The 56,680-nt window shown below is 54.1% G+C and carries 54 protein-coding genes and 2 pseudogenes (2 of these 56 only partly in view); 30 read left to right on the top strand and 26 right to left on the bottom strand.

Annotation, left to right across the window (positions count from 1 at the left end):
* From AC6I8E_RS10720 to AC6I8E_RS10700, 5 genes are all read left to right on the top strand, one after another.
* Positions 1-266 carry the 3' portion of a CII family transcriptional regulator gene (locus tag AC6I8E_RS10720; protein ID WP_497823963.1) on the top strand. It extends 7 nt beyond the left edge of the window, so the window shows 266 of its 273 coding nt (coding positions 8-273); its start codon lies off the left edge, out of view; it ends in the stop codon at positions 264-266.
* A gap of 34 nt (positions 267-300) precedes the next feature.
* The gene (locus tag AC6I8E_RS10715) at positions 301-909 is read left to right on the top strand and encodes a GIY-YIG nuclease family protein (RefSeq protein WP_497823962.1); all 609 of its coding nucleotides are present in this window, start codon (positions 301-303) and stop codon (positions 907-909) included.
* 59 nt (positions 910-968) lie between these two features.
* Entirely contained in the window at positions 969-1,679 is a 711-nt protein-coding gene (locus AC6I8E_RS10710) for a replication protein (RefSeq protein WP_497823961.1), read from the top strand.
* A gap of 201 nt (positions 1,680-1,880) precedes the next feature.
* Positions 1,881-2,555 (top strand): hypothetical protein, encoded by a 675-nt coding sequence (locus tag AC6I8E_RS10705; protein ID WP_497823960.1) that lies wholly within the window; start codon positions 1,881-1,883, stop codon positions 2,553-2,555.
* A 17-nt stretch (positions 2,556-2,572) separates the two neighbouring features.
* Positions 2,573-3,013, top strand: coding sequence for a WapI family immunity protein (locus AC6I8E_RS10700; RefSeq protein WP_346435457.1), 441 nt, complete (start codon positions 2,573-2,575; stop codon positions 3,011-3,013).
* A 70-nt stretch (positions 3,014-3,083) separates the two neighbouring features.
* Here AC6I8E_RS10700 and AC6I8E_RS10695 read toward each other — a convergent pair.
* A pseudogene (locus AC6I8E_RS10695) lies at positions 3,084-3,227 on the bottom strand (tail fiber assembly protein); the annotation flags it as partial.
* A 6-nt stretch (positions 3,228-3,233) separates the two neighbouring features.
* Between AC6I8E_RS10695 and AC6I8E_RS10690 the strand changes: the two are divergent.
* Positions 3,234-4,996 (top strand): annotated as a pseudogene (locus AC6I8E_RS10690) (terminase ATPase subunit family protein).
* Positions 4,996-6,024 carry a phage portal protein gene (locus AC6I8E_RS10685; RefSeq protein WP_497823959.1) on the top strand — a complete coding sequence of 343 codons (1,029 nt, stop codon included), beginning with the start codon at positions 4,996-4,998 and terminating at the stop codon, positions 6,022-6,024. Before AC6I8E_RS10690 ends, AC6I8E_RS10685 begins: the two are co-directional and overlap by 1 nt.
* A gap of 38 nt (positions 6,025-6,062) precedes the next feature.
* On the opposite strand, the gene AC6I8E_RS10680 is transcribed toward AC6I8E_RS10685, so the two are convergent.
* Both AC6I8E_RS10680 and AC6I8E_RS10675 read right to left on the bottom strand, forming a co-directional pair.
* Entirely contained in the window at positions 6,063-7,517 is a 1,455-nt protein-coding gene (locus tag AC6I8E_RS10680; RefSeq protein WP_497823958.1) for a caspase family protein, read from the bottom strand.
* A gap of 486 nt (positions 7,518-8,003) precedes the next feature.
* Positions 8,004-8,468, bottom strand: coding sequence for a hypothetical protein (locus AC6I8E_RS10675; protein ID WP_201251955.1), 465 nt, complete (start codon positions 8,466-8,468; stop codon positions 8,004-8,006).
* A 938-nt stretch (positions 8,469-9,406) separates the two neighbouring features.
* On the opposite strand from AC6I8E_RS10675, the gene AC6I8E_RS10670 reads away from it, so the two are divergent.
* The 3 genes from AC6I8E_RS10670 to AC6I8E_RS10660 all read left to right on the top strand — a co-directional run bounded on the left by AC6I8E_RS10670 (position 9,407) and on the right by AC6I8E_RS10660 (position 11,357).
* A complete protein-coding gene (locus AC6I8E_RS10670) occupies positions 9,407-9,691 on the top strand; it encodes a hypothetical protein (RefSeq protein ID WP_370420968.1) in 285 nt (94 codons plus the stop codon).
* Positions 9,692-9,981: 290 nt separating this feature from the next.
* On the top strand, positions 9,982-11,004 hold the full coding sequence (gene adhP, locus AC6I8E_RS10665) for an alcohol dehydrogenase AdhP (RefSeq protein ID WP_013358129.1): 1,023 nt from the start codon (positions 9,982-9,984) through the stop codon (positions 11,002-11,004).
* 215 nt (positions 11,005-11,219) lie between these two features.
* Positions 11,220-11,357, top strand: coding sequence for a hypothetical protein (locus AC6I8E_RS10660; protein WP_013358128.1), 138 nt, complete (start codon positions 11,220-11,222; stop codon positions 11,355-11,357).
* Between the two features lie 96 nt (positions 11,358-11,453).
* Here the strand turns inward: AC6I8E_RS10660 and AC6I8E_RS10655 are convergent, their stop codons facing one another.
* The 8 genes from AC6I8E_RS10655 to betI form a co-directional block, all read right to left on the bottom strand.
* Positions 11,454-11,639 (bottom strand): hypothetical protein, encoded by a 186-nt coding sequence (locus AC6I8E_RS10655; protein WP_013358127.1) that lies wholly within the window; start codon positions 11,637-11,639, stop codon positions 11,454-11,456.
* Positions 11,640-11,755: 116 nt separating this feature from the next.
* Positions 11,756-12,016, bottom strand: a complete 261-nt coding sequence (locus AC6I8E_RS10650; protein WP_013358126.1) for a hypothetical protein — start codon at positions 12,014-12,016, stop codon at positions 11,756-11,758.
* 158 nt (positions 12,017-12,174) lie between these two features.
* Positions 12,175-13,317 carry an acyltransferase family protein gene (locus AC6I8E_RS10645; RefSeq protein WP_135908472.1) on the bottom strand — a complete coding sequence of 381 codons (1,143 nt, stop codon included), beginning with the start codon at positions 13,315-13,317 and terminating at the stop codon, positions 12,175-12,177.
* Between the two features lie 200 nt (positions 13,318-13,517).
* Entirely contained in the window at positions 13,518-13,847 is a 330-nt protein-coding gene (gene mdtI / locus AC6I8E_RS10640; RefSeq protein WP_095707087.1) for a multidrug/spermidine efflux SMR transporter subunit MdtI, read from the bottom strand.
* The gene (gene mdtJ, locus AC6I8E_RS10635) at positions 13,834-14,184 is read right to left on the bottom strand and encodes a multidrug/spermidine efflux SMR transporter subunit MdtJ (RefSeq protein ID WP_013358123.1); all 351 of its coding nucleotides are present in this window, start codon (positions 14,182-14,184) and stop codon (positions 13,834-13,836) included. Before mdtJ ends, mdtI begins: the two co-directional genes overlap by 14 nt.
* Positions 14,185-14,613: 429 nt before the next feature.
* The gene (betA, locus tag AC6I8E_RS10630) at positions 14,614-16,296 is read right to left on the bottom strand and encodes a choline dehydrogenase (protein WP_147789136.1); all 1,683 of its coding nucleotides are present in this window, start codon (positions 16,294-16,296) and stop codon (positions 14,614-14,616) included.
* A gap of 23 nt (positions 16,297-16,319) precedes the next feature.
* Positions 16,320-17,792: a betaine-aldehyde dehydrogenase gene (gene betB / locus AC6I8E_RS10625; RefSeq protein WP_147789137.1), complete on the bottom strand. Its 1,473-nt coding sequence runs from the start codon at positions 17,790-17,792 to the stop codon at positions 16,320-16,322.
* Positions 17,793-17,806: 14 nt separating this feature from the next.
* On the bottom strand, positions 17,807-18,400 hold the full coding sequence (betI, locus tag AC6I8E_RS10620) for a transcriptional regulator BetI (RefSeq protein ID WP_013358120.1): 594 nt from the start codon (positions 18,398-18,400) through the stop codon (positions 17,807-17,809).
* 256 nt (positions 18,401-18,656) lie between these two features.
* Between betI and AC6I8E_RS10615 the strand changes: the two genes are divergently transcribed.
* The 4 genes from AC6I8E_RS10615 (at position 18,657) to AC6I8E_RS10600 (ending at position 23,459) form a co-directional block, all read left to right on the top strand.
* On the top strand, positions 18,657-20,687 hold the full coding sequence (locus tag AC6I8E_RS10615) for a choline transporter (protein ID WP_013358119.1): 2,031 nt from the start codon (positions 18,657-18,659) through the stop codon (positions 20,685-20,687).
* A 134-nt stretch (positions 20,688-20,821) separates the two neighbouring features.
* The gene (locus AC6I8E_RS10610) at positions 20,822-22,180 is read left to right on the top strand and encodes an MFS transporter (RefSeq protein ID WP_013358118.1); all 1,359 of its coding nucleotides are present in this window, start codon (positions 20,822-20,824) and stop codon (positions 22,178-22,180) included.
* A gap of 150 nt (positions 22,181-22,330) precedes the next feature.
* Entirely contained in the window at positions 22,331-22,579 is a 249-nt protein-coding gene (locus AC6I8E_RS10605; RefSeq protein WP_033783299.1) for a DUF1272 domain-containing protein, read from the top strand.
* 232 nt (positions 22,580-22,811) lie between these two features.
* The gene (locus AC6I8E_RS10600; RefSeq protein ID WP_497823957.1) at positions 22,812-23,459 is read left to right on the top strand and encodes a metallophosphoesterase; all 648 of its coding nucleotides are present in this window, start codon (positions 22,812-22,814) and stop codon (positions 23,457-23,459) included.
* A 1-nt stretch (position 23,460) separates the two neighbouring features.
* Here the strand turns inward: AC6I8E_RS10600 and rsmF are convergent, their stop codons facing one another.
* The 3 genes from rsmF to yebS form a co-directional block, all read right to left on the bottom strand.
* Positions 23,461-24,888 (bottom strand): 16S rRNA (cytosine(1407)-C(5))-methyltransferase RsmF, encoded by a 1,428-nt coding sequence (gene rsmF / locus AC6I8E_RS10595; protein WP_197061494.1) that lies wholly within the window; start codon positions 24,886-24,888, stop codon positions 23,461-23,463.
* Between the two features lie 81 nt (positions 24,889-24,969).
* Entirely contained in the window at positions 24,970-27,603 is a 2,634-nt protein-coding gene (locus AC6I8E_RS10590) for a PqiB family protein (protein WP_013358114.1), read from the bottom strand.
* Positions 27,572-28,816, bottom strand: coding sequence for a membrane integrity lipid transport subunit YebS (yebS, locus tag AC6I8E_RS10585; protein WP_013358113.1), 1,245 nt, complete (start codon positions 28,814-28,816; stop codon positions 27,572-27,574). Before yebS ends, AC6I8E_RS10590 begins: the two co-directional genes overlap by 32 nt.
* 214 nt (positions 28,817-29,030) lie before the next feature.
* On the opposite strand from yebS, the gene AC6I8E_RS10580 reads away from it, so the two are divergent.
* The 4 genes from AC6I8E_RS10580 (at position 29,031) to htpX (ending at position 33,514) form a co-directional block, all read left to right on the top strand.
* Entirely contained in the window at positions 29,031-29,531 is a 501-nt protein-coding gene (locus AC6I8E_RS10580; protein WP_013358112.1) for a GAF domain-containing protein, read from the top strand.
* A 96-nt stretch (positions 29,532-29,627) separates the two neighbouring features.
* On the top strand, positions 29,628-30,329 hold the full coding sequence (gene proQ, locus AC6I8E_RS10575) for an RNA chaperone ProQ (RefSeq protein WP_497823956.1): 702 nt from the start codon (positions 29,628-29,630) through the stop codon (positions 30,327-30,329).
* 19 nt (positions 30,330-30,348) lie between these two features.
* The gene (gene prc, locus AC6I8E_RS10570; protein WP_013358110.1) at positions 30,349-32,388 is read left to right on the top strand and encodes a carboxy terminal-processing peptidase; all 2,040 of its coding nucleotides are present in this window, start codon (positions 30,349-30,351) and stop codon (positions 32,386-32,388) included.
* Positions 32,389-32,632: 244 nt separating this feature from the next.
* Positions 32,633-33,514: a protease HtpX gene (gene htpX / locus AC6I8E_RS10565; RefSeq protein WP_003852678.1), complete on the top strand. Its 882-nt coding sequence runs from the start codon at positions 32,633-32,635 to the stop codon at positions 33,512-33,514.
* 340 nt (positions 33,515-33,854) lie between these two features.
* Here the strand turns inward: htpX and AC6I8E_RS10560 are convergent, their stop codons facing one another.
* The gene (locus tag AC6I8E_RS10560) at positions 33,855-35,225 is read right to left on the bottom strand and encodes an MFS transporter (protein ID WP_497823955.1); all 1,371 of its coding nucleotides are present in this window, start codon (positions 35,223-35,225) and stop codon (positions 33,855-33,857) included.
* A gap of 186 nt (positions 35,226-35,411) precedes the next feature.
* Here AC6I8E_RS10560 and kdgR point away from each other — a divergent pair, with 186 nt between their 5' ends.
* Entirely contained in the window at positions 35,412-36,203 is a 792-nt protein-coding gene (gene kdgR / locus AC6I8E_RS10555) for a DNA-binding transcriptional regulator KdgR (RefSeq protein ID WP_013358108.1), read from the top strand.
* A 30-nt stretch (positions 36,204-36,233) separates the two neighbouring features.
* Here the strand turns inward: kdgR and AC6I8E_RS10550 are convergent, their stop codons facing one another.
* Positions 36,234-36,470 carry a YobH family protein gene (locus tag AC6I8E_RS10550; protein ID WP_033732884.1) on the bottom strand — a complete coding sequence of 79 codons (237 nt, stop codon included), beginning with the start codon at positions 36,468-36,470 and terminating at the stop codon, positions 36,234-36,236.
* A 212-nt stretch (positions 36,471-36,682) separates the two neighbouring features.
* On the opposite strand from AC6I8E_RS10550, the gene AC6I8E_RS10545 reads away from it, so the two are divergent.
* The 4 genes from AC6I8E_RS10545 (at position 36,683) to rlmA (ending at position 39,783) form a co-directional block, all read left to right on the top strand.
* Positions 36,683-36,955 carry a YebO family protein gene (locus tag AC6I8E_RS10545; protein WP_013358106.1) on the top strand — a complete coding sequence of 91 codons (273 nt, stop codon included), beginning with the start codon at positions 36,683-36,685 and terminating at the stop codon, positions 36,953-36,955.
* 18 nt (positions 36,956-36,973) lie between these two features.
* Entirely contained in the window at positions 36,974-37,978 is a 1,005-nt protein-coding gene (locus AC6I8E_RS10540; RefSeq protein ID WP_497823954.1) for an MBL fold metallo-hydrolase, read from the top strand.
* Between the two features lie 648 nt (positions 37,979-38,626).
* Positions 38,627-38,836: a transcription antiterminator/RNA stability regulator CspE gene (gene cspE, locus AC6I8E_RS10535; protein ID WP_003852684.1), complete on the top strand. Its 210-nt coding sequence runs from the start codon at positions 38,627-38,629 to the stop codon at positions 38,834-38,836.
* Positions 38,837-38,973: 137 nt separating this feature from the next.
* Positions 38,974-39,783, top strand: coding sequence for a 23S rRNA (guanine(745)-N(1))-methyltransferase (rlmA, locus tag AC6I8E_RS10530; RefSeq protein ID WP_013358104.1), 810 nt, complete (start codon positions 38,974-38,976; stop codon positions 39,781-39,783).
* Here rlmA and AC6I8E_RS10525 read toward each other — a convergent pair.
* From AC6I8E_RS10525 to manX, 4 genes are all read right to left on the bottom strand, one after another.
* Positions 39,780-40,238 carry a DUF986 family protein gene (locus tag AC6I8E_RS10525; protein ID WP_013358103.1) on the bottom strand — a complete coding sequence of 153 codons (459 nt, stop codon included), beginning with the start codon at positions 40,236-40,238 and terminating at the stop codon, positions 39,780-39,782. The two genes, rlmA and AC6I8E_RS10525, sit on opposite strands and share 4 nt — an antisense overlap.
* Positions 40,239-40,329: 91 nt before the next feature.
* Positions 40,330-41,175: a PTS mannose transporter subunit IID gene (locus AC6I8E_RS10520; RefSeq protein ID WP_013358102.1), complete on the bottom strand. Its 846-nt coding sequence runs from the start codon at positions 41,173-41,175 to the stop codon at positions 40,330-40,332.
* Positions 41,176-41,190: 15 nt separating this feature from the next.
* Positions 41,191-41,991 carry a PTS mannose/fructose/sorbose transporter subunit IIC gene (locus AC6I8E_RS10515; protein WP_033733019.1) on the bottom strand — a complete coding sequence of 267 codons (801 nt, stop codon included), beginning with the start codon at positions 41,989-41,991 and terminating at the stop codon, positions 41,191-41,193.
* Positions 41,992-42,054: 63 nt separating this feature from the next.
* On the bottom strand, positions 42,055-43,017 hold the full coding sequence (manX, locus tag AC6I8E_RS10510; RefSeq protein WP_013358100.1) for a PTS mannose transporter subunit IIAB: 963 nt from the start codon (positions 43,015-43,017) through the stop codon (positions 42,055-42,057).
* Between the two features lie 509 nt (positions 43,018-43,526).
* Here manX and AC6I8E_RS10505 point away from each other — a divergent pair.
* Complete coding sequence (locus tag AC6I8E_RS10505; RefSeq protein ID WP_013358097.1) at positions 43,527-45,119, top strand: TerC family protein; 1,593 nt, start codon at positions 43,527-43,529, stop codon at positions 45,117-45,119.
* A 136-nt stretch (positions 45,120-45,255) separates the two neighbouring features.
* Here AC6I8E_RS10505 and pdeD read toward each other — a convergent pair whose 3' ends face one another.
* The 4 genes from pdeD to pabB form a co-directional block, all read right to left on the bottom strand.
* Entirely contained in the window at positions 45,256-46,818 is a 1,563-nt protein-coding gene (gene pdeD / locus AC6I8E_RS10500; protein WP_013358096.1) for a cyclic di-3',5'-guanosine monophosphate phosphodiesterase PdeD, read from the bottom strand.
* 225 nt (positions 46,819-47,043) lie between these two features.
* Positions 47,044-48,408, bottom strand: coding sequence for an L-serine ammonia-lyase (locus tag AC6I8E_RS10495; protein WP_013358095.1), 1,365 nt, complete (start codon positions 48,406-48,408; stop codon positions 47,044-47,046).
* A gap of 186 nt (positions 48,409-48,594) precedes the next feature.
* Positions 48,595-49,158, bottom strand: a complete 564-nt coding sequence (locus tag AC6I8E_RS10490) for a CoA pyrophosphatase (RefSeq protein WP_013358094.1) — start codon at positions 49,156-49,158, stop codon at positions 48,595-48,597.
* The gene (gene pabB / locus AC6I8E_RS10485; protein ID WP_013358093.1) at positions 49,142-50,521 is read right to left on the bottom strand and encodes an aminodeoxychorismate synthase component 1; all 1,380 of its coding nucleotides are present in this window, start codon (positions 50,519-50,521) and stop codon (positions 49,142-49,144) included. The genes AC6I8E_RS10490 and pabB overlap by 17 nt, the downstream gene beginning before the upstream one ends.
* 110 nt (positions 50,522-50,631) lie before the next feature.
* Between pabB and AC6I8E_RS10480 the strand changes: the two genes are divergently transcribed.
* Positions 50,632-50,826 (top strand): YoaH family protein, encoded by a 195-nt coding sequence (locus AC6I8E_RS10480; RefSeq protein ID WP_013358092.1) that lies wholly within the window; start codon positions 50,632-50,634, stop codon positions 50,824-50,826.
* Between the two features lie 12 nt (positions 50,827-50,838).
* On the opposite strand, the gene AC6I8E_RS10475 is transcribed toward AC6I8E_RS10480, so the two are convergent.
* Positions 50,839-51,183, bottom strand: a complete 345-nt coding sequence (locus AC6I8E_RS10475) for a RidA family protein (RefSeq protein ID WP_013358091.1) — start codon at positions 51,181-51,183, stop codon at positions 50,839-50,841.
* Between the two features lie 76 nt (positions 51,184-51,259).
* Positions 51,260-51,619, bottom strand: coding sequence for a hypothetical protein (locus AC6I8E_RS10470; protein ID WP_013358090.1), 360 nt, complete (start codon positions 51,617-51,619; stop codon positions 51,260-51,262).
* Between the two features lie 341 nt (positions 51,620-51,960).
* Between AC6I8E_RS10470 and AC6I8E_RS10465 the strand changes: the two genes are divergently transcribed.
* The 5 genes from AC6I8E_RS10465 to AC6I8E_RS10445 form a co-directional block, all read left to right on the top strand.
* Positions 51,961-52,128 carry a hypothetical protein gene (locus AC6I8E_RS10465; protein WP_013358089.1) on the top strand — a complete coding sequence of 56 codons (168 nt, stop codon included), beginning with the start codon at positions 51,961-51,963 and terminating at the stop codon, positions 52,126-52,128.
* Positions 52,129-52,772: 644 nt separating this feature from the next.
* Complete coding sequence (locus AC6I8E_RS10460) at positions 52,773-53,510, top strand: carbonic anhydrase (RefSeq protein ID WP_013358087.1); 738 nt, start codon at positions 52,773-52,775, stop codon at positions 53,508-53,510.
* Positions 53,511-53,759: 249 nt separating this feature from the next.
* Positions 53,760-55,676: a DNA repair helicase YoaA gene (yoaA, locus tag AC6I8E_RS10455; protein ID WP_013358086.1), complete on the top strand. Its 1,917-nt coding sequence runs from the start codon at positions 53,760-53,762 to the stop codon at positions 55,674-55,676.
* Between the two features lie 44 nt (positions 55,677-55,720).
* Positions 55,721-56,419 (top strand): tRNA (adenosine(37)-N6)-threonylcarbamoyltransferase complex dimerization subunit type 1 TsaB, encoded by a 699-nt coding sequence (gene tsaB, locus AC6I8E_RS10450; RefSeq protein ID WP_013358085.1) that lies wholly within the window; start codon positions 55,721-55,723, stop codon positions 56,417-56,419.
* Positions 56,420-56,479: 60 nt separating this feature from the next.
* Positions 56,480-56,680: the start of a Slp family lipoprotein gene (locus AC6I8E_RS10445; protein WP_013358084.1), read on the top strand. It continues 396 nt past the right edge of the window; the window shows 201 of its 597 coding nt (coding positions 1-201); the start codon lies at positions 56,480-56,482; its stop codon lies beyond the right edge, outside the window.

The following is a 56,680-nucleotide window of genomic DNA, read 5'->3' as shown; positions in this document are numbered from 1 at the left end:
ACGCAAGAAATAGCAAGTTGATCAACGAAGTAGAAACAGAATTACGCAGCCGCCTTACTCACAAAGGACAGCGCGTTCTGGCTGATGAGGCCGGATGGCATGAATCGAAGGTAAGCCGTTTAAACCTGCGCGATATGGCGACGGTTTTCGTGCTGCTGGAGAAGGTTTGGGAAACGAGCCTGATTGCAGAAGTAGCCCGGCAAGCGGTTGCAGCTGCGATGGGAAAAGAAAAAGCCCCGAGCTGCGCGAACAGCTTCGAGGCCTGATGCGAAATGACTGGATCAATTCACAGTAGTAATTATGGCACTAATTGAAAGACTTTTGAATATGCAACCGGCGGAAAGCATGCCTTTCCCGTCAGATTTTAATCCGAAAGGCTGGGTATACGTTTTATCAAACCCTTCTATGCCTGGTATGTACAAGATTGGGCTTACGCGGCTTCACCCTAACCAAAGAGCAGGTCAGCTATCAAAGTCGTCAGGATCCCCCACGGATTTTGTTGTAAAGGCAAAGTTCATTTCTGCTAACCCTGAGCGAGATGAGAAAATCATTCATGAATCGCTGTCTCGCTTTCGCGTTTCGCAGTCCAGGGAGTTCTTTGCCTGTTCACTGGACAAGATTCTGACTGAGTGTCGTAGGTGCCTGCCATTTGGCGAGGCGAGTTCTGTTGAGGAGCTTGCAGACAAGTTTAACTTCGTCACCTTCGACGATTACTTTTTCGCGCATGACACTGAATTCATGCTCGAAGAAATGGGCATTAGTGCCTTTGGTAGTATAGGCAATACCTATTGGGCTCTGGCCTGCATTGGTGCCTCATTGGTGAGGCAACTGACACAGGATGGAGCAGTCATGGTTTATACCGGTGAGGGCTTCGCTTTAATAAAGCCCGGCAAGGATGGTGACTCATGAGTACGGCCAGAATTCTTGCTTTCCCGGAACAGCAAACCGCTCAGTTTAGGAGCAACAGGATGGAGAACCAGAAGCATGGTTACATCCCGTTGTACCGGAGCGTCAAAAAGCAGCCTTGGGCGAAGGATGTCTATCTGAGGACGCTATGGGAAAACCTTCTCATTGACGCAGCCAGACAGCCATACACGGCAAATTACAAAGGCCACAGATGGCCTCTGGAAATCGGGCAACTGGTAACCACCTCAGCAGATTTAGGGTTATCACTTTGTGATCGCAATGGAGAGCCAGCAAGCCGACACGCAGTCGAGAGGATGCTGGCCTTCTTCGAGAAGGAGGAGATGATTTCAGTAAAAGCTGAACGCAGAAAAGGGACGCTTATTACCGTCCTGAATTATGCCGAATATGCTGAAAAAATGACCCCAACCCCCGCGCATAGAGCCGCGCATATACCCGAGCATAACGAAGCCAGTAGTACCAAGGCTTCAGAAGCTACCCCCGCGCATATGTCCGAGCATAAAGGCGCGCATCATGAACAAGAATATAAAAACAATAATATTAAAAACACTACGTCTGAGAATTCTGGCGAATCCTCCGACACACCCCTGAAGAATCTCCCGATCATTCGACCTGAAGCAGCGACCCATTCACCGAAAGGCGACAAGTGGGGAACAGATGATGACCTGAAGGCCGCCGAGTGGATGTTCAGCAGGGTGAAGGTAGTTACTCCAACTGCAAAAGCCCCTAACTGGGCTGCCTGGGCTAACTCATGACCCTGTAGACACCGAACACCGTGATGATAATCAGACATCTGATGCACTCCGTTTTGAGGGTGTGCTCAGGGTGTCAGGTCAGGCGGGGTCATGCATGCGGTTGCAGTTTGCTGACATCTGAACAGGCAACTAACGCGTAATGATCGTTTTACTTTCCTGTGGCACTATAAAACAGCCAGTGTCATAAACGAGGGATTGAGAATGAGTTCAGGAACAGCCGTAAGACAGGAACCCGGACGTTACTACACATTTGAGTCAAGATTGCCTCAGGGCGTTTTTTTTGAGATTCGCCCCGGTCATTTGCCAAGAAATGCAAAGCCCGTGACAGATGAATCCAGCGGTATGTGTATTGGTTACTCGGTCGCACAGGCTCCGGGTTTGTGGCAGATTTATGATGTCCAGGGACATTTTGTCAGGCTGGAAGAAGCGCCACTTGAAACACCCCTGATTGATCCCACGGATATTGCCCTGTTTGGCTTGGGAATTTTTCGTATCCTTCGTACAGGGCGGGTGCTGTTTGAATCAGGGGCACGTGCCGCTGTTTATGCGAAGCTCAGTCACTCCACTATATCCTTTCTGCGCAGCAGACTTAAACTCGGGCTGCATGCACGTAACCTTAAAATGACCGAGACTGCTGCAAAACATATGTATGAACCAAGTCGCTATGTCCCTCTGCAAATTCAGGAAATAGCGATTCGCTATGGCAGGCGGACGGCAGATCCCCGCAAAGGTGAAGGTATGTTCAGATATGAGACCAGAATGTTTAAACTACGCTTTAATAAGCAAACAATGGAATATGAGTATAAAGAATACACACTTGAAGTCGTCGTGCGTGAGACAGACTGGACGATATCGCATTTTAAATACATGGATTAACAGACTGGAAAACTTGTATGTTTGATTTGCGCAATGAAGATTTCACATTTGTGATTTCTCCTTTTGAAAGAATCTCAGACGATGAGGCCGACCCGGTTGATCATCTATGGGACTGGATCCAGTCCTGGATTGAGTTCTCTGTTAGCGGCCTTAAAATGCAGTTTCAAACTGAATTTACCATCGGCGAGCTAAAGATTTTAAAGGATGAGTTTTTCGCACATTACCAGGCAATTATCACGCAGCGTGAATTAAAACCTTTTAATTTTCGCAGCGAACGTGGCCAGCTCAATATGGTTATCAGAAAAGTTACGGGTAAAGATGGTGTTATAGTGGAGTTTGATATCCGCCCTGAACCACATGCTGACAGCGTTCAGGTTAAAGGTGACTTCAGCCTTAATGAAAGCTATTTTCCTGACATTCTGAAGCGGCTTGATGAAATGATTGAATGGCAGAATTAGGCATGTCTACATTAAAAAATTTCATCTAAACCCCCGTTGTAACGGGGGTTTTTTATTAGGGCTTTTCAGGCTAGGCAAAATCTGGCGCAGCAATATTAACCGCCTGTACCGCCTGCACGTACTTCATCCAGGCGGTTAGCGTAGCTTTATCCGCATCAGTAATGATGCCGAGCAGCAGCTGCGTCTGCCATGCCTGGGTGATACCGTTAGCCTTGCCGGTATGAAAACGACACCGACAACCATCATCAGCGATCCGCGCCGTCAGGCTGCGCTGCTTTACTGGCAGGGTTATTCCGTGCGCCAGATTGCGGAGACGCTCGGACAGAAAACGCCAACCGTGCAGAGCTGGAAGCTGCGCGACGCGTGGGACAACGTCGCGCCCATCAGTCGCGTTGAATCCAGCATGGAAGCCCGGCTGATTCAGCTCATCATGAAAGAGGTAAAGGGGAATGGTGATTACAAAGAGATAGACGCACTCGGACGTCAGATTGAGCGCCTTGCCCGCGTTGAGCGCTACCGCAGCAGCGGCAACGAGGCAGACTTAAACCCGAACGTGCGCAACCGCAACAAAGGCCAGCGCCAGCCGGTTGTTAAAAATGAGTTCAGCGAGGAACAGGTAGACAAGCTGACCGGCGTGTTTATGGATAACTGCTTTGAGTATCAGCTCAACTGGCATAAAGCCGGGCTGACTCACCGCATCCGCAATATCCTGAAGTCGCGCCAGATTGGCGCAACGTTTTACTTTGCCCGCGAGGCGCTGATCGATGCGCTGACCACCGGGCGCAACCAGATATTTCTTTCAGCCAGTAAGGCGCAGGCGCACGTCTTTAAAAACTACATCATCGACTTTGCCCGCCAGGCTGACGTTGACCTGAAAGGCGATCCCATTGTGCTGCCGAATGGGGCGCGCCTGATATTCCTCGGTACGAACGTGCGCACCGCGCAGAGTTATACCGGCAACCTCTATCTGGATGAGTATTTCTGGATCCCGAAATTCCAGGAGCTGCGCAAAGTCGCCAGCGGCATGTCGCTGCATAAAAATGGCGCACAACGTACTTTTCCACGCCGTCGGCCCTGTCGCACAGCGCTTATCCGTTCTGGTCAGGCGAGCTGTTTAATAAGGGGCGGCGCAGCAAAGATGATCGCATTGAAATAGACCTGTCGCATTCACACCTGGCGAAGGGCGCGCTGTGCGGTGACGGCCAGTGGCGGCAGATTGTAACGGTTGAAGACGCGCTGACCGGCGGCTGCAACCTGTTCGACATTGACCAGCTGCAGCTTGAATACAGCCCGGCGGAATATCAGAACCTGCTGATGTGTGAGTTTGTCGATGACGCCGCGAGCGTATTCCCGTTCGCCGAGCTGCAGAGCTGCATGATCGACAGCCTGGAAGAGTGGGAAGATTTTAACCCGTACCTGCCGCGCCCGTTTGCATACCGGCCGGTCTGGATCGGCTATGACCCGTCGCATACCGGCGACAGCGCAGGCTGTGCAGTTATCGCGCCGCCGCTCGTTGCGGGCGGTAAGTTCCGCGTGCTGGAGCGTCACCAGTGGCGGGGCATGGACTTTGCCGCGCAGGCGAAATCTATCGAGGACTTAACGAAAAAATACACCGTGGAATATATCGGCGTGGATGCCACCGGCATAGGGCAGGGGGTTTTTCAGCTGGTACGTCAGTTTTACCCGGCCGCTCGCGAAATCAAATACTCGCCCGAAGTGAAAACGGCAATGGTGCTCAAGGCGAAAGACACCATCAGCAGCGGGCGGCTTGAGTATGACGCCGGGGCGACGGATATCACGCAGTCGTTTATGGCTATCCGCAAAACCATGACGGCCAGCGGCAACCGCTCAACCTATGAGGCGAGCCGCAGCGAAGAGGCCAGCCATGCCGACGTTGCCTGGGCCATCATGCACGCACTGTTAAACGAACCGCTCACCGCAGCCAGCGGCGGCGCTAACCCCTCTATTCTGGAATTTTACTGATGAGCAAACGCAGAGGCCGCAAGGCTCACATCGCCACCGCGCAGCCGGTACAGGCAACCGCACCGCAGCAGCACGCCGAGGCGTTCACCTTTGGCGATCCGACGCCGGTCATGGATAAGCGCGACATTCTGGATTACGCCGAGTGCATCGGCAATGGGCGCTGGTTTGAGCCTCCAGTCAGCTTTAGCGGGCTGGCTAAGAGCCTGCGCTCGGCCGTGCATCACAGCTCGCCGATTTACGTGAAGCGCAACATTCTGGCCTCAACGTTTATTCCACACCCGATGATGAGTCAGCAGGAGTTCAGCAAATTTGCGCTGGATTATCTGGTCTTCGGTAATGCCTTTGCCGAGTTGCGCCGCAACGGTCTGGGTAAGCCGCTGCGCCTTGAAACCACCCCGGCCAAATTCACCCGCAGAGGCGTAAAGGATGGCGTTTACTGGTTTGTGAATGACTGGAAAGAGCCGCACGAATTTTCGGCCGGCAGCGTGTTTCACCTGCTGGAGCCGGATATTAATCAGGAGCTGTACGGCCTGCCGGAATACCTCAGCGCGCTTAACTCCGCCTGGCTGAATGAGGCGGCAACGCTGTTCCGCCGCAAGTATTATCAGAACGGCGCGCACGCCGGTTACATCCTGTATATGACCGACGCGGCGCAGAGCAGCAGCGACGTTGATCGGATGCGCCAGGCGATGCGCGACACGAAAGGGCTGGGTAACTTCCGTAACCTGTTCATGTACGCGCCAAACGGAAAGCCGGACGGGATCAAGATTCTGCCGCTCAGCGAGGTCGCAACGAAAGACGATTTCTTTAACATCAAGAAGGCCAGCCGCGATGACCTGCTAAGCGCGCACCGTGTGCCGCCGCAGATGATGGGGATTATACCGGACAACTCCGGCGGATTCGGGGATGCGGTGAAAGCGTCTCAGGTATTCGTGCGTAACGAACTAACACCGCTGCAGGAGCGCATGAAAGAGATTAATAATTGGATTGGAAAAGAAATTATAAAATTTAAAGATTATAGTTTATGAATTATCAGCCCCCAACTTTTGAGTTGGGGGCTGAATTATTATTTTTTCAACGTATGCATGTAAGGAAATAAAAGTTTCTGTGTGACAGGGTTTGTGTAATTAAATGTTATCCTGTCAAGAGGTATTACCATCTCACTTGAAATTAGCTCCTCCAGCTGTGATTTGTTTATAGGGTAACGATAAATATCGCCATCTTCATCATCTTCAGCTGAGTCCGTTGCTTTCAGTATATTAAATCCATCATAATAAATTCCATTTATGACAAACTCCTTGTTAGAGTTTTCAGTGGTCAGAACATCCACTGTAACATCTCTTAATTTCCCAGGTATGATATAAAATCTATTTTGATATTGATAGAGTATGTCACTAATGAACTCAAACGAATCAGCATAATCTCCATATCGCTGTAAACGCATGACAGCATTGAAGTAAAGGATTTTAAAATCAGTCCTTAGTTTACCCTCTGAATCAAAAAATATTTCAAACAATATGCCATCTAAAATTGCTGTTCTCTTCTCTTTTTCATAATGGGATGCTTTATTGTGGAAGTCCATAATGTAAGCTGCTGCATCATTAGCACTACCTACAGCAGACTGATATATATTTCTTCCTAGCACAAAAAGTGAGTCATCATCCGAAGCGTTAACTTCTTGAGTATTTATTTTGTTTATGGCAGGGTTTTGAGTGTACCAGTTATGTGATTTTAGGTCTCTTATGATTGAATGAATTTTATTTGTAGGGTTTAACGTAAAGTACTTATCAGCAATAGCATTACTGGAGTAATTTACGATGAGCCTGGACGGGCTGATATTAAAGAAAAAATCACCCGTTAATGATGTGTGCTCCCAAGATGTTTGCCTGTGGTTAGTTGAAATGCTCAAAGTGTTTCTTGTTCTTTTAAAAACATCCTCAACAGAAATGTCTGGGACGTTTATATGTTTGAGTAAGGCTTCAGTGTAGCTACCATTATTATTCTTTCCATCAGAAGCAGTCTGCCCGGGAGATGTCGAAAAGGCAATTAATGTTCCTTTAGGTGCGTTGACCGGAGCTAGTTCTTGAGACGCTAGGTTTCTAGTCCATGACCGTCCAAATGGATTGTTCCTACAACAGTCAAGTATCACAATATTAGTATTGTTAGAGCAACCGTTCATTACTTCGAGGAGCCGATTTAAAGGGAAGGTGGAATGCTTAGCCGAAATCTCATCGTATGTATTTATATCAATTGGGGCTAAATAATTGTCACCTTCAATTTGTAGCCCGTGGCCTGCGAAATAAAATAGACCAATATCATTACTGTTAAGGCCCTCTTTAAAAGAAGATAGGCCTCTATCGAGCGCTTCATTGGATGGATCGATAAGTTTTAATACAGTGAAACCCAAAGTTTCTAGTGACGCTGAGATGTCATTAGCGTCATTTGCAGCATTTTTAAGATTGAAGGGTGCAGGATAGTTTGAAACACCTACAACTAGGGCCGTAAGTTTACGTAATGGCATAAAAATCCCTTATGAATATCCATTGGTTAAAACCTAATATGCAAAAAAGTGACTAATGTTACAACTATCTAATCGAACAGCGTACCTGTTAATAATGCTATAAATATCAATTGCTTGTTAAGTGGGTCGCTAAAATATAGTCAATTTAAAAAAGAAAAAACTAGTTTTTTATTATAAAAAAGTTACTTGAACTTTGCATTTATCCTTAATTTTTTCTTTTGCACCCATTGCACCCATTGCACCCATTGCACCCATTGCACCCATTGCACTCCTCGCGCGCAATGCTATCCCCGCGACGCCTGCCCGCTTTATGCATCGCTTTTCATGCATGTGCATGTGTTACCTCTCAACGCACCAGTACTTGCCTCACACGCACTTAGCGAGCCTATCTGGATTATGCGGACTCATGCAAGCATATGCACTTTGATGCAGAAGCAAAAAGCCACCTTAAAGGTGGCTAGAGAGCGGTAGGGAAGGGGCAACTAATCATTCTGCTTGGCAGTATATAGCGGCTTCGTAAATAGCTGTGTCGATTGTCCCTGCCATGTCGCTGATCATCGACAGTGCCATTTTTAATACATCTTCTTGGCAATTTGTGATCAGAGAATCATCGGCAATGAACTGAATACGTACAACCTTGATTGTATGACCTTTCCTCATACGCTCAGCTTCACCGTCGGACAGTGTTAACCTTAAAATCTCAAAGGAACTTTTTTTCAAAGCCTCCCTTTCTGTACACTGACTCAGTTCAGAGCGATATTTGCCCGGCTCAGGTTGCTCCTGCGCTGGCTTTTCTCTTAATCGCTTAAGAATCCTTCTACGTTCGGCCCGAGTAGAGGGATTTGTGAAATCAATAGCGGCTTCAGAGCTTCTTGGCTCAGTATAGTTAGTGACAGAACTCCAGGAGGATGCGGACGCGTCCTCAAATTCAAAAACCCAATTCAACGTCACGTATCGGAACGATCTTCGATTGCATAAGACGGGTTAAGATCTGGGTGTCGTCACCGACTTCAATTGCATAAACGGCCTTGATGCACACGGTTTCCTGCCGTTCTCATTTTAGTCTTCGCTTGCCTGACACCAGGCGCGCACTGCCAGCTCGTCACGGCGTACAAACTGGCCTGCTTGGGCGTTAACGTATTTGGCCCCGTCTGAATGGATGTTCCTTCTGACATTCTGTATGCTTATAATTTATTGAAATCAAGATAACCCTTTCACTTTGTCAGGTAAATTAAGTGGATAACAACGAAGAAAAAAAGATGCTTTAAATGAGATATTGAAAAAATGAAGCGTGTGTTTTTATGGCTGATACAGTCTTTTTTCTATTTAGTACCTATTGCTGTCATTGTGGCAGGGTTGTATATATTTATCCGGTTTATTCCAGAACATGCTGCGTTTCTTAGCATAACATGGGTGATCGTCGTTTCATGTGTGTATATAAAATACAATCGATGGTATTAGGTGTATGCAGGGATTTTTAGTAATCCCATTTTAATTGGTAGTTATAAAAGCGTGAGGAAAGTAATTAGCTAATAGAAGGTTTTTTAGCTTCCATTTAGTTGATTAAATAAGCTGGATGTCTCGCATTGAGAACTGCAAAGCGTATTTGTTAATCAGACTCTCAGTCATTTTTATATGCTCAAATATCAATCACCTTAATCAATAGTGCGCTGTCCTTATCCTTGTCTAAGCTCCAGTTAATGCTCAATGCCGCATACGCCAACCTGCCAGCAGAATCGCAGAAAATAGCCTTTTATTTCCCCATTTCATCCCCAAAATTGACCTCAATCAACCCTCCCCAACATCCTCCCCAAACCCCTTCCAACGTTTATCCACCGTATAAAAACCGGGACGTAACCTGCCCTAGTGATATTTAACCAGGGTCAGTTATGTTCTTAAAAAAAGTTATTCCTTGTGTGATTTTAGCGCTGGCAAGTGCCGCAATGTCAGGTTGTGTGATGGCTGATGGTGGTCATCACCGTGGCCCATCTTCTGACTGGCATCATCATCATGAAAGCCAGCATAACAACACCAGCTGGAGCCATCACGCCGGGCCGGTTGCGCCCGCAAACAACGCTTCTCAGCATATGGGACCACCGCCAGCGCCGGATAGTGCCGCTCAGCATATGGGGCCACCGCCCGCTGACAGTGGCATTCACCGCTGGCACTCTTAAGAGGCGTTTGAGCAATCAGTACGAAATCATCTGAAGCGACAGGGTCTTAATCGCCCCTTTTAACGGGCAATGTTCACCTGACCAAATTGTTCAGTAAGCGTGCTTCGTCTCTACCCGACAGAGAACGTAAGCCTGACGAAACGTTGCCGCTAAACACAATCCCTAAAAAACCGACCCCACTCGCAAAAGCCGCAACAACCCCGCCAGACTCGCACCCAAAGCTTATCTGTCATCTTGTCATCATCTCCGTTTGGCTTATTCTTAATCTCCAGTCAAAAGGAGGAATGTTTATGAAAGCGGCAATTGCTAATAGTGAACACCAGGTTGAAGTGGTTGAGAAGACGCTGCGTCCTCTCAAAACCGGCGAAGCGCGGCTCAGGATGGAATGCTGTGGTGTATGCCATACCGATTTGCATGTGAAGAACGGTGATTTTGGTGACAAGACCGGCGTCACGCTGGGTCATGAAGGGATCGGCATCGTTGAGGAGGTCGCGCCGGATGTCACCTCGCTCAAGCCGGGCGATCGCGCCAGCGTCGCCTGGTTCTTCAAGGGCTGCGGGCACTGTGAATATTGTAATTCCGGTAACGAAACGCTCTGCAGAGACGTCATCAATGCCGGTTATACCGCCGATGGCGGTATGGCTGAAGAGTGTATTGTTGTTGCAGATTATTCGGTCAAAGTTCCCGACGGACTCGATCCTTTCGCCGCCAGTAGCGTCACCTGCGCCGGTGTCACTACGTACAAAGCGGTAAAAGTATCAGAGGTTAAACCGGGGCAGTGGCTGGCAATTTATGGCCTTGGCGGGCTGGGTAATCTCGCTCTGCAATATGCTAAAAACGTCTTCAATGCCAAAGTGATTGCGATTGATGTCAGTGACGGACAGCTGGCGCTGGCGAAAGAGATGGGTGCCGATCTGGTCGTCAACTCTGCCAGCGAAGATGCGGCACGCTTTATTCAGGAGAAAACCGGTGGGGCGCATGCGGCTGTGGTTACAGCCGTCGCCAAAGCGGCCTTTAACTCGGCGGTGGATGCGGTCAGAGCCGGAGGTCGGGTTGTAGCAGTCGGACTGCCGCCGGAAGCGATGAGCCTGAATATCCCGCGACTGGTGCTCGATGGCATCCAGGTGGTGGGATCGCTGGTCGGAACGCGCAACGATCTGTCGGAAGCTTTCCAGTTTGCGGCAGAAGGCAAGGTGGTGCCTAAGGTAACTAAAAGGAAAATTGGTGAGGTCAATGCCATCTTCGATGAGATGATTCACGGCAAAATCCGCGGCAGGATGGTGATCGACTTTACCGGTCAGCCTGCCAGTTAGCACCCAACTGATCGTCACTAAGGCCCGCGCATTGCGGGCTTTTTTATGCCTGAAATGCCTGGTCCTGCCACGTGAAAGCCTTAACGCGTATTCTTCACAAACATTAATAAGCACGGCTTTATGTTTCATTATGTGATTTTCACTTGCACTTTACCGGTAACATTATAGTTTATGAGGTGAGGTCTTGATTACACACAACTGAAGGAGGGTTATTTATGGCGAAGCATCACTTACTTAAATCCATTGAAATTGCTGCAATTGTACTGTTTGTCCTGATACTGGCGTATCTGGCTGTGACCGGCCTGATGTCATCCATGGGCATGGATCACGCCTGGCCTTATCCCACTAAGTAACTGAGTGCCGCACCAGGGAAACTATAAATAATATAAATAGAAAATGACCCTCACATAGGGCAGAAAAAACCCCGCGAACGCGAGGTTAATCAGAGGTTACACCAGACTTACCGACAGCAGCGTTAGCTCTTCAGTTTCCAGCGACAGGCTTTTTTTGGTTTCAAACATAAAGGCTTCGAGCGCCTCCTCAACATTGTCACCCTCAATAAAGGCGTGCGTCGTGACATGATTTTCACCTTTTGGCTTAATCACGTAGGAAACAAACCACTTCTTCTTTTCCATAATGCTCTTCCTCTTCTGAAAATGGTGATGCCGCGTGGCGGTAATGCATTAACAGGCCGTTTTCCCGCCGTGGCCTCAGCGGAACATGCCGTTAAAGGCAGCGTGGCCGACAAAGGCTAATCCAGCGGGGCAGGATGCAGCAGGTCAATCACGTCATCGATTTCATTACTGGCCGCATGGCGATCCAGGGCAACCGCATAGTAGCGTCCCTTACAGTAATGCTTTGTGACCGCCACCCGATGGCCGGTATCACTGTCAGCTTCACCGCCGCTCAGGGTCTGCAGATGGGGCGGGATAACCAGCTCGCTTTCGAGTTGTTCTGCTTCAATAATCACCGCGCCACCGTCACTGGATAGCAGCAGATGCTGAATGCTCATGTTCTCTCCTTTGCGTCAGATTGCTAACCGGGAAAGTGTAGTTCACCTCAGCAGGCATGCTGGCGACGGCGCGTCATCAATGCCTGTGAAGGGCTGATAACGAGCGCCAGAGGCAAAAAAAGCCCCAATCAGGGGCTTAATCATGATTATTAGCGAACTTAGCTGGTCTGATCGGCCAGCTTCGGCTTCAGCACGCGCTTACCCATCTGAATGCCGGGCTTCTCAACATACTTATAGAGTAAAGAAGCCAGCGCATAGGTTACCGGGATAGCGGAAACGCAGACAATCAGGAAGCGTGTCATATCGCTCTTATACTCAATGTCGGTGTGAGTGAGCAGCAGGGCGATCAGCGGGATCACAATCAGCAGGTGCAGCAGATAGACTGAGAACGAGACGTCACCCAGCCAGGTGCTGAGGCGGTTGTTCAGCAGCTTACGCGGCAGGGCAATCAGCTGAGCCATCATGCTGCCCTGCGGGTATTGCCACAGAATTGCCGCCATACCGACGATCATCAGCGCCTCCATAATCACCTGCAGCTTAATCGCGTCCATGCCAATCGCTACGGTGACGACCGGGCCAAGCAGCGCAAAGGCAACATAGAGCAGGGATTTACGGCGAATCGCTTCGGCCAGCAGCATGCCAGCCAGGAACATGTTCAGCTTAATCAGGATCATCGAAGGCATCTCAAACGCTTCATAATAATCGGCCAGCACATAGCGACCGGCGCAGCAGAGCGCCATGATGCCAATCAGCGAGGCGGCATAACCAAAGCGCAGCGTGACCAGCATGATGAACGGGAACAGCAGATAGAACTGCATCTCCAGCCCAATGCTCCAGTCTGGCAGCACGGTGTTAAACCCATACTCGGGCAGCATGCCGAACAGGAAGCTGAAGTGAGTCAGGATGTTTGCCAGTGACTGGTCGTTGTAACGCGACGACTCCGTGGCGGTGCCGGAATAGAAATGCGCAATGGTGTCACGCATCTCACCAAACCATGGGCCATAAATCAGGGCGATGATTAACAGCAGATAGTAGAGCGGGGCGATACGGAAGAAGCGGCGGATCCAGAACTTCTTAATCGTCTCCGCACTCTGCCATGGCTCCTTCTGCTGGCGCTCGACGTAGTTTTTTGCCATCAGATAACCCGATAACAGAATAAACAGGTCGACCCCGATGCCCGGTGATGAAATCAGCGTGATGTGGCAATGAACCAGTAAGCTGATATGGCCAACCAGAACCCAGAGAGAGGCAATGCCGCGTAATCCTTCCAGCTCCGTTGACCAACCTCGTGTTGCAGACATAACTTTTCCTCGTTTTTATCCGGCTTTTGGCGCTCACTAAGCCTTAAGGCAAAAGATATGTAAACGGCCCTTTACAAAAGTAAGAGGATTCCGAGCACAGGAAAGAGAGAAAAATCAACCGGGAAAGGGAGGTAAAGCACAGTAAGTTAAGGGCGTGCAGTGGCACACCCTTAACCTGGATTACTGATTACGGGGATCCGTCAGGCCAGCTTTAACAGGATCATACCGGCCAGCAGCAGGGTCAGACCGGCCCAGCCTTTGCGGTTCAGTCGCTGACCAAACAGCACCCATCCGGCCGCAACCGTGGCGATGATGCCAAAACCGCCCCAGACGGCATAGGCGATCGAAAGATCGATACCTTTGACCGCCTGAGCCAGTGCGCTGAACGCGAGCAGGACACAGCAGAGTGACAGCACGCCGTGCAGCGGTTTCTTAAACCCGTCAGAATATTTAAGGAATATGTTGGCGGCAATCTCCAGCATGATCGCCAGCGCCAGCCAGGCGGCATGCACAAAATCAGCCATGACCATGATTAACCTCCGCTGATGATTGGGTGCCGGTTTTGATCAACACAATCCCGACTATCAGCGTCACCAGCCCGCAGATTTTCAGCGCGGACAGCGCTTCCCCAAACAGCTGCACGCTGAATAAGGTAATCAGCATGATGCCGATACCTTCCCACAGGGCATAAGCCACGCCCAGCGCGATACGTTTGATGGCGAAACTCAGCAGAATATAGGAACAGGCAATCATGCCCAGCATCATCAGGTAGCCTGAATGGCTGCCATTAACGCTGGACCACTTCATGAAAAGGGTACCAATAATTTCAGTAACAATAGCGAGTGATAATAAAATCCAGGCGAACATGGATGCTCTCCAGCAACGATAAATGACGACCTGCCACAGTACACAGGGCAGACTCAGAACAGTGTCGAAGTGGTGAGAGGACTACAGGGCGTTACGCCAGTGCTGATCGGCGACGTTCCAGCCAGAAAGGAAGGTGGGGGTAAGATGTGACATGAACATTCTGCTCATAAAATTTACAACGTATCCACATTGTTGCTTCTCATCAGTGGACGGATAGTGCCTCCGGTTAAATACACGCCGGATTTATAGCATTCTGCACATCATGAAATCAACAGCAGATGCTGCTTTATTTGACGCAGGTTAAGGTTTGATGGTTTGAAAAAAGAAGGCTATGTAAAAGGATGTATGGAAAAGGGGATCCATTAAACTCTGCATAAAAAAAGCCGGGCAACAGTGTGCCCGGCCATTATTACGTGACGCTGTCACCAATTACTCTGCGCGCTGCGGCACGGTGCGAACCGGCGCGTCACCCGCGACATAGTAAGAGGCGGTGCTGCGTGGCAGCGGATCGCGGCCTCGGATCTTATCGGCAATCTTCTCACCAATCATGATGGTGGTGGCATTCAGGTTACCGGTGATGATCAGCGGCATAATCGACGCATCCACAACGCGTAATCCCTGCAATCCATGCACACGTCCTTCGCCATCCACGACGGCCATCGGGTCGTTACCCATCTTACAGGTGCCGCACGGATGATAGGCGGTTTCACCGTGGTTGCGCACGAACTCATCCAACTGCTCATCCGTCTGGCAATCCAGGCCCGGACTGATTTCACGGCCACGATACTTATCCAGCGCTGGCTGGTTGATGATCTGGCGCGTAATGCGGATTGCATCGCGGAACTCGTGCCAGTCCTGCTCATGTGACATGTAGTTAAACAGAATGGCCGGATGACGACGCGGATCGCGTGACTTCAGGCGCACATGACCGCGGCTTGGCGAACGCATTGAGCCGACGTGACACTGAAAACCGTGAGCATCTACGGCGTTTGACCCGTTATAGTTAATCGCCACCGGCAGGAAGTGATACTGAATGTTTGGCCAGGTGAACTCTTCGCGGCTGCGGATAAAGCCGCCTGCTTCAAACTGGTTGCTGGCGCCGATACCGGTGCCGTTAAACATCCACTCTGCACCGATCTTCGGCTGATTCCACCACTTCAGGGCAGGATAGATAGAAACCGGCTCTTTACACTCATACTGCAGATACATCTCCAGATGGTCCTGCAGGTTTTCACCCACGCCCGGCAGGTCATGCACCAGCGGGATGTCGAACTGCTTCAGCAGCTCAGGCGAACCCACGCCAGAACGCTGCAGGATCTGCGGCGAGGCGATAGCACCCGCGCACAGCAGCACTTCACGGCGAGCGGTGACTTTGTTAATGGTGTTGCTGTCGCCCTGCAGATACTCCACGCCGACCGCGCGCTTGCCGTCAAAGATGATGCGATCGGTGGTGGCATGCGTAATGATCTTCAGGTTAGGGCGGCCTTTGGCCATATCAAGATAGCCACGCGCGGTGCTGGAACGACGACCCTTTGGCGTCACGGTACGATCCATCGGACCGAAACCTTCCTGCTGGTAGCCATTCAGGTCGTCGGTGCGCGGATAACCCGCCTGCACGCCTGCCTCAATCATCGCTTCAAACAGCACGTTGTTGCCCGCTTTCGGGGTTGCAACGCACACCGGGCCATCGCCGCCGTGGAAGTCGTTCGGGCCGATATCACGGGTTTCCGCTTTACGGTAGTAGGGCAGGCAGTCCAGATAGCTCCAGTTCTCCAGTCCCGGCTCGCTGGCCCAGTTATCCAGATCCATCGCGTTGCCGCGGATGTAACACATGCCGTTAATCAGGGATGAACCGCCCAGACCTTTGCCGCGACCACACTCCATGCGGCGGTTGTTCATGTAAGGCTCTGGCTCGGTTTCATACGCCCAGTTATAGCGTTTTCCCTGCAGCGGGAAGGCAAGGGCCGCAGGCATCTGGGTGCGAAAATCAAAACGGTAATCCGGGCCGCCCGCTTCCAGCAACAGAACGCTCACATTGCTCTCTTCGGTCAGGCGGGTCGCCAGAACGTTTCCTGCGGATCCGGCTCCAATAATAATGTAATCAAATTCCATTCGTCGTTCCTCAGGTTAAGTGATTAAAAGACTGACTGAAAACGCGTCAGCTCAACCTGCACTGACTTCACCTGGGTGTAGCTCTGCAGCGTCATCAGACCATTCTCGCGGCCAATGCCGGAATGCTTGTAGCCGCCCACCGGCATCTCTGCGGCGGACTCGCCCCAGGTGTTAATCCAGCAGATACCGGCTTCGATCTGATGAATCACACGGTGCGCCTTATTAAGGTCCTGCGTCACCAGTCCGGCGGCCAGACCGAATTCGGTGTCGTTGGCGCGGCGGATCACTTCTGCTTCGGTTTCGTAGCTCAGAATCGACATCACCGGCCCGAAGATCTCTTCACGGACAATCTTCATCTCATCCCGGCAGTCGGTGAACACGGTCGGTGCCACCCAGGCACCCTGGTCGAAATCGCCACCGGTCAGACGTTTGCCGCCGCACAGCACGCGTGCGCCTTCAGCAATGCCGGACTCGATGTAGCGCATCACGTTGTCGCGATGGCTGAAGCTGACCAGCGGACCAAAGTTGGTGGCCGTGTCACGCAGGTTGCCTGCTTTGATACGGGCAACGCGTTCGCTGATTTTGGCCTCGAACGCCGCCTGCAGTTTTGCAGGAATAAAGACGCGGGTGCCGTTGGTGCAGACCTGACCGGAGCTGTAGAAGTTCGCCATCATGGCGATGTCAGCGGCCAGATCGAGATCGGCATCATCGAAGATGATCAGCGGTGATTTACCGCCCAGCTCCATGGTGACCTCTTTCAGCGTTGAACCCGCTGCATTGGCCATCACTTTTTTGCCGCTGACAACGCCGCCGGTGAAGGAGACTTTGTCGATACCTGGATGCTCAGTCAGTAACTGACCGGTAACCGAACCGATGCCCGGCAGCACGTTAAACACGCCATCCGGCAGGCCCGCTTCGGTGTAGATTTCTGCCAGCTTCAGGGCGGTAAGCGGGGTCATTTCGCTGGGTTTGAAAATCATCGCGTTACCCGCAGCCAGTGCAGGTGCGGATTTCCACAGGGCGATCTGAATCGGGTAGTTCCAGGCACCGATACCGGCGACCACGCCCAGCGGTTCGCGGCGGGTATAAACAAAGGAGGTTTCACGCAGGGGGATCTGCTGACCTTCCAGCGCCGGAACCAGACCCGCGTAGTACTCCAGCACGTCTGCACCGGTGACGATATCGACCGCGGAGGTTTCGCTGTAAGGTTTACCGGTGTCGAGCATTTCCAGCTCTGCCAGCTCATCATTACGCTCACGCAGAATATCGACGGCGCGACGCAGGATGCGTGAACGCTCCATGGCGGTCATCGCGGCCCAGACCTTCTGGCCTTTTCTGGCGGCAGCAACGGCGCGATTGACATCGTCCTGGCCGGCGGCATGAACCTCTGCCAGCACTTCGCCGTTGACCGGATTGATCGTCTGGAACGTTTCGCCAGACGCTGCGGCAACATAAGCGCCATCGATGTAGAGTTTCTGCTCGGTGAATCGGGACATGTTTTCTCCTTCCGTTATTCGTGCTCGCCAGCCAGTTGCTGACGGATGAATTGGGTGGTCAGTGTGAGGGCGATAGCGGGATCGAATGGCTTACCGCTCAGCGCGGCGCGCAGCCACAGACCGTCGATCAGGGCCGCCAGGCCGTGTGCGGCCAGGCGTGCTTTATCCAGTGGCAGTTCACGACGGAATTCGACCACCAGCGTTGAGAAGAGCCGACGGCTGCTGACCCGCTCAAGTCTGTTGAGCTGGGGCTGATGCATGCTGCTCGACCAGAAGTCGAGCCAGGCTTTCATTACTGCGGTGTGCACCTGGGTTTCATCAAAATTCCCGTCGACAATGGCGCACAGCCGCTGTTCTGCGGAGGCATCGGCCAGCGGTTTCAGCCGCGTCAGCACCGCCTCGCGCAGCTGACGCGTCACGTCACGCATCGTGGCTTCCAGCAGACCGTTCTTGTCTTTGAAGTAGTGACTGATGATGCCGGTAGAGACCCCCGCCCGACGGGCGATCTGGGCAATCGTGGCATCATTAATCCCCATCTCATTAATCGTGCTCAGGGTCGCATCAATCAGTTGCCGACGACGTATCGGCTGCATCCCTACCTTTGGCATAGCTCCAGCTCCACCCTCAAATCGAGCCCCTATTAAATCTTTTTTTGATTGCACGTTCAATATAAAAAGAAAATTTGTTAGGGTAGTGTTCTTTAAATGTAGCGTAAGCGAAACGGTAATGAGTGCTAAGCTTTTTACCAGCCGCTGCGCTTAAACAGGAAGTGACAGAACGAGATGAGGCCGCACGGCCTGAAAACCCCGTGAGCGGCAAACGTTATCCATTGCGTATTTTCAGGATATTAACCAGAGGTAATTGATGAATAATCCACCTGCCGGTGAAAAAGACAGACTCAATCCCGTTGTATTTTATACCTCTGCCGGATTGATTCTGACGTTTTCACTTGTGACGATTCTCTACAGTGAACTGGCCGCGAGCTGGATCCTCAAGGCGGTCAATTGGGTTTCCGCCACCTTCGGCTGGTACTACATGCTGGCTGCCACCCTCTATATTGTCTTTGTGCTCTATATGGCCTGCTCACGGTTTGGCTCGATTAAGCTCGGGCCGGAGCACTCCAAACCCGAATTCAGCGTGCTCAGCTGGTCCGCCATGCTGTTTGCCGCCGGGATCGGCATCGACCTGATGTTCTTCTCGGTCGCCGAACCGGTGACGCAATATATGCAGCCGCCGGAAGGAGCAGGGCAGACGCTGGAAGCCGCCCGCCAGGCGATGGTCTGGACGCTGTTCCACTACGGACTGACCGGCTGGTCGATGTATGCACTGATGGGCATCGCGCTGGGCTACTTCAGCTACCGTTATAACCTGCCGCTGACTATTCGTTCGGCGCTCTATCCCATCTTCGGTAAACGCATCTATGGTCCGATAGGTCACACGGTAGATATCGCAGCCGTAGTCGGCACCATCTTTGGTATCGCCACTACGCTCGGCATTGGGGTCGTGCAGCTCAACTACGGCCTGAAAGTGCTGTTTGATATCCCGGAAGGCCTGACCGCGCAGACTGCGCTGATTGTCCTCTCCGTGGTGATCGCCACCATCTCTGTGACGTCGGGTGTGGATAAAGGGATTCGTTTCCTCTCCGAACTTAACGTGATCATGGCGCTGGGCCTGATTCTGTTTGTGCTGTTCTTCGGCAACACGGAGTTCCTGCTGAATGCGCTGGTGCTGAACGTCGGCGATTACATCAACCGCTTCATGGGCATGACGCTTAATACGTTCGCCTTTGATCGTCCGACTCAATGGATGAACAGCTGGACGCTCTTCTTCTGGGCGTGGTGGGTGGCCTGGTCACCGTTTGTCGGCCTGTTCCTGGCGCGTATCTCACGCGGTCGTACCATCCGTGAGTTCGTACTGGGCACGCTGATTATTCCGTTTACCTTTACGCTGCTGTGGCTGTCCGTGTTCGGTAACGCCGCGCTGTACCAGATCATTCACGGCAATACGGAATTTGCGCAGGAAGTGATGAACCATGCGGAGCGCGGCTTCTACAGCCTGCTGGCGCAGTATCCGGCGTTCAAACTCAGCGCATCGGTTGCCACCATCACCGGGATGCTGTTCTACGTTACCTCGGCGGATTCCGGTTCGCTGGTGCTGGGTAACTTCACCTCGCGGCTGAAAGACATTAACAGCGATGCGCCGAACTGGCTGCGCATCTTCTGGTCCGTGGCGATTGGGGTGCTGACGCTGAGCATGCTGATGACTAACGGGATTACTGCCCTGCAGAACACCACGGTCATCATGGGACTGCCGTTCAGCTTTGTGATCTTCTTTGTGATGGCGGGTCTGTTTAAATCGCTGAAGATTGAGGATCACCGCCGGGCCAGCGCGACGCGCGACACCGCGCCCTATCTGGCACATGCGACCGACCGTCTGACCTGGAAGAAGCGTCTGTCACGCCTGATGAACTACCCTGGCTCGCGTTATACCCAGCAGATGATGGAAAAGACCATTTTCCCGGCGATGCAGGAAGTGGCGAAAGAGCTGGAACTGCGTGATGCCCGCGTCACGCTGGAAAGCGTCGAAGCAGATGAGGCGAACCCGATTGGCTATCTGGATCTGCGCGTCCATCTGGGCGAAGAGCAGGACTTCATTTATCAGGTCTGGCCGCAGCAATATTCGATTCCGGGCTTTACCTATCGCGCCCGCAGCGGTAAGTCGACCTACTACCGACTGGAAACCTTCCTGATGGAGGGCAGCCAGGGTAACGACCTGATGGATTACAGCAAAGAGCAGGTGATCATTGACATACTGGATCAGTATGAGCGACACCTGAACTTCATCCATCTCAACCGTGAAGCGCCGGGCAGCAATATCAGCTTCCCGAGCGTGTAAACCAGGCCCGCCAGCAGTGTGCTGGCGGGCTTTTTTTTGCCATCGACGAGTTGTTACACGCCGTCGCCTGCCGATATCGTCTATCTTTAGGGCTTTGCTGGCCTGATGCCTGAAGGGTATAGACAGGGAGTCATATGGGAAAAATATTCAGTACGTTTCTGCCGCTCTACACCACCACGCTGTTGATGCTGCTCGGTTCCGGTCTGCTGACCACCTATGTCTCCCTGCGGCTGGCCAGTGAGCAGGTTAACGGCGCGCTGATTGGTGCGATTATCGCGGCAAACTATATCGGGCTGGTGATTGGCGGCAAGGTGGGGCACAACCTGATCGCCCGCGTCGGCCATATCCGCGCCTATGTGGCCTGCGCCGGGATTATTACCGCCTCTGTGGTGGGTCACGGTCTGACTGACTTTATTCCGCTGTGGGTCTTTCTGCGTCTGATTATCGGACTCTGCATGATGTGCCAGTACATGGTGCTGGAGAGCTGGCTCAACGATCAGGCGGAATCGTCCCAGCGTGGCATGATTTTCGGCTTATATATGGTCGCGACCTACCTTGGACTGAGTGGCGGGCAGGTGATACTGAGCCTGCAGACCGGATTTGGTGTCAGCACGCTGCTGATTGTCGCACTCTGTTTCGCGCTCTGTCTGGTGCCGATAGCGCTGACCACCCGCACTCATGTCAGGCCGATGACGCCAGCCCCGATGGAGCTGGGCTATTTTATCCGCACTATCCCCAAACTGCTCGGCACCACGCTGGTAACCGGCATGGTAATTGGTGCCTTCTACGGTCTGGCACCGGTTTATGGCAGCAGCAAAGGCTTTACCACCAGCCAGACCGGCTATTTTATGAGTCTTACGATCTTTGCCGGGCTGGTGTCGCAGTTTCCGCTGAGCTGGCTTTCTGACCGCTACGATCGTCAGCGGCTGTTATTCATCATTGCGATGCTGTTTGCCGTCATCTGCGTGCCGCTGATCCTGCTGCCGCATCTGACGTTTGACTGGATGATCGGCATCGCTTTTGCTGCCAGCATGATGCAGTTCGCGCTCTATCCGTTGCAGGTGGCGCTGGCCAACGATCAGGTTGCCGCCGAGCGCCGCGTGTCGTTAACCGCCTGTCTGCTGATGGCGTTTGGTATTGGTGCCAGTATCGGCCCGCTGGTGGTGGGTGCGCTGATGCAGCCGCTGGGCAGCAATATGCTTTATCTCTTCTTTGCGCTCTGTGCGCTGGTGATTGGCGGACTGAGTTTTGTCCGTGCGCCAGGTCCGCTTCCGACAACCGAAGTGCCGTTGCCGCACGTGGTCATGCCTGACAGTCTGGCGACCTCGCCACTGGGTGCCGCGCTGATCCCGACGCTGGAAGAGGAGGTGATTCATGCGTCGATGGGCGGTCAGGAGCCGGAAGTGGAGAGCGATGAGGATGCTGATACGGCTGATGAAGAGGTGTTGCCCGATGATCATCCCGGTGATGTTCGCGAAGATCAGCGTCATTAATAGCCGCGACAGGGCATCACGTTGTTCGCCCCTCTCTGCGGGGGGTAAATGTATGATGTCCGGATCTGGCTCACTTCTGTCCGGTCGCTGGCTCGACATTCGGGCCAGCAGCGGCGATGCTGGGTAACCCGTTTCTTCAGGAGTCACACCATGCTCGAACTGCGCCCTAATTGTGAACGCTGCGACGTCGATCTGCCGCCATCCTCTCTGGCGGCACGCATCTGCTCGTTTGAATGCACCTTCTGCGCTGACTGCGATGAGCATTTCGCGCATGTTTGTCCCAACTGCGGTGGTGAACTGGTGCGCCGTCCGGTGCGTCCGGCAGAGAAGCTACAGAAATATCCGGCTAAAATGCGCAGCCGATCTCAAATGACGACGAATACGTCAGAGGCAGAATAGCCTGCGCGGCCCGATGTCGTTATGATGAATTTCGTCCCTGACAGAGCTACCACCTTAACTGAGTGCCGGAGATAAGCGCCGGGAGGGACGTACTTTTCAGGCCCGGCGAATCTTTCATTCCCGACAGTGTGACGCCTTTTCTGTCACAACCTGCTTTCTCTCTCCTCACTCCTGTTCTCCGTCAGCTCTTATACTCTTAGGGTACTTTCAGCACAGAGAGGCACATGCACCGATGTATTATGAATTCCTGAATGGCGCAGCATGGCGACGGATCTGGGTCGTTGGCGATCTGCATGGCTGCCGCTGCGAACTTGATGCGCTGTTGCAGCAACATCAGTTTGATCCGCAGCAGGATTTACTGATTTCGGTTGGCGACATCATCGATCGCGGGCCCGACAGCCTGGGCTGTCTGGCGCTACTGCAGGAGCCCTGGTTTCGCTGCGTGCGCGGCAATCATGAGGAGATGGCGGTGTCGGCGTTACAGGGACAGGACATGGCGCTCTGGCAGATGAACGGGGGCGACTGGTTCTTTCGGCTGCGGGGCGCAGCGTTAATCGCGGCACGGCACGCGTTGCGGCACTGTCGTGAACTGCCGCTGATACTGCATCTGCAATTGGGTGAGCGCACTGTTGTGATTGCTCATGCGGACTATCCGGCACGGGAATACGCGCTGAATAAGCCACTCGACTGGCAAAAGGTGGTCTGGAGCCGTCAGCGACTGGAGGAGATGGAGTCAGGTGAGCAGGCGGGCATCCCTGGCGCAGATGCCTTTTACTTCGGTCATACTCCTCTGAAACAGCCGCTGACGATTGCCAATCTGCATTACATCGATACCGGCGCAGTGTTTGGCAATCATCTGACGATGCTGCAACTAAAGTGACTCAGCGGAACAGGCGGCCGTCACGCACCAGTTCGCGTGGATAGCTGTTCTTGATGCGACTGCCGACTTTCTTCGCCAGCCCCAGCGGCTGCTGCTGCCAGGTCACAATCATCTCATTGTTTGCCGGGGCAGTTTCCGGATAGATATCGCGGCCGCGATACCACTCTTCTGCTTCTGCCGCCGTGAGCTCAAAGGTCTGCGTCGCATCAGGTTGCGCCAGTGCTATCACCGCTTCATGTTGCCAGCGATAGCCTTTGGCAAAGGTTTCTGCCAGCTTCAGGCCAATGCGCGAGAAGCGCACTTTGCCCAGCAGCGGGGTGACCGCTTTAGGGAACAGCCAGATCTCTTTATCACGCTGCCAGAGTTCCAGTGCGTCATCCCATTTGATAGAGACAGCAGCGGCAGCCTGTACGATCTCACTTTCCAGCTTACGGCTGAGATGGGAGAAGGGCAGCTTGCCGACTTTGTAGCCCGGCAGCGGTAAGGGCTCGACTGATGCGGTTTTACGCAGACGCGCCACGAAAAAGCCTTCGCTGTCGAACATCTGCGGGAAGACATGCAGATAGCCCTCGGGCGTCGCGGCCCGTTCGGCACCCTCAAACAGCCCGTCGAGCGGCACGACCTCAACCGCATCCGGATAGCGCTGCAACAGCCAGTCAATCACCTGCTGATTCTCAATCTGATTCAGGGTGCAGGTTGAATAAACCAGCGTGCCGCCAGGTTTTAATGCGTGAAAAGCACTGTCGAGCAGATCGCGCTGGGTCGCGGCGATCTCTTCGGTGCTCGCCAGCGACCAGTTTTTCAGCGCATCTGCATCTTTGCGGATCACTCCTTCGCCGGAGCAGGGCGCGTCCAGCAGGATGGCGTCGAACTGTTCCGGCAGCGCTGGCCCGAAGACCCGCGCGTCAAAGTGCGTCAGCGCACTGTTGCTGACGCCGCAGCGGCTGATATTAGCGTGCAGCACTTTTACCCGGCTGGAGGAGAATTCGTTTGCCAGGATAACGCCCTGATTGCCCATTCGGGCCGCAATCTGGGTGGTTTTAGAACCCGGTGCCGCTGCCATATCCATCACGGCGCTGACCTCTGGCTGGGCGTCAAACAGGGCGGTTACCGGCAGCATGGAGCTGGCTTCCTGGATGTAAAACAGGCCGCTGAGATGTTCAGCCACGCTGCCCAGCGGCAGGCTCTCATCTTCCCGGCTGATCCAGAATCCCTCTTCGCACCACGGCACCGGCGTCAGCTGCCAGTCATAACCCGCCGTCTGGCTCAGAAAATCGGCCACGCTGATCTTCAGGGTATTGACGCGAATACTGCGGCGCAGGGGCTGCTGACTGTAAGCGATGAACTGCGTGAAGCTCGCCTCATCGGGCAGGCTCTGACGCATTAATGAGAGAAAATCGGCGGGGAAAAACGAAGACGCATCTGACACGGGCACATTCCAGTTAAGGCAAAGGCGGCAGTGTACCATGAGGAATGAAAACGGGCAGCCAGGCTGCCCGTTCAGAGTAAATTACCGCGGAGACGGAATCGCCGTTCCCCAGTTACGCCACTCTTTCGGCGCTTCATCCTGCAGCAGGAAGTGTTTATCCGGGTTGGCCTGCGGTGCCAGCGGCACCGTCGGTGGCGTCGCAAACTGAATGCCACCGCGAATAAACTGCTGGAAGGTCCCGGTTTTCACCACGCCGCCCACCAGACCGAAGTCGAGGTTGTAGCCGGACGCCAGCCAGAACACCGAATTGTTCCGCACCAGATGCTGATACTTCTTACTGATGCGCAGGGCGATCTGCACGCGGTCCGCCATATTCCCCAGTGACGTGCCGGTGACGGTACCCACTTCCACACCCCGGAACAGCACCGGCGTACCCAGCGACAGGGAACCTGCCTCGGTGGCATCAACATAAATGTTCAGGCCATTCAGGTAGCGCGAATCGGTAATGGTGCTCTCCTGCAATTCAAAGGTGCGTGCGGCACCGCCTTTGCCCGGATCAACGTTGACGTACGGCTGTAACAGGGTCTCCAGATGATTCACGCCGGTAGCGGAAATCTCCGGTGAAACCACGGAGAAACGGCTGCCGAGGCGGGCAAAATCATTCACATACTCAGGGTAAAGTACGGCTTTCGCCACGACCTGATTGTTATCTTTGCTTAACGACAGAGATTCTACCTGTCCGACGTTGATACCCAGATAACGAATCGGCATTCCGGCAGAGAGTTTGCTGGCGTCATAGGTGTGCAGCGTAATCTGACTGCCCACCGCGCGGGCAGCGGTTTCAGAGGAGTAGAGCATGCGTTTAGCCCCTTTGACCGACTGCGCACCACTCATATTGTCGAAACTGATTGCGCCTTTCAGCGCACGGTTAAGCGGCGAGGCCTGCACCGTCAGGCCGCTGCCGTTCAGGCTGACGCGTGCGCCACCCTCAGCCCAGAACACGCTTTCGCTGGTCAGCAGCTTGCGATATTCCGGCTGAATGTGCACCGCGATATCAAAAGCGTCAGCGCGCGGCGTCACTTTGACAATCTCACCCACCTGGAATTTACGGTAAAGCACGACCGAACCGGCCTGTACGTCAGGCAGGCTGTTGGCGGTCAGCATCAGCGTCGTGGACGGGCCATCGCCGGTAATGCCTTCGTCCGCTTTTTCCGCATCAGCAAACAGCGGATAGGCCGTTTTCGGCTCGCCTTTTTTGCCCGGCTCCAGCCGGATGCCACCATCCACCCACTCGCGGGCGCTGGCACCTAATACCTGCATGCCATCAAGGCCGAACTTCACATCGAGGCGACTGTTGACGATAAATTTGCTGTCGCCATGCACCAGATTGCGGTTTTCAGGATTGACTGCGACAACGAAATTGACGCCATTTTCATCCAGCGAACGCGACATCACCTGACCAATCTGCATACCGTGCAGCATCAGCGGCTGGCCCTGATCGATGCCGTAGCTCTCCGGTGCGCTGAGTTTTACCGTCAGCACGTTGGGTTTCTGCAGCAGGGTCTCATTGGACGCCAGCACGGTGTAGTGCTGCTGCGGTTCGCCTTCACCCGGCACCAGTTCCAGCGTATTGCCGGTCAGCAGTGCGCTGAGGCTGGTATCGGTCAGGCTGATTTTCGGGCTGTGCATCTCGATGCGGGTGCCGCTGCGCATCAGGCCAACTACAGAAGGATCAATCGTCAGCTCGCCGGTCACCTTGCCGCCATCCAGCAGATTCAGTTTAGTCAGCGTACCGACCTCCAGGCCCTGGTACATCAGCGGCGTGCTGCCGGCCTTGAGATTTTTACCGTTGGGCAGGTCAAGCGTGATCTGTACGCCGCGCTGGCTGTGCGCCAGATCGGGATAGAGCCGGTAGTTCTGCTCCGCTTTGGCGGTTTCGGCCCCCTGCGGTGAGTCAAACGCAATCGCGCCATTGACCAGCGCCGCCAGACTCTCCAGCTGGACTTTAGCCCCGCTCAGGCTGACGTCGGCATTGACGCCTGACACGTTCCAGAAGCGGCTGTTGGTCTTCACCAGATTGATAAAGCGACGGTCAATCAGCACATCAATTGCCACGCCATCGGCTTTATTATCAATGCTGTAGTCATAGACCCGGCCAACCGGAATTTTGCGGTAGTAGACCAGCGAGCCAGTGTTGAGTGAGCCGAGATCGGGCGCATGCAGATGGATCATCAGCTCGCCAGTATTGACCCGATATTTCGGTTGCGTATCCAGCGCGGTAAACGCCTCGCTGGGTTTACCTTTACCTGGCATCATCCCGATGTAGTTACCGCCGACCAGCGCATCCAGACCCGAGACGCCCGCCAGTGAAGCTTTGGGCGTCACCAGCCAGAACTGGGTATCCTCACGCAGCGCGTCGCGCATGTCGCTCTTGATGCTGGCTTTAATCTGGATGCTGCGATAATCGTCGCTGAGATTAATGCCCTGCACGGTGCCCACTTCCACGCCCTGATAACGGATCGGGGTACGACCCGGCACGATACCATCCGCCGTCTGGAAATTGATGGTGATAGTGGTGCCGCGCTCCTGATAATTGGTCCAGAGCAGCCAGCAGGCGATCAGCATCGCAATGACCGGCAGCAGCCAGAAGGGCGAAATTTTTCGCTTATTACGCAGCGTTGCGTTAGTCGGTGTAGTCGGCGTTTCCTGTTGCATGTGCATCCCAGAGCAGGCGGCTGTCCAGCCACTCAACAGACATAATGGTCAGGATGACGGCCGCGCCAAAAAACAGCGCAGCCGGTCCCATGGTAAAAGCCAGCAGCTGATCACGATTGACCAGCGACATGGTTAATGAAATGACAAACAGATCGAGCATGGACCAGCGGCCAACCCAGGTCACAAAACGCAGCAACCGGATGCGGGTTCTCAGTCCCTGCTCACAGCGGAAATGAATGCTAAGCAGCAGGGTCAGCATGACCAGTACTTTGGTAAAGGGCACCAGAATACTGGCGATAAACACAATCGCTGCCACCGGAATGTTGCCTTCACCCAGCCCCAGGATGCCGGAGAAGATGGTGTCCTCGCGCCGTGAGCCATTGAGGTAAACCACGGAAATGGGCATCAGGTTCGCGGGTATTAGCAGCACGATCGACGCGATGAGCGCGGCCCAGGATTTCTGCAGGCTGTGGCGGCGTCGGAAGTCGAGCGGCGTGTGGCAGCGCGGGCAGCGCCCCCGTTCGTCAGGTAGGCCGGTGTTGTGACAGTTGAGGCAGACCTGCATGTCGTCACGGGCCATATTGCCGGGGCTTTGCGGGTAGAAATGCTCCCACAGCTGCTCCATATTCAGATGGATCATGGTCAGCACGCTCAGCACCGTCAGGGCAATGTAAGCCGCCAGCCCATAGCCAATCTCCAGCGAAGCATAGTCCTGCACTTTGATGGATGCCACGGCGATGCCGATCAGATAGATGTCGAGCATCACCCACTCTTTGAGCTTCTCCAGCATGATCAATACGGGCCGCAGGTTCATGCCCAGACGATGACCGATACCGAGATAACAGATGCCGGCCACGAGCGTTACCGGCGCGCCAATAGTGCAGAACGCCACCATCGAAGCGGTCAGCACATCACCCTGCTGGGTCATCTGAATCACCCCTTCCAGTACGCTGGCATTGATGCGCATACCCAGCAGCCGGATATCCACCAGCGGCAGGGAAAAGGCGAAGGGCATTAACACGATCATGGTGGCGGCCATGGCCATCAGTCTGGTCATTGGCCAGTCGCGTCCACTGAGAATCTCAGCGTTGCAGCGCGGGCAGTGTGCCGACTGATGCGTTTTCACATCCGGTAAGGAAAAAAGGGTATCGCATTGCGGGCAACGCTGATAACGTGCGTGAGGCAATGTCTGGCTGATAGCGTGAATTTTCATAGGGTGATGCAATTTTCGCTCTTCAGAGGGAACAGATATCGGTCATTAAGACATTGTCTGTGTGCCTGTCTCGGGCATCACGCTTCGATCCACAGAATGCTAAGGGTATAGCAACTAACGCTATGATTCACCTTGTGGCTCTGGATATTTAAAACTTATTTTTAACGAACGGTTTCTTTTGCCCCGTTCAGATGTCATTGGTAACGGTTAAATAATGAACAAAACTGCCTTTTACGCCGATTTGAATCGCGATATGCGCGCCTTGCTGGCGGGAGAAACGGCGTTCCTCGCCGCGATGGGAAACTTTAGCGCGCTGCTGTACGAACGTCTCGATGGCGTGAACTGGGCAGGTTTCTACCTGCTGACGGAAGCCGATACGCTGGTGCTGGGCCCGTTCCAGGGCAAAATCGCCTGTGTGCGTATTCCGGTCGGTAAAGGTGTGTGTGGCACGGCGCTGGCAGAAGAAAAAGTGCAACGCGTAGATGATGTGCATGCCTTCCCGGGCCACATTGCCTGCGATGCTGCCAGCAATGCTGAGATTGTGATTCCTCTGAAAGTGAATGGCACTGTGGTTGGGGTGCTGGACATCGACAGCGTGGAGTACAATCGCTTTGACAGCGACGACGAAGCGGGACTGGTCACACTGACCGATGGGCTTTGTGAAGTGCTTGCGAACAGCGACTTAGAAAAATATCTGCAGCTGACGCGCAGCTAATCGACTGGATCACATGGCATTTAGCGATGTTGTCATTATAATGTCGCCTGTTCATGCCTGCGCTGGTCGGCAAACCCGTTGTAATCAGGAAATTTCATGGAAAATCAACCTAAGTTGAATAGCAGTAAAGAAGTCATCACTTTTCTGGCGGAGCGCTTTCCGCACTGCTTTAGCGCTGAAGGTGAAGCGCGTCCGCTCAAAATCGGTATCTTTCAGGATCTGGTCGAGCGTGTTCAGGGCGAAATGGGTCTGAGCAAAACACAGCTGCGTTCCGCGCTGCGTCTTTATACGTCAAGCTGGCGTTATCTGTACGGCATCAAAGCCGGTGCGATTCGTGTCGATCTCGACGGCAACGCCTGTGGCGTGCTGGATGAGCAGCACGTTGAGCATGCCCGCAAGCAGCTGGAAGAAGCCAAAGCGCGCGTTCAGGCGCAGCGTGACCAGCAGCGTGCTGCACGCCGTGAAGCAGGCGAAAGCGAAGAGGGCGCTGCACCGCGTCGTCCACGCAAGCCCGCGCCGCGTAAGCCTGCAGAAGCCGATGCTGCGCGTAAACCCCGTCTGCAGACGACTGCTCCGCGTGCGACCGCCTCACAGCATCGTAAGCCAGCCCCACGTCCGGAGCAGGAAGCCCGACCCATCACTGATACCTCAACTTTGCAACCCGGCCAGAGTATTAAAGTTAAAGCAGGCAAAAGTGCGATGGACGCTACCGTTCTTGAAGTATCAAAAGACGGCGTTCGGGTCCAGCTCGCTTCCGGCATGGCAATGATTGTGCGCGCAGAACACTTGCAGTTCTGAAACGGAGGCTAACCCCGGCATGAACACCCTTTTTAAAGTTGGACTTATTGCGGGCCTGCTCTTAGCAGGCCCAACCTTCGGCGCAGAGAATATTACCCGCGCCGATCAGATTCCCCAGCTTCACGAAGACCCGCAGGATCCGACGGTCAGTGAGCGCGTCACGTCGCGCTTTACCCGTTCCCACTACCGCCAGTTCGATCTGGATCAGAACTTTTCCGCGAAAATTTTTGATCGCTACCTGAACATGCTCGACTACAGCCACAATGTGCTGCTGGCATCAGATGTGGCGCAGTTTGCCAGCAAAAAAACCACCGTCGGCGATGAGCTGCGCAGTGGCAAGCTGGATCTCTTTTACGATATTTATAATCTGGCGCAGAAACGCCGTTTTGAGCGCTATCAGTATGCGCTGACGGTGCTGGCGCGTCCGATGAATTTCAGCGGCAATGACACCATCGACATTGACCGCGCCAAAGCGCCCTGGCCGAAAGATCAGGCTGAACTGAACGCGCTCTGGGATGCTAAGGTCAAATATGACCAGCTGAGTCTGAAGCTGGCAGGCAAAGACGATAACGAGATCCGCGACGTTCTCACCAAGCGTTATAACTTCGCGATCCGTCGTCTGGCCCAGAGCAACGGCGAAGACGTTTTCCAGCTGGTGATGAACGCCTTTGCCCGTGAAATCGATCCGCATACCAGCTATCTGTCGCCGCGTAACACTGAGCAGTTCAATACCGAGATGAGCCTGTCACTGGAAGGCATCGGCGCGGTACTGCAGATGGACGACGACTACACCGTAATCAACTCAATGGTGGCAGGCGGTCCGGCAGCGAAAAGCAAAGCCATTACGGTGGGCGACCGTATCGTGGGTGTCGGTCAGCCAGGCAAGCCGATGGAAGATGTGATCGGCTGGCGTCTGGATGATGTCGTGGCAAAAATTAAAGGACCCAAGGGCAGCAAAGTGCGCCTGGAAGTTCTGCCCGCCGGTAAGGGCACCAAAACCCGAACTGTGACGCTGACGCGTGAGAAAATCCGTCTGGAAGATCGCGCGGTTAAACTGACCATCAAAAATGTCGGCAAGCAGAAAGTAGGCGTGCTTGATATTCCTGGCTTCTATGTCGGTCTCACCGACGACGTGAAAGTTCAGCTGCAGAAACTGCAGAAACAGAACGTCGATAGCGTGGTGATCGATCTGCGTACCAACGGCGGCGGCGCGCTGACCGAAGCGGTCTCGCTTTCCGGCCTGTTTATTCCGAGTGGTCCGGTGGTGCAGGTTCGTGATAACAATGGTCGGGTGCGTGAAGACAGCGATAACGACGGCGTGGTCTACTACAAAGGTCCGCTGGTGGTACTGGTCGATCGCTTCAGCGCCTCCGCCTCTGAGATCTTTGCTGCCGCGATGCAGGATTACGGTCGTGCAGTGATTGTCGGCGAGCCAACCTTTGGTAAAGGCACCGTTCAGCAGTATCGCTCGCTGAACCGCATCTACGATCAGATGCTACGTCCGGAGTGGCCAGCGTTAGGCTCCGTTTCTTACACCATCCAGAAGTTCTATCGCATTAACGGCGGCAGTACACAGCGTAAAGGCGTCACGCCGGATCTGCTGATGCCAACCGGCGTTGAAGCGGCTGAAACCGGTGAGAAATTTGAAGATAACGCCCTGCCATGGGACAGCATCAAAGCGGCTACCTATACCAAAACCGGTGATGTTAAACCGCTGGTCGCGCAGCTGACGAAGCAGCATGCTGACCGTATCGCTCAGGATCGCGAGTTCCAGTACATCATGAAGGACATTGCCCGTTACAATGCCCTGAAAGATAAGCGCAACATCGTGTCACTTAATCTTGCTCAGCGCGAGAAAGAGAACCACGAAGATGATGCGTCACGTCTGGAACGAATCAATGCGCGCTATCAGGCCGAAGGCAAAAAACCGCTGAAGAACCTGGATGAGTTGCCGAAAGATTATAAAGAGCCGGATCCGTATCTTGATGAGACGGTGAAGATCGCTAACGATCTTGCGCAACTGGAGAAATCCCAGCCAGACGCGCCAGCAGCGAAATAATCCGCTGTTGTCAGAAAAAGCACCGCTCTGCGGTGCTTTTTTTTGCCCCCGGAAAAGTTTCCGGTAACCAATGATTAGCGATGGTGAACCCGTCTGTAGGCGGTGCCGCCCGGCAGACGTGTCAGAATGTAAAGTTATGTCTTTTTAGGCACTTAAACGTTAAGGTCGCTTGAAAAGCCGCACAATGCTCATAGGATATGTATCCGCGTATAGGCGCGTGAACTACTGAGGAAGATTAACAAAAATGATGCGTATTGCTCTTTTCCTGATGACCAACCTGGCTGTGATGTTGGTATTCGGGCTGATTCTCAGCCTGACAGGGATCCAGTCAAGCAGTGTTCAGGGCCTGATGATCATGGCAGGCCTGTTTGGCTTCGGCGGTGCGTTTGTTTCACTGCTGATGTCGAAGTGGATGGCGCTGCGTTCGGTTGGCGGTGAAGTAATTGAACAGCCACGCAATGAAACTGAGCGCTGGCTGGTGGATACCATTGGCCGACAGGCCCAACAGGCGGGTATTGCGATGCCACAGGTCGCGATCTATCACGCACCTGATATCAACGCCTTTGCGACCGGCGCGCGTCGCAACGCCTCACTGGTGGCTGTCTCAACCGGTCTGCTGCAGAACATGAGCCGTGATGAGGCGGAAGCGGTGCTGGCTCACGAAGTGTCGCACATCGCTAACGGTGACATGATCACCATGACGCTGATTCAGGGTGTGGTGAACACCTTCGTGATTTTCGTTTCACGTATTCTGGCGCAGATTGCGGCGGGCTTTATGTCCGGCAACCGTGATGGTGAGGAGAGCAGCAACGGTAATCCGCTGGTCTACTTTGCGGTGTCGATGGTGCTGGAACTGGTGTTTGGTATTCTCGCCAGCATCATCACCATGTGGTTCTCCCGTCATCGTGAGTTCCACGCCGATGCCGGTTCAGCGAAGCTGGTCGGTCGTGAGAAGATGATTGCGGCGTTGCAGCGTCTGAAAACCAGCTACGAACCGCAGGAGCCGAGCAGCATGATGGCGTTCTGCATCAACGGTAAGGGCAAATCGTTCAGCGAGCTGTTCATGTCACACCCGCCGTTAGACAAGCGTATTGAAGCCCTGCGCAGCGGTCAGTATCTGAAGTAGCGCTAAGCAGAGCAAACAAGGCGACCCCCGGGTCGCCTTTTCTGTTTTAGAAATCAGCATCAGATTGAATCTGACAGCAATATCTTAGCTCAACGAGCAGGGAACCCTGGCAGAGGAGGAAAGCGTCCCGACGCCTGGACAAAAACGCCGGGAGCGTTTTTAAACAACGCAAAGCGTTGGACCGTTTACGGTCGCACCTCAGGGATGAGGTGCGCAATGGTGCGGGCCGACCGTCATGGATGACAGTAGTCTTTCCGATCTGACAGGGTTCCCTGTGCAGGCTCGACCATACACCGAATCGGGTCACATTCTGTCATGAGTTCGCCTTTTTTTAATGCTGTCAGGCCCGGGTCTGCGTCATGCGCGACACGCTCACCAGCGCCGCCACGGCGGCAAAGCTCCCTGCAAGCAGCAGCGAAACGTGCGTCCCACTTTCATCAAACAGATTAAACATCAGTGCGACCAGCGCGGCACCCATACTCTGCCCCAGAAGACGCGCAGTACCCAGCATGCCGCTGGCACCGCCACTGCGATTACGTGGCGCGGAGGTGACAATCGTGTGGTTGTTGGGTGACTGGAACAGCCCGAAGCCGGCACCGCATAGCATCATGCGCCAGATAATATCGCCATCACCCGGATTTACCGGCAGCCAGGCGAGCAGGAACAGCCCCAGCGCGAACATCGCCAGTCCGATTCCCCCTAACAACCCGGCATGCACCCGTTCAATCAGACGGCCGGCAATCGGCGCAAATACCATCGTTGCCAGCGGCCAGGGCGTCAGCAGCAACCCGGTCGCCACCTCATTACGCTGCAGGACGTTCTGCAGAAAGAAGGGCAGTGAGACCATCGCCAGCATCTGGGCACAGAACGAACAGACCGACGTTCCCATCGACAGGCTGAAAATCGGGATACGCAGCAGATCAACCGGCAGCAGCGGCACTGCCATATTGAGCTGACGACGAATAAAGAACCAGCCGATGAGCAGCAGCGCAACGACCTCGGAGAGCACCAGCAGATGACTCTGTCCCTGGGCAAAGCCGCTCAGAGCGGAGATGATCAGGCCAAAGAACAGGGCGTTCATGATCGCACTGGGCACATCGAATTTCTGTGTTGTGGCTTTCTGCGGGTTATCAGGCAGGGTTCGCAGCGCCAGCCAGAGGGCAATAGCCCCCAGCGGGACGTTAATCAGAAACAGCCATTTCCAGCTGGCTACCGAGAGTATCGCTGCCGCTACCGTCGGGCCAGCCGCGGTTGATACGGCCACCACCAGCGAGTTGATCGCCATGCCGCGTCCCAGATAACGCTGCGGATAGATAATGCGTATCAGCGCGGTATTCACACTCATCAGCGCCGCGCCGCCTAACCCCTGCAGCACACGGGCAAAAGTCAGCATGGTTAGCGTGGTCGAAAAGGCGCAGAACAGCGAGGTCGCGATAAACAGTGCCAGGCCAGCCTGATAGACGCGGCGATAACCCAGCATGTCGCCCAGAAACGAAAGTGACAGCAGCGAAACGATAATCGCAATCTGATAGGCATTCACAATCCAGATGGACTGCGCCGGGCTGGCATTCAGTTCACGCGAAATAGTCGGCAGCGCGACGTTGGCAATCGCGCCGTCTAATACCGCCATGGTCAGGCCCAGCGCAATAGTGACGATAGCCATATAGCGCTGACGCGTCGGTAATCCATCCTGAGGAGGAGAGAGTGTCATAAGTTAATTACTAAAGAGGGTGAATATCATCATGCTAATGAAATCAGCGCTGAAATGCAGCGATCAGATGGATAAAAAACTGTCTTAAAATATGACTTAATGGTTAAAGCATTGCTGCCGTCCTGTGCATCCCTCTATACTGACAGTCCGTTCCATTTTTTTTGAAACAGGCTAATAAGGTGCGTGATGTCCTCTGCTGAAAATGATAAACAGCCCGATTCCGTCTCTTCGGTACTTAAAGTGTTCGGCATTCTGCAGGCGCTGGGTGAAGAGCGCGATCACGGTATAACCGAGCTTGCGCAGCGCGTGATGATGTCAAAAAGTACCGTCTACCGTTTTCTGCAGACCATGAAGTCGCTGGGCTATGTCACGCAGGAAGGTGAAAGCGAGAAGTACTCACTGACGCTGAAGCTGTTTGAACTGGGTGCCAAAGCGCTACAGAACGTCGATTTAATCCGCAGCGCGGATGTGCAGATGCGTGAGCTGTCGCGTCTGACCAAAGAGACGATTCACCTGGGGGCGCTGGAAGAGGACAGCATTGTCTACATCCATAAAATCGACTCACTTTACAATCTGCGCATGTATTCGCGCATTGGCCGTCGCAACCCGCTGCATACCACCGCGATTGGTAAAGTCCTGCTCGCCTGGCGTGATCGCAGCGATGTTGAGGAAATTCTGCGGGATGTGGAGTTCAAACGCAGCACGGCCAATACGCTGCTGAGCGCCGAGGCGCTGATTACGACGCTGGATCAGGTCAAAGCGCAGGGTTACGGCGAAGATAATGAAGAGCAGGAAGAGGGATTACGCTGCCTTGCCGTGCCGGTGTTTGATCGGTTTGGCGTGGTGATTGCGGGACTCAGCATCTCGTTTCCCACCATTCGCTTTTCGGAAGATGCCCGCCAGGATTATGTGGCGATGTTGCATCGGGCGGCGCGTACGCTTTCAGCAGAAATGGGCTATCACGACTACCCATTCTGAATAAAGCGGGCCATCCGGCCCGCTTTATCACTAGTTATCGATCACTTCTCCGCTTTTCTTCAGCAACGGACAATCCGTCACGCCCACCACGCCACTGTCGGTATGCAGATACTGCGCGCTGATAACGCCGCGAGCGGTAAGATAGCTGCACTGCAGGCCAAGTCCGGCAGCATTTTTAGTGCTGCCGGTTAACACGCCATAGCCGGTAAGCAGCATTGCCAGCCAGATCACCGCCAGCAAGCCTATTGTGCGAATAAACAGTTTCATTGTGTCTCCTTGTGAAAGATAACTCAGCGCGCCACCTGGTGCTGCCGGTTATGATGATATCAGCATGCCTCGCTTTTCTGGTGGGATCGATCAGAGATAACTGAAACGGCAAATTCTGCATTGCTGTATCCCCCATTATCTTTTGCGATAGCTACAGGTAGAATAGGCGGTTGCCATGTTCTGGCGTTTCCACTGAGTTTTACGAGGCAGTTATGAATGAGTTAGCCGCAAATCCGGGCCCCCTGGTCAGCTATGGCCTGCTGGTCATTATTTTGATTGTGGCGTTTATCGCCTGGTTCTTTGTTAACCGGGCCAGCGTGCGCGCGGGTGAGCAAATCCGCTTACTGGAATCCTTACTGGAAGAGCAGAAGAAGCAGAATCAGCTGCTGCGCCGCCTGATTGAGATGCAGCCCGGGGCAGAAAATACAAAAACCGATGACGATCGGGAGAAGCGCGACTTTATCCGGTTAATCCCGGAACGTTAATCACAGCAGAGAGGCGGAATGGCCGGGAAAAATCCGTGGTATGACAGCAGCAAAGCGCATCACACGCCAGAGGGATTCCGTAATCCTGAACCGGAACAGCGAAAACCGGGTGACCTGAAACGCTGGCGCAGGGAGCGTAAAGCACAGGCGCTCCCTGCGCCACCCCAGCAGGGTTATGCGGCCTTCATCAGGCAATGGTGGCAGCCCGCGGATATCAGCGGCAGTGACGATCGTATCTGGTGGCTGGGACATGCTGCCGTCCTGTTACGGCTCAATGGACACTATATCCTGATCGATCCGGCGCTCTCACCACGCGCCTCACCGCTGGCGTTTGCGGGGCCACAGCGTAAAACGCCCGCGCCCATTAGCATCGCCGATCTGCCGCAGCTTGATGTCGTGCTGATTTCACACAACCATTACGATCATCTGGATAAACCGACGGTTAAAGCGATTATCCGGCATTTTCCGCAGGCGACCTTTATTGTGCCGCTGGGACTGGCGAAATGGTGCAGAGCGCAGGGCGTGAAACAGGTGCACCAGATCGACTGGTGGCAGCAGGTAACGCTCGGCGACCTCTGTTTTGATGCGGTGCCAGCCCGTCACTGGAGTATGCGAACCCCACGCGATCGCAACCGTTCGCTCTGGTGCGGCTGGGTCGTGCGCTCTGCCTCCCTGCGTTTCTGGTTTTCGGGCGACAGTGGCTATAGCGATAGCCTGCTGGAGATTCCGGCCCGGCTTGGCCCGTTCAGCGTGGCTGCGTTGCCGATTGGCGCGTATGCACCCAAATGGTTCATGGCAAGCCAGCATATGGATCCCGACCAGGCGGTGGCGTTATGGCAGGCGGCAGGCAGGCCATTGACGCTGCCTATTCACTGGGGGGTGTTTGAGCTGGCCGATGAGTCGCTGGATGCGCCACCACAGGAGTTAGCGAATGCGCTACAGCGGGCAGACGAACATAACGGCCGCTTCGCCCCCTGGCGAATAGGCGAAGGTCGCAGTCTGAATAATTGCAGCCAGGAATAATCCTAAAGCCTCCGGTATAAATAAAAGCCGGAGGTTTTTTATCAGACATCAATTTTTCAAATCGAAAGTTAAATTCTTAATAAGGAAAATCCGCATCGTTGCTTTTATTTGGAGCAAGGCTAATGGCTGGCTCCTGCTTTTGGTGCAAAAAAAGCGTTATTTGTACGAAATAAAAGTCGCTGTACAGGATTGATGCCCGATCTTTGATATCTGCCACGGTTACCGTTTCGCTTATTCATTTCGCCATTGCCATATTTGTGAAATATTAATTTCTTATGGTATCCATCGGGCTAAGCCTGGCAACACAGGCAGGAGAGGGCGCTGGCTGCCCGCGTACTTTATTCGCAGGTGCAGTTGTAAACCCCACGGAACAGGCAATGTGAGCTTTCTGGCAAATATGTGCGCAGGCGCGCCAGGGCTTTAAAAATGGCTTGCCATTATTTTTGGGATATGTGATAACAATTCGTGGGTTAAACGAGGTACAGTTCTGTTTATGCATGGCATCTTCAGTAAAGAAGTACGAGTAAAGACGTTGACGTTGAATACCGCTTCCTTGCCGAACCTTAATTAGTGCCTCATGCAGTAATGTCTCTGGTTTTTCTGTAAGACAGCCTTCGGGCTAAATAAACATCTAAAGGAATTTGCAAAATGGCAAAGATTAAAGGTCAGGTTAAGTGGTTCAACGAGTCTAAAGGTTTTGGTTTTATCACGCCTGCTGACGGCAGCAAAGATGTGTTCGTACACTTCTCTGCTATTCAGGGCAACGGTTTTAAAACCCTGGCTGAAGGCCAGAGCGTTGAGTTCGAAATTCAGGACGGCCAGAAAGGCCCTGCAGCTGTTAACGTCACTGCTATCTGATTCGACTCCACCTCGGTGCAATGCACCCTGACATGGAATCTTAAAGCCCTGGCTCTTCAGTCGGGGCTTTCTTTATGCTTCCGATGCGTAAACGTTAAGGTTACACTGCGCCGCGTTATCTGATGCCGGAGCACCCTATGTCCCTGATTTGCCCTCTTTGTCACTCTCCACTGACCCTCACCGACCGCAGCTGGTGCTGTGAAAACCGCCATCAGTTCGATCAGGCGAAAGAAGGGTATGTCAATCTGCTGCCCGTTCAGCATAAACGATCGCGTGAACCGGGTGACAGTGCAGAGATGATGCAGGCACGACGGGAATTTCTTGAGGAAGGCTATTATCAGCCGCTACGTGAGCAGGTAGTCAGCCTGCTTGCGCCGGTGCTGAATCAGCCGGAGTGCAAAATCCTGGATATCGGCTGCGGTGAAGGGTACTACACCGCCGCACTGGCGGAGGCGGCAGACGGAGACGCTGAGATTTATGGCCTGGATGTTGCCAGAATGGCCATCCGGCTGGCGGCTAAGCGCTATCCTGCAGTACGTTTCTGCGTGGCTTCCAGTCAGCGCTTACCCTTTGCCGATCAGTCCCTGGATGCGATTGTACGCATCTACGCACCCTGCAATGAAGCAGAACTGGCTCGCGTGCTGAAGCCGGGTGGCATGGTGCTGACGGTCACGCCAGGCCCGCATCATCTGCAGCAGTTCAAAGCGCTGATTTACCGCGAAGTGCAGCTACATGTGCCGGAACAGAAAGATTATCCTGGCTTCCGGCAGGTAGCGCAGCATGCCCTGCGTTATCCGATGGCATTAACCGGCGCAGCCGCGACGACACTGCTGCAGATGACGCCCTTTGCCTGGCGGGCGCGTGAAGACGTCTGGCAAACGCTGCAGCAGAGTGAGCAGTTCAGCTGCGATGCTGATTTTACCCTGACAATGTGGCAGCGCGACTAGCGAACCTCGACCAGCGTAGTGTAGATGCGCTCCAGGTCGTCGAGTTGCTGCACGGCAATCAGCAGACGGCGTTGTTCCAGCTGAATCACCAGAATGCCATCCTCAGAAAGATTCATGCCCTGAATCCGCCGGTAATCGATCCAGACACCGGCGTAAAACAATCCCTCATTTTTCATCAGCAGCATGGGTTTGCGCAGCCAGAAGAGCCAGAACGCCACAAAACTCAGCACCATCAGCAGTGAGGTGGTGAGCTGTGGGCCGTGATGACTGACATTGTTCCACAGCAAAATCAGCAGCAGGCCGATGAAAATCAGGCTATCGAGTTTATGCTGTCTCCGCAGCGTTACCCGTAAGCGGGTCGGCCCGTGCCGACGCGGCAGAATCGCCTCATGGTAAACGGCAAATCCCATCAGGGCGGCGATACAACACGCAATCAACGCGTCAGTTAAAGACATCACTTCTACCTCAAACAGGGTGAGCTCAGCCAGTTGTGGCTCAGCTCACCACGCTTAAAAGCCGGGAGCAGAGGCTCCCGGCAGGATGAAATTACAGACCGAGCAGGCCAATCCAGTAACCAAAGATACCGATGGCAAAGAAGCCGACGATAATCCACAGCGCATTCACTTTACGGCGTAACAGCCACATACAGCCAAAGGTCAGCAGCAGCGGCACAATGCCTGGCATCAGCTGATCGAGGATTGACTGTACCGTAGTGACGGTGGTTTTGCCGGTGGAGTCAGTAATGCGCGACACCACCAGCGGGATGTTGACGTGCGTCCACTTGTTGACCAGCGCCCCCATGACAAACAGCCCCAGAATCGAGGCGCCCTCCGTGAGCTTCTGCAGGAAACCGCCGCCCATATCGCTGACGATGTCGATCCCTTTGCGATAGCCATACGCCACGCCGTAGTAGCGGGTCAGCAGACGTGCCAGGTTAAACAGTACAAAGAACAGCAGCGGACCCAGCAGACTGCCGCTCATGGCAATACCGGCACCCAGTGCGGCAAACACCGGACGTACCGTACCCCAGAAGATCGGGTCGCCAACACCGGCCAGCGGTCCCATCAGCCCGACTTTCAGGCCGTTAATCGCACCGTCGTCGATAGGTGCGCCGTTGGCACGCTGCTCTTCCATCGCCATGGTAACGCCCAGTACCGGCGCGGCGACATAAGGATGGGTATTGAAAAACTCCAGATGACGTTTTATCGCCTGCCTGCGCTCAGCGTTATTCTCAGGATAGAGACGGCGGATGACCGGCACCATTGAGAAGCAGAAGCCCAGCGCCTGCATACGCTCAAAGTTCCATGAACCCTGGAAAAGGTTAGAGCGCAGAAAGACGGCGCGGACATCACCGGGGGTCAGTTTCTTTTCAACTTTCGTCATATCAACCATGTGATCACCTGTTCCTTAATCGAGTTCGTTATCAAGATCGTTTGCGGTTGCAGCACCCGTGGGTGCGCCCGCCACACGGTTGTATTTCGGGCTGAGCTGAATGTAGAGCACCGCCATCACCACGCCAATGACGCCCAGCGCCACCAGGTTGAAGTTGGTGAAGGCCGCGGTAACGAAGCCGAGGTAGAAGAACGGCATCAGGTAGCCTGCGCGCATCATATTGATGACCATCGCGTAACCGACCACCACAATCATGCCACCGGCGATATTCAGGCCGTTGGTGACGACTTCAGGAATGGAACTCAGCAGCGCATGAACGGCACTGGTGCCGACCGAAATCGCCACAATCAGCGCCGGGATGGCGATACGCATCGCCTGTAACAGCAGGGCAGAGACATGGATCCAGGAGATGGCCGTAAGGTTGCCTTTCTCGGCAGCTTTATCAGCCGCATGCTGGAAGGCCACGGTGAGTGTACGCACGATAATGGTCAGCACCTGTCCGGCGGCAGCCAGCGGAATCGCCAGTGCAATACCGGCACCCACACTCTGACCGCCAGCGATGACCAGGATAGTGGAGATGATAGAGGCGAGGGCGGCATCAGGGGCAACCGCCGCACCGATGTTCATCCAGCCCAGTGCAATCATCTCCAGCGTACCGCCGATGATAATACCGGTTTTCATATCACCCAGTACGATACCAATCAGCGTACAGGCGACCAGTGGGCGGTGAAACTGGAACTCATCCAGAATCGACCCCATACCGGCAATACAGGCGACAATAAAAATCAAAATAATTTGTAGCGAGGTTATTTCCATCATACTTCTTGTCCTCAGCAGGATAATCAGGAGCCCGGAAACGCAGGCGCAGAAGTGCTTCTGTTACGCGTTTACTTTCGCAATCAGATCCATCATTTTCAGTTTTTGATCGCTGGAAACTTTACGCACTTCCAGTTCAATATTGCGTTCATTGAGTTTGCGGAATGCGGCGATATCTTTTTCATCAACCGAGACCGCATTATTGACCTGGGTTTTTCCCTGGCGGAACGCCATCCCACCGATGTTGACCGTTTTAATATCGACACCCTGTTCAACTACGCGCAGGACATCGGTGGGATTGGTAAACAGCAGCATGACGCGATCCTGACCATACTTCGGGTTGTTCCACACCCGCACCATTTTGTCGACATCCACCACATGGGCCGTCACGCCGGGCGGCGCGACCTGCGTCAGCAGGGTTTTACGCACGTGATCGTTGGCCACTTCATCGCTGACCACGATAATACGCTGAACGTTGGTCTCTTTAGTCCAGCGCGTCGCGACCTGTCCATGAATCAGACGGTCGTCAATGCGCGCCAGCCCGATCTTCATGTGGTCACCAGGCGCCATTGGCTTAGCCGGTTGTGCCGCAGCGGCCGGTTTCACCGCAGCCGGTGCCGGTGCTTCTTCTTTCGCTTTCAGGGCTTTGACCCCTTCACGACCGGTCTCCACCGCCACGGCGACCAGTTCGTCAAATCCGGGATCGTCATCGCGCGCCATCAGGGTTTCGACCAGCATCGGAATATTGACCCCGGCGATGACCTCATAGTGTGGCTTGTCGACAACAATGCGGCTGGCCGCATTGAACGGACTGCCGCCCCAGGTATCGACCAGAAAAAGAACCCCCTTGCTGGTATCCAGTTCTGCCAGTCGTGCCTGATATTTTTCAATCAGCGTTTCTGCATTTTCACCGGGGACAAAGTCTATCCAGCCGATATTCTTCTGCTCGCCTAACAGCATTTCTGCTGTCTTCAGCAGTTGTTCCGCTGCCCAGCCGTGTGTACCAATTACTATCGCAATGGTCACGTGCTACCTCCGTTCGCTAGAGATGCTCATCTGAGTAAATGAACTGTATTGAGACATGTTTTGATTATCTGTTTAACCCGGTCGTTCGACTTTCTGATATAGCGCCGAAAAAACAGGGGTTAACTTCATCAAGGCGGTAAAGTCGCGATTTATTTTAGTGATCGAAAAAATAAATTATGTGATGTCTGTCAGCTATTCACCCCGTCAGGTGGCGCTTTACCTTTTTTATGCGCCCGATCATCCGTTATGCAGATTGTAAAAATAAGAAAATTTTTTGACGCAATTTACCGACCTGATACATTAACGTTCTGTTTATTACTCAGGAGTAACGGGCTTCAGCCCACCTTTATGGATCGTCACCGACGTCGCTTAATCTGTTCTTTGCGCCTGCTGGCGCGTCACCTTTCGCCTCGCGGCGTTTTCACCGCTTTCCCGACTACCCGGATGTCACGCTTCGCTGCGCTGACAGGCACCGGCTCGATCTGTTCCCTGTTCTGGAGTCATAAATAATGGAATTTTTATTCGACCCCTCAATCTGGGCGGGTTTACTGACGCTTATCGTGCTGGAAATCGTACTCGGCATCGATAACCTGGTGTTTATTGCTATCCTGGCCGACAAACTGCCGCCAAAGCAGCGTGATAAAGCACGTCTTATTGGCCTGTCGCTGGCGCTGGTGATGCGTCTGGGCCTGTTGTCGCTGATCTCCTGGATTGTCACGCTGACCACGCCTCTCTTCAGCGTAGGCGGTTTCAGCTTTTCCGGACGAGATTTAATCCTGCTGTTCGGTGGTTTCTTCCTGTTGTTTAAAGCGACCATGGAGCTACACGAGAGGCTGGAGAACCGTCAGCTTGATGGTTCCGCAAATCGGGGATATGCCAGTTTCTGGGCAGTGGTATTGCAGATTGTAGTGCTGGACGCGGTCTTCTCACTGGATGCGGTGATTACCGCCGTGGGTATGGTGAACCACCTGCCGGTGATGATGACTGCCGTGGTGATTGCCATGGGTGTGATGCTGCTGGCGTCTAAACCGTTAACCAACTTTGTTAACGCGCATCCGACCGTGGTGGTGCTCTGTCTGAGCTTCCTGTTAATGATCGGTCTGTCGCTGGTGGCAGAAGGCTTCGGTTTCCATATTCCGAAAGGCTACCTCTATGCGGCGATTGGCTTCTCGATTCTGATTGAGCTTTTCAACCAGATTGCACGTCGTAACTTTATTCGCCATCAGTCAAATCGTCCGATGCGTGAGCGCACCGCAGAGGCGATTCTGCGCCTGATGGGCGGCCGTAACCGCGCGCAGACGGCCAGCAATGGCAATAGCAGCAGTAACACCAGCACCAGTGAAGAGTCGGCGCTGACGGAAGCGATGCCGCAGGAAGCGTTTAAAGATGAAGAGCGTTACATGATTAATGGCGTGCTGACGCTGGCTTCCCGCTCGATTCGCAGCATTATGACGCCACGCGGTGATATCTCCTGGGTTGATGCGAATCGTCCGGTAGATGAGATTCGCGGTCAGCTGCTGGATACGCCTCACAGCCTGTTCCCGGTCTGCCGGGGTGAACTGGATGAAATTGTTGGCGTGGTGCGCGCCAAAGAGCTGCTGGTGGCGCTGGAGAAGGGTGTGGATGTGGCGACCTTCGCGGCGAATACACCGACCATTGTGGTGCCGGAGACGCTGGATCCGATCAATCTGCTTGGCGTGCTGCGTCGTGCCAAAGGCAGCTTCGTGATCGTCACCAATGAGTTTGGCGTGGTGCAGGGTCTGATTACGCCGCTGGACGTGCTGGAAGCGATTGCGGGTGAATTCCCGGATGAAGATGAAACGCCTGATATTGTTGCAGATGGCGATGGCTGGTTAGTGAAAGGCGGAACCGATCTGCACTCGCTGCAGCAGTTACTCGACTTCCATGAGCTGGTCGATCCGACAGAAGATCACGCCTCGCTGGCGGGCCTGCTGATTGAGCAGAAAGGGCAGTTACCGCTTCCCGGCGAGGTGATTGATATCACGCCGCTGCACTTCCAGATTATCGAAGCGACGGATTACCGTATCGATCTGGTGCGCGTCACCAAAGATAAACCGCATGACGAGGAAGAAGAGGGGTAACGCTTCAGGTTGTTACCGAGGCGCTGCCGGTATCACCGGCCGCGCTGAATCTCTCTGACAGCCGCTGCTGAAACGCCGCGGCTGTTTTTTTGTGTGCAGGAAGTCGTATCAGGGCGGCGCGGCGCTGACGCGGCAGTTAACGGCGGGCATCAGCCTGATGCAGCGTCAGCCAGGCTGGAAAATCTTCCAGCGACATCGGACGGGCAAAATAGTAGCCCTGCAGATGATCCACCCCGCGTTCGCGCAGATAATCCGCCTGTTCAGCCGTTTCTACCCCTTCAGCTACCAGACTGATATTCAGGCGCTGGGCCAGCGAAATCACCATATCCGTTACCGTGGCGTTAATGGCATCCGTACCGATAGCCGCCGTGAAAATCTTGTCGATTTTGAGCACGTCTGGCTGCAAATCTTTCAGGTAGGAGAGCGAGCTGTGACCGGTGCCAAAGTCATCAATCGCCAGCCGGACGCCAATGTCGTGCAGTTGTGCAATCACCGATTGATCGACGACCGGCAGGGCATCCCGCTCAGTGAGTTCCACCACCAGTTGCGGCACCGGACTGGCAGGCCACCACAGGTTTTGCAGATCGTCCAGAATGGCGCGGTCGCGAAAATGAGTGGCGGCCACATTGATGGCGATATGAAAGGCGGGATCATCGGGCAACTGCGGCAGCTTTCTCACCACCTCGTTCAGCACAAAGCGCGTCAGCGGCTTGATCAGGTTCTGGCGCTCGGCCAGCGGAATAAAGACATCTGGTGCGATCCAGCCCTGGCGGGCGTTATGCCAGCGCAGCAGCAATTCTATCCCGTCACACTCGCCGCTTTTGCTGTTGATCAGCGGCTGGCAATAGACCATAAACTCACGGGCCGTAATGCCATAGCTGATTTGCCAGCTGAGGCTCATGCGATTTGCCGTTGCCAGCCAGATAATGTAGCCCATCAGCAGGCTCAGCAGCAGCGCCAGCGGCAGCTGTGAGGGAAGTGTCGCCAGCGCCAGCCGTGTCGGCGAAGGGCCATAGAGGGTGAGCGTAAACGGGTAGCGCAGCGAACCCTGCTCGTAACTCACTTCGTCATCTGCCGGCACCGTTGGTTCTATCAGCGGATTGCCATACTCCAGGCTCTCACCATTAACATTAAACACAGCGCGTTCAACCCAGGGCAACTGAGGCTCCAGCAGGTAGTTACTCATCATTTCAATGTTGATGACCTGCAATATTCCCGAACGGTTATCCAGGCTTTTTGGCGTCCACAGCAGTAAAACCGGCGAGCCTTTCAGCAGATACTGATCGGTTGAGAGGGTCATACGCTGGCTGTTGAAGGCAAGGTCAGGATAAGTCTGGCTGAAAGGGATAGTGCGCGGGCCGTAAATACTGGAGCAGTAAAGCATGTCGTTTTCGACCAGCAGAATGGCACGTACCGTCTGCAGAGAGGAGATTTTTTCGACGAGCGGAAAACGCACGTCCTGACAGGGAACGCCCACCAGCCCCAGCGTATTATTGGCTGAAACCTCCAGCGGTGAAAACATCCGGTCAAACCGCATAATCGCTTTGTCGGCGAAATCCATCGCCTGCTGTTCAATACGTGACTTCTCTTCGATGTAGCGAAAGGCCAGCGTTAATATCAGCACCACGGTGGCGATTGACAGTGCGATCAGCAAACGCTTGCGTCTGAATTGTCCAACAAATTGCTGGGCCATAAACATCAGTATCCACCTTCCCAAAAAGCCAGAAAAAAGCAAAAAATAACGGGGTTAGTATCGGCACGGCCAGGTCAATATTGAGGCCGGAATGCAGAAAAGCGGGTCTGGAAAGCTGCGCAGACCGGACGGCTGCGCGGAAAACACTCTACCGTTTAAACCTGCGCTGAGATAGCGCAGGATGCGGATTTTATTACGTTTGCACGTTATTTATGCGATTAAACGTTTCGCTTAATCACACTGAACTTTAATCGCCAGACCGCCACGGGAAGTTTCACGGTATTTCGCGTTCATATCCTTGCCGGTCTCATACATGGTCTCAATAACCTTATCCAGCGAGACGCGGGGTTCACTGGTGCGACGAAGTGCCATACGCGCCGCGTTAATGGCTTTAACCGAGGCGATAGCATTACGTTCAATGCAGGGAACCTGAACCTGACCGGCCACGGGGTCGCAGGTCAGTCCCAAATTATGCTCCATGCCAATTTCAGCGGCGACACACACCTGTTCCGGGCTACCCCCCAGCAGCTCTGCCAGACCGGCAGCCGCCATCGAACAGGCGACACCCACTTCACCCTGGCAGCCCACTTCCGCACCCGAAATAGAGGCGTTCATTTTGTACAGCACGCCTATGGCGCCCGAGGCCAGGAAATAGCGCAGGAAAATATCAGGCGTCACCGGCTCGATAAAGTGATCGTAGTAAGCCAGCACCGCAGGCACGATACCGCAGGCACCGTTCGTCGGCGCCGTGACCACACGGCCACCTGCGGCGTTCTCTTCGTTGACCGCCAGCGCAAACATATTGATCCAGTCGATAACAATCATCGGATCGCTGGAGTGCTTGGTGGAGGAGGTCAGCAGGCGACGCAGGGAGGCGGCACGACGGGGTACGCGCAGCGGTCCTGGCAATACGCCTTCAGTATTCAGACCGCGATCGATACAGGCCTGCATGGTCTGCCAGATGTTGGTGAAATAGGCATGAATCTCGTCGCGGCTGTGCAGTGCCAGCTCATTTTTCATCACCAGGCCCGACAGTGACAGGCCGGTTTCGCGGCAGTGCGCCAGCAGATCTTTGGCGGAGTGGAACGGCCAGGGCACAGAGACCTCATCCAGTGCCGACTGACCGAAGTGCTCTTCATCCACAATGAACCCACCGCCCACGGAGTAGTAGGTTTTCGACAGGATCAGCAGGTCGCCCGCAAATGCCAGCAGGCGCAGGCCATTTTCATGCAGTGAGAGGTTCTCACTGCGGAACACCATGCCGCCTTCGCGCGGGAAATCAACTTCATGCACGCCTTTTGCCAGCAGCAGACGTTCACGCTGTTCAACATCTTTAATAAATGCGGGAATGGCATCGATATCCACCGTGTCCGGCGATTCGCCAGCCAGACCCATAATAATGGCGATATCCGTGTGATGCCCTTTGCCGGTCAGCGACAGAGAACCGTAAACATCCACGGCGATCCGGGTGACCTCCTGCAGCTTTCCCTGTTCGCAGAGCAAATCCACAAATTGTTTACCCGCTTTCATCGGGCCGACAGTATGCGAACTCGAGGGGCCAATGCCCACTTTGAACATGTCGAAAACACTAATCACAGGTGACACTCCTCACATTTATTCTCAGTCTGCCGGGGCAGTTTATGGCGCCCATAGTAATGGTCATGCACCGGAAAAGAGCAGCTTTTCGCATGAAATAAACTTATCAAAACTGATAGAAAAAATTATAGCTCAGCCCGGCAGCTCGCTGACGGGCTGGAAGGGAGAAAAAGAAGTAGAAAGGTCTCAGAAGGCGATCTGTGTACTCAGTGAACGGATAATCCCTGCTGTCATGCCCCACACCAGATAATCCTGATAACGCGACAGCCAGACCGGATGGCGTACACCCGCCCGATGCACCTCCAGCGCGCTGTAGCGGCTGAGCTGTAGTGCCTCAGCCAGCGGCATCTCGAAGGCACTGCTCACCTCATCCGGATTAATCGTTAAGCGCAGATTGGCCGGAATAATGCCCAGCACCGGTGTTACCTGAAAGCCGGTGCTGCTGGTGACGGCGGGCAGCGCGCCTAATATCTCGACCTGCTGTGGATCGATACCGACTTCTTCCTGCGCCTCACGCAGGGCGGTGGCGATCAGCGAGGCATCGGTGTCATCCTGCATGCCGCCGGGAAAGGCGACCTGTCCGGCGTGTTTGCGCAGGGCGTGCGAGCGCTGCGTCAGTAACAGACCCGGTTCGTGACGGGCTACAACCGGCACCAGCACCGCGGCATGACGTCCGGAAAGACGCTGCGTGCTGCGGGCCGGCTGCTGCAGGAGAAAGCGGCTGCGGAAAACCTCAAGCGTCAGTGCCAACTGAACCTCCTGTCTGTTCCAGAGCCGGTAAAATCCGGCTGACTTTGTCGAGCGTTTCCTGATACTCCGCTTCAGGATCGCTGTCTGCCACCAGCCCGCCACCCGCGGCACAGTAAAGCTGCTGGCCTTCGGCAATCAGTGTGCGGATCGTGATGCTGGTATCCATCCGGCCACACAGGCTGAGATAGCCGATACTGCCGCACCAGGCATTGCGCCGCTGCGGCTCCAGCTCATCAATAATCTCCATCGCCCGAATCTTAGGCGCACCGGTTATCGAGCCGCCCGGAAAACAGGCGCGCAGCAAATCGGTGGCCTGCAGGGTGTCAGGCAGCTGCCCCCGCACCGTGCTGACCAGATGATGGACGGCGGGGAAGGGTTCAACCACAAACAGTTCAGGCACCGTGACCGAGCCGGGCAGCGCCACGCGGCCAATATCGTTGCGCAGCAAATCGACAATCATCAGGTTTTCAGCCCGATCTTTCTCCGCATGACGCAGTGCCTCAGCCTGTTGCGCATCCGCAATCGGATCGGCACAGCGTGGCCGGGTGCCTTTAATTGGTCGGGTTTCAATCTGGTTTTGATTCAGCGACAGAAAGCGCTCCGGCGACAGGCTGAGGATGGCACTTTCCGGCAGGCGCAGAAACGCGCTGAACGGCGCGCGGTTAGCCGCGTTAAGCAGAGTAAACGCCTGCCACTCATCACCCTGATAACCGGCCTGAAAACGCTGTGCCAGGTTGACCTGGTAACAGTCACCGGCCTGAATATAGGCCTGAACCGCAGCAAAACGCGCGGCGTAATCGGCATAGCTCAGATTAGAACGCCAGCCGCTGGTCAGTGAAAAAGGCACGGCTTCACGCGCGGGCCACTGCGCCAGCCAGGCGGCGCGCGCCTGAGCGTCATTTAACGCCACCAGCGTCAGGGTTTGCTGATGATGATCGGCAATCAAGGCCCAGTCATAGATCCCCACGGCCATGTCCGGCGTTGTAAGATCGGCTGCGGCTTTTTGGGGCAGCAACTCAAACCGGCGGCCCAGATCATAACCAAACAGGCCGAGCGCGCCGCCCTGAAACGGTAGCGCTTCGCAGGCCGCAGGCGTCACGCCCAGCGCATCACACTGTTGCTGCACCAGCAGCAGGGGATCCGCGGCCGATTCGGACGTGCCGGTTGCATCGCTGATGGTCGTGATCGGCCCGCGGGTCACCAGGGTGGCGCGGGGATCGGCCGTCAGAATATCGAAGCGGTTGTCGCTGTGGCTGGCCTGCGCGGAGGAGAGCAGCATCGCCCACGGCAGATGGGCAAGGGTGGCAAAACGCTGTGTCAGCGCATCCGGGGTATAATCAAGCGTGAGGGTTTCAACAATCATCGGGCAGACAAATCAGCAGGCAAAGAGGCGGTCAGACTGACATATTTTTTCCCGACTGGCACCTGTTAGTTCCGCATGGGATACTGTCGGCCCCAACGCAGGAGTAGAACATGTTTATTGGATTACCGGCTCTCTCACATGAGCAGCAACAGCAGGCCGTCGAACGTATTCAGGAGTTAATGACGGGTGGTTTATCGAGCGGTGAAGCGATCGCCCAGGTGGCGCAGGAAATCCGTCAGAATCACAAGGGCGAACAGATTCGGGCGTTATTCGACGACGAAGATGAAGAAAACGAAGAGGAATAACACCCGACGTCTTTAGCGTGCAGCGATGATTTTAATTTCGATCTTGTACTTTGGATTCAGCAGCCCGGCCTGAACCGTACAGCGCACTGGCGCATTGCCCGGTGAGACCCAGGCGTCCCAGGCCCGGTTCATGGCGGGGAAATCAGCCTTATCCACCAGAAAGAGCGTGGCATCAAGGATCTTACTTTTATCGCTGCCGAGCCGGGTCAGAATGGCATCAATCACCGCCAGCGCGTTAGCGGTCTGCGCTTCTGCGTCAGCCTCCAGGTTTTCAGGCACGCTGGTGTAATAGATGGTGTCGTTATGAATAACAGCTTCGGACATGCGATGTTCCGGGTCAATGCGGGTAATACTCATCGGTTTCTCCCTGGTTAAGTGCGCATTAGCCTGGCACACTCCCGACACTGCTGTCACCCCTTACGGCCCTCTCGCCTTACAGGCAGCGCTCAACAATCGCCTGTCTGTCTGCCATCACATCCGGGGACATCCGGAAGGTCGTGAAATATTTCACCTCCGCCCCTTTTCTGTGGGGTGAGACATCCGCAAAAATAGAATCTTCCCAGGTGAAGACGCTGATCTCGCTGCCGGCGGGCTGGGTGTGAGTGGTGTTATCTCGGGCAATAACGCGGGTGGTGGACCATCCACGATAAATACAGTCGCTGAGCTGAGGGACGGTACGGGTGCTTTGACCCTGAAAAACGGGTGGCTGCAGACGAGCCTGATCAGGCGTGGGAGCCTGGCAGCCACAAAGCAGCAGCACGCCAGCCAGAGAGCCGATGCGGTAATAGTTCATAACATGCCTCCGCCTGAGTCAGGCAGTCGGGTTAAGGCCATCTGCATAACACCGCCTGAACGGCAATGTTAAACCAGTCTCAGCACGTCAGCCTGCGGGTGCCACATCCCAACGGCAAGCTGATTTAATCATTATAATCCGGGCGGTTATTTCCTCGCTCCGTTCCTCTGCATTTGATAACTGCATCACACTGTCGGTCTGGCAGGATTGAATGAGGTGTCAAAGGTTACTTGCCAGCCCATGACGTTAACAGGCGGGCAAAGGCACGGAATTGAGGGCGCTGATGGCTTAGAAATGGTATAAATCCGCCAAAGTTAACGCCACAGGATGAGGATGAGAACATGGCGAATACGCAGTATCTGTTTTGGGTGATGGCTGGCGCACTGACGCTGCTGTTTATTGTTATTGCGGCGTTTGTGGGGTTATCCAAAGGCAGTAAGCAGGGCGTGATTACGTTTGCGGTGCTGTTCGTCATTATGCTGGCGGGCGCGCTTTACATACACCACTAGCACTGAGCAATCAGATCATTTTCAGACTGTTACAGCAATTTCACGCCTTGCTCACATTTCAGGCGGAAAATGTGCGGCCTCAGTTGCCGGTTAACTATGCTCAGTTGAAATAGCAGCACTGCTATTTATCACCGGAGGTAATTATGTCTGAACGTCCTGATTATGATGAACCGCTGCCAGATGATGCTGAGATCTATCCGGAAGATGAAGAAGAGGATGAGGAAGACGATCCGTCAGAAAAGGATGTTTAACCGTCTGAAAGGGATATCTGTCGAAGTGCCTTTCTTCTGATTCAGGCTTACACCGCAAAACCGCCAGTCGTGCAGTTTTGCGGTTTCTCACTTCTGTAGCCTGCACTGATTCGCCTCTTTCTTCGCTGTTTCATCTCTGCGCCTGCCGATCAATTTGTTCTTCAGGTTTACTACTGAGTCTATTTCCTGAGGCAGGTAATCCATTTTAATTATCGCGAAAACCGTTATTTGAAATATAAATCCTACAAGTGATATTTATTAAATTAACATCGATAAAAATTATAGACTCGTTATTCAATCCTGTTTTGATTAACCGCATTTTGTCATCTTGCTGACGCAAAGCTGAGAGGAATAGTATTCCTGCCGCACATTAGCTTATTAAGCAGGGATAAAATGAAACAACTAAAAATGTTAAGTCTGGTTATAGCAATTTCGTCTGTCAGCGCAGCAGGCGCCGCAGAGCCACACTGGACGTATGAAGGCAAAGCCGGTCCAGCGCACTGGAGTGAACTGACCAGCGACTTCCACATGTGTCACGAAGGCAAGTCACAGTCGCCCATTAATATTACAAATCCGATCGAGGGACATTTACAGCCGCTTGATCTGGCTTATCACACATCCGCTGAAAAGGTTATTAATAATGGTCACACCATTCAGGTAACCGTTGATGAGGAAGATGACTTTGTGCTGGATGGTGAAAAATTCACACTGCGTCAGTATCATTTTCATACGCCGAGTGAAAACCAGATTAACGGAGAAACGTTTCCGCTTGAAGCCCACTTTGTTCACAGCAAAGAGGATGGCGATCTGGCCGTGGTTGCGGTGATGTTTAAGGTTGGTAAAGAGAATCCGGCACTGGTGCCATTAATTGACGCAATGCCGAAACAGCAAAACAAACAGGTAAACATTAACCGGCAGGTAGATTTACGCGCACTCTTTCCGGCAGACCTGCACTACTATCGTTTCAGTGGTTCCCTCACGACGCCACCCTGCAGCGAAGGTATTCGCTGGCTGGTGCTGAAAGATCCGGTTACGCTCTCTCAGGCGCAGCTCGACGCGTTTAAGCAGGCGCTGAAAACCACCAATAACCGTCCGCTGCAGCATCTTAATGGCCGGATGATTGTTCAGTAATAACGGCTTTTAGCGCTTCTTAAACCTGCGCAAATGACTGATATGTCCTCAGGCATACCGGCAACGCGACGGGTTCTTTTCAGGCGGCTTCGGGCCGCCTTTTCTGTGTCTGTCAGCTGTAAATTCGGGTGGCTTAAGACGGCATTGCTATCGGCATGAAAATCATAAGTGGTTGATATTTTTCGATTTTGCTTTGTTAATCCAATACTGACATAATTACAGTGTTTTTGCCGTTCTTAGTGAGGGTATGTGGCAGACGATTTTGCAGTGGATGGCGCTCTGGCGCTGGCGATCGCAGGCTTTAAGCCGCGTGAAGCACAACGTGAGATGGCGCAGGCGGTATCTGAAGCCGTAAAACAGCAGGGTGAACTGGTGGTCGAAGCCGGCACCGGCACCGGTAAAACCTATGCTTACCTGGCACCCGCTTTGCGGGCCGGTAAAAAAGTGATTGTCTCCACTGGATCCAAAGCGCTGCAGGATCAGCTCTATGCCCGCGATCTGCCCACGATGATCAAGGCGCTAAAGTTCAAAGGCAAAACTGCCTTACTGAAAGGACGTTCCAACTATCTCTGTCTGGAACGCATGGAACAGCAATCTATGGCAGGCGGCGATCTCACTGTACAGGCTCTGACTGACCTGGTGACGCTGCGCAGCTGGTCATCACAGACGGAAGATGGCGACATCAGCAGCTGTGCGGGCGTCACCGAAGACAGCCCGGTCTGGCCGCTGGTGACCAGCACCAACGATAACTGCCTTGGCACCGATTGCCCGCGCTATAAAGAGTGCTTTGTGGTTAAAGCGCGTAAGCGCGCTATGGACGCCGATGTGGTCGTGGTTAACCACCACCTGTTTCTTGCCGACCTGGTGGTGAAAGAGGGCGGCTTCGGTGAACTGATTCCCGAAGCGGATGTGATGATATTCGACGAAGCCCATCAGTTGCCTGACATCGCTAGTCAGTATTTTGGTCAGCAGCTCTCCAGCCGTCAGTTACTCGATCTCGCCAAAGATATTATTACCGCCTACCGCACCGAGGTGCGTGATGCTCAGCAGCTGCAGAAATCCGCTGACCGCCTGGCGCAGTGCGCGCAGGATTTCCGCCTGGCATTAGGCGATCCCGGCTATCGCGGAAATCTGCGCGAACTGCTCAGCGATAATCAGATACTGCGTATGTTCACCCTGCTGGATGATGCGCTGGAGCTCTGTTACGACGTCATCAAACTTTCTCTGGGGCGTTCAGCCCTGCTGGATGCCGCCTTTGAGCGGGCCGCGCTCTATCGTGGCCGGTTAAAACGGCTGCGGGCGATCAACGAGCCGGGCTACAGCTACTGGTATGAATGCACCTCGCGTCACTTTATCCTGGCGCTGACGCCGCTCTCGGTAGCGGAACGTTTTCGTGAGGTAATGGATAACCGCAAGGCGGCGTGGATTTTCACCTCGGCGACACTGGCGGTAGATGAGAAAATGGCCCACTTCGCCGAACGACTGGGTGTGAATGCGGCAAAGAGCCTGATTCTGAACAGCCCGTTCGACTTTGCGAAGCAGGCTTTGCTTTGTGTGCCACGCAATCTTCCGGAACCTAACCGTCCCGGTGGCGCTCGCCAGCTGGCCGCGATGATGAAACCGCTGATCGATGCCAATAAAGGCCGCTGTTTCTTCCTCTGTACTTCGCATCTGATGATGCGAGAGCTGGCCGCAGAGTTTCGCGCCTCGATGACACTGCCGGTGCTGGTACAGGGTGAAACCAGCAAAGGTCAGTTACTGAAGCAGTTCATTGAGAAGGGCAATGCTCTGCTGGTGGCGACCAGCAGCTTCTGGGAAGGGGTGGACGTGCGCGGTGATGCGCTGTCGCTGGTGATCATCGACAAACTGCCCTTTACCTCACCGGAAGATCCGCTGCTGAAAGCCCGAATGGAAGATTGCCGGATTCGCGGCGGCGATCCCTTTGCCGATGTGCAGTTGCCGGATGCGGTGATCACCCTGAAGCAGGGTGTAGGCCGTCTGATTCGTGATACGGACGATCGTGGTGTGCTGGTCATTTGCGATCAGCGTCTGGTCTCACGACCTTATGGCGCGCTGTTTCTCAACAGCCTGCCGCCGACGCCGCGCACCAGGGACATTGCCCGTGCCATCGCCTTTATCCGCCAGCAACCCGAACCAGACGCATAATTTTATGCTAAGATGCGCGCCGTTTTCTTTCTTCTGAGGTAGTCATGTCAGCCCGAATTTTAGCGCTGGATACGGCGACAGAAGCCTGTTCAGCCGCCTTGCTGAATCAGCAACAGATTGATGCCCGATTCGAGATTGCTCCGCGCGATCATACGCAGCGTATTCTGCCGCTGGTCGAGGAGCTGCTGCTGGCGCAGCAGCTGGAGCTGACCGAGCTGGATGCGCTCGCCTTTGGCCGGGGTCCTGGCAGTTTTACCGGCGTGCGGATCGGTATTGGTATTGCGCAGGGACTGGCACTGGGCGCATCACTGCCGATGATCGCCGTTTCCACTCTGGCGACGCTGGCGGAAGGGGCCTGGCGTCTGCATGGGGCAACCCGGGTGTTAACCGCTATCGATGCGCGGATGGGTGAGGTTTACTGGGCCGAATATCAGCGTGATGAGCAGGGTGCCTGGCAGGGTGAGGCCAGTGAAAGCGTGCTGTCACCCGAGGCAGCACTCGCCCGGATGCAGGCGCTTTCTGGCGACTGGATGACCGCCGGCACCGGCTGGCAGGCCTATCCAGCCTTGCAGCAGGGACACGATCTGACCCTGAACGCCAGCGACGTTACACTGCCCACCGCTCAGGATATGCTGCCACTGGCGAGTCTGGCGCTGGCGCAGGGCAATACGCTGCTGCCGGAGACGGCGGAGCCGACCTATCTGCGGAATGAAGTTGCCTGGAAAAAATTACCTGGCCGGTAAAATCCACGCAACTTATTGTTATACGTCCAGTCTAAGTCTTTACCTAACGGGAGAACGTCTATGTCGTCAATGTGTGGTAAAGGGCTTTCAGGTCTTCTGCTGACCTGTGTGCTGGCGTTAACCGGCTGTGTTTCCATTCCTGACACGCTGCAGGGCAGCTCACCTCAGCCGCAGCAGGATCTGTTGCGGGTGATGAGCGATCCCTCGCTCTTTGTCGGGCAGGAATCGCGCTTTGGCGGCAAGGTGGTGAATGTCACTAAC

It is taken from the genome of Pantoea sp. X-Soil-YNGN-785 (genome assembly GCF_059730585.1).
This window is presented reverse-complemented; position numbering and strand designations above follow the sequence as displayed.

What these genes read in the sequence shown, in the direction of transcription:
- AC6I8E_RS10710 (WP_497823961.1), top strand. Translation starts at nt 969, where the DNA reads ATGGAGAACCAGAAGCATGGTTACATCCCGTTGTACCGGAGCGTCAAA.
- AC6I8E_RS10650 (WP_013358126.1), bottom strand. Translation starts at nt 12,016, where the DNA reads ATGAGCATTCAGCATCTGCTGCTATCCAGTGACGGTGGCGCGGTGATT.
- htpX (WP_003852678.1), top strand. Translation starts at nt 32,633, where the DNA reads ATGATGCGTATTGCTCTTTTCCTGATGACCAACCTGGCTGTGATGTTG.
- prc (WP_013358110.1), top strand. Translation starts at nt 30,349, where the DNA reads ATGAACACCCTTTTTAAAGTTGGACTTATTGCGGGCCTGCTCTTAGCA.
- AC6I8E_RS10590 (WP_013358114.1), bottom strand. Translation starts at nt 27,603, where the DNA reads ATGCAACAGGAAACGCCGACTACACCGACTAACGCAACGCTGCGTAAT.
- mdtJ (WP_013358123.1), bottom strand. Translation starts at nt 14,184, where the DNA reads ATGTTCGCCTGGATTTTATTATCACTCGCTATTGTTACTGAAATTATT.
- AC6I8E_RS10505 (WP_013358097.1), top strand. Translation starts at nt 43,527, where the DNA reads ATGGAATTTTTATTCGACCCCTCAATCTGGGCGGGTTTACTGACGCTT.
- AC6I8E_RS10560 (WP_497823955.1), bottom strand. Translation starts at nt 35,225, where the DNA reads ATGACACTCTCTCCTCCTCAGGATGGATTACCGACGCGTCAGCGCTAT.
- AC6I8E_RS10700 (WP_346435457.1), top strand. Translation starts at nt 2,573, where the DNA reads ATGTTTGATTTGCGCAATGAAGATTTCACATTTGTGATTTCTCCTTTT.
- rlmA (WP_013358104.1), top strand. Translation starts at nt 38,974, where the DNA reads ATGTCCCTGATTTGCCCTCTTTGTCACTCTCCACTGACCCTCACCGAC.
- AC6I8E_RS10705 (WP_497823960.1), top strand. Translation starts at nt 1,881, where the DNA reads ATGAGTTCAGGAACAGCCGTAAGACAGGAACCCGGACGTTACTACACA.
- kdgR (WP_013358108.1), top strand. Translation starts at nt 35,412, where the DNA reads ATGTCCTCTGCTGAAAATGATAAACAGCCCGATTCCGTCTCTTCGGTA.
- AC6I8E_RS10600 (WP_497823957.1), top strand. Translation starts at nt 22,812, where the DNA reads ATGTATTATGAATTCCTGAATGGCGCAGCATGGCGACGGATCTGGGTC.
- proQ (WP_497823956.1), top strand. Translation starts at nt 29,628, where the DNA reads ATGGAAAATCAACCTAAGTTGAATAGCAGTAAAGAAGTCATCACTTTT.
- mdtI (WP_095707087.1), bottom strand. Translation starts at nt 13,847, where the DNA reads ATGGTCATGGCTGATTTTGTGCATGCCGCCTGGCTGGCGCTGGCGATC.
- AC6I8E_RS10605 (WP_033783299.1), top strand. Translation starts at nt 22,331, where the DNA reads ATGCTCGAACTGCGCCCTAATTGTGAACGCTGCGACGTCGATCTGCCG.
- AC6I8E_RS10580 (WP_013358112.1), top strand. Translation starts at nt 29,031, where the DNA reads ATGAACAAAACTGCCTTTTACGCCGATTTGAATCGCGATATGCGCGCC.
- AC6I8E_RS10655 (WP_013358127.1), bottom strand. Translation starts at nt 11,639, where the DNA reads ATGGAAAAGAAGAAGTGGTTTGTTTCCTACGTGATTAAGCCAAAAGGT.
- AC6I8E_RS10515 (WP_033733019.1), bottom strand. Translation starts at nt 41,991, where the DNA reads ATGGAAATAACCTCGCTACAAATTATTTTGATTTTTATTGTCGCCTGT.
- AC6I8E_RS10615 (WP_013358119.1), top strand. Translation starts at nt 18,657, where the DNA reads ATGAATAATCCACCTGCCGGTGAAAAAGACAGACTCAATCCCGTTGTA.
- AC6I8E_RS10670 (WP_370420968.1), top strand. Translation starts at nt 9,407, where the DNA reads ATGTTCTTAAAAAAAGTTATTCCTTGTGTGATTTTAGCGCTGGCAAGT.
- AC6I8E_RS10645 (WP_135908472.1), bottom strand. Translation starts at nt 13,317, where the DNA reads ATGTCTGCAACACGAGGTTGGTCAACGGAGCTGGAAGGATTACGCGGC.
- AC6I8E_RS10470 (WP_013358090.1), bottom strand. Translation starts at nt 51,619, where the DNA reads ATGAACTATTACCGCATCGGCTCTCTGGCTGGCGTGCTGCTGCTTTGT.
- adhP (WP_013358129.1), top strand. Translation starts at nt 9,982, where the DNA reads ATGAAAGCGGCAATTGCTAATAGTGAACACCAGGTTGAAGTGGTTGAG.
- pdeD (WP_013358096.1), bottom strand. Translation starts at nt 46,818, where the DNA reads ATGTTTATGGCCCAGCAATTTGTTGGACAATTCAGACGCAAGCGTTTG.
- AC6I8E_RS10460 (WP_013358087.1), top strand. Translation starts at nt 52,773, where the DNA reads ATGAAACAACTAAAAATGTTAAGTCTGGTTATAGCAATTTCGTCTGTC.
- AC6I8E_RS10715 (WP_497823962.1), top strand. Translation starts at nt 301, where the DNA reads ATGGCACTAATTGAAAGACTTTTGAATATGCAACCGGCGGAAAGCATG.
- betB (WP_147789137.1), bottom strand. Translation starts at nt 17,792, where the DNA reads ATGTCCCGATTCACCGAGCAGAAACTCTACATCGATGGCGCTTATGTT.
- cspE (WP_003852684.1), top strand. Translation starts at nt 38,627, where the DNA reads ATGGCAAAGATTAAAGGTCAGGTTAAGTGGTTCAACGAGTCTAAAGGT.
- betA (WP_147789136.1), bottom strand. Translation starts at nt 16,296, where the DNA reads ATGGAATTTGATTACATTATTATTGGAGCCGGATCCGCAGGAAACGTT.
- AC6I8E_RS10480 (WP_013358092.1), top strand. Translation starts at nt 50,632, where the DNA reads ATGTTTATTGGATTACCGGCTCTCTCACATGAGCAGCAACAGCAGGCC.
- AC6I8E_RS10550 (WP_033732884.1), bottom strand. Translation starts at nt 36,470, where the DNA reads ATGAAACTGTTTATTCGCACAATAGGCTTGCTGGCGGTGATCTGGCTG.
- AC6I8E_RS10660 (WP_013358128.1), top strand. Translation starts at nt 11,220, where the DNA reads ATGGCGAAGCATCACTTACTTAAATCCATTGAAATTGCTGCAATTGTA.
- tsaB (WP_013358085.1), top strand. Translation starts at nt 55,721, where the DNA reads ATGTCAGCCCGAATTTTAGCGCTGGATACGGCGACAGAAGCCTGTTCA.
- AC6I8E_RS10525 (WP_013358103.1), bottom strand. Translation starts at nt 40,238, where the DNA reads ATGTCTTTAACTGACGCGTTGATTGCGTGTTGTATCGCCGCCCTGATG.
- pabB (WP_013358093.1), bottom strand. Translation starts at nt 50,521, where the DNA reads ATGATTGTTGAAACCCTCACGCTTGATTATACCCCGGATGCGCTGACA.
- AC6I8E_RS10520 (WP_013358102.1), bottom strand. Translation starts at nt 41,175, where the DNA reads ATGGTTGATATGACGAAAGTTGAAAAGAAACTGACCCCCGGTGATGTC.
- AC6I8E_RS10465 (WP_013358089.1), top strand. Translation starts at nt 51,961, where the DNA reads ATGGCGAATACGCAGTATCTGTTTTGGGTGATGGCTGGCGCACTGACG.
- AC6I8E_RS10545 (WP_013358106.1), top strand. Translation starts at nt 36,683, where the DNA reads ATGAATGAGTTAGCCGCAAATCCGGGCCCCCTGGTCAGCTATGGCCTG.
- AC6I8E_RS10685 (WP_497823959.1), top strand. Translation starts at nt 4,996, where the DNA reads ATGAGCAAACGCAGAGGCCGCAAGGCTCACATCGCCACCGCGCAGCCG.
- AC6I8E_RS10680 (WP_497823958.1), bottom strand. Translation starts at nt 7,517, where the DNA reads ATGCCATTACGTAAACTTACGGCCCTAGTTGTAGGTGTTTCAAACTAT.
- betI (WP_013358120.1), bottom strand. Translation starts at nt 18,400, where the DNA reads ATGCCAAAGGTAGGGATGCAGCCGATACGTCGTCGGCAACTGATTGAT.
- yebS (WP_013358113.1), bottom strand. Translation starts at nt 28,816, where the DNA reads ATGAAAATTCACGCTATCAGCCAGACATTGCCTCACGCACGTTATCAG.
- AC6I8E_RS10475 (WP_013358091.1), bottom strand. Translation starts at nt 51,183, where the DNA reads ATGAGTATTACCCGCATTGACCCGGAACATCGCATGTCCGAAGCTGTT.
- AC6I8E_RS10610 (WP_013358118.1), top strand. Translation starts at nt 20,822, where the DNA reads ATGGGAAAAATATTCAGTACGTTTCTGCCGCTCTACACCACCACGCTG.
- AC6I8E_RS10540 (WP_497823954.1), top strand. Translation starts at nt 36,974, where the DNA reads ATGGCCGGGAAAAATCCGTGGTATGACAGCAGCAAAGCGCATCACACG.